This window comes from Delftia sp. K82 (genome assembly GCF_002193035.1).
GTDB lineage: Bacteria > Pseudomonadota > Gammaproteobacteria > Burkholderiales > Burkholderiaceae_C > Comamonas > Comamonas acidovorans.
On record NZ_MYFL01000010.1, the window covers coordinates 9,324 to 50,883 of the forward strand.

Consider the following 41,560-nt stretch of genomic DNA (forward strand, 5'->3'; position numbering starts at 1 on the left):
ACTGAAAACGAGGAGACCCCGGATGGCGGCGATCCCGGTCGCGGTCACGCCACCGACCACTACTACGTCGGCGCCGCTGCGCTCGATGCTCCGCGCCTGCTCGGTGTAGTCGGTGGCGTCCCGCGCATAGGGCACGGCGGCGACGAGCGGCAGTCCCTGCGCCTTCAGCACCGACTCGAACTGCGCGCGGAACGCCGTGCCCGAGTTGTCGGTCGCGTGCAGCACGGCGAAGCGGCTCCGGCCAATGGTGGGAAACAACGCGGCGATCGCGCGGGTCTCCGCGTCGAACGTCGCTCGCACATGGGTGACGATCTCGGTCCCCGGGCGGCGGAATGCATCGTTTCCGTGCAGCACGCCGACGATCGGCACGCCCGCGCGGGTCGCCGCCGGAATGGCGGCGCCGATGATCGGGCCGCCGAACAAAGAGGTCACCGCGACGACGGATTCCCTTGCCGCCAGCGACCCGATGGCCTCGACGGTCTTCTCGGCCTGGTACCCGTTGTCGATGGCCAGGAGCTTGACGGGCTGCCCCCGGATCCCTCCAGCGCGGTTCGCCTGTTCGAGCGCTCCGTCCACGCCCTGCCTGATCATCTCGGCCTGGCGCGCCTGTCCTCCCTGCAAAGGAAGCAGCATCGCGATCTGGATCTCGCGCGCCGCCGCCCGCGCTCGGAACGGCAATCCGACGGCCGCCGCTGCGAGCACCCCTCCGATGCACGAAAAGGTGCGGCGCCGCGCTCGGTCGGTACCCGTAGGTTCAGTGTTCATTGTCTGCCTCTCTCCATCATTGGTGCGCGCGATCGGTGCCGCAGCCCCACGCCGGCCGGTCGCGCTGACTTTTTGCGAGGCGACTCTAAACACTTTGTCGCGCGCTTGATAGATTGAGTCTCAGTCAATGTGAGTCCGCCGCGCGGGTGCGACTTCCGCACGGACAGAGGCCTGCATCGCCGGGCGGGGTACTGCCCGCATGCGTCCTGCATCTCGCCGAGGGCGGCTGCGCCGCACCGGGCCATATGCGCCGAAAGGCCGTGGCCTGCAAGGCTGTCACCACGGACGGCCCGGCGGGCATCGGACACGCCGAGCCGGGCCGACCGGGCCTTCACGCCGGCCGGAGGACTTCGGAGACCGTCAGCCGCACCAGGTCCAGCGTGGTCTTCTGGACCTGCGTGGCGGGGCGTTGCAGGCTGGTCGCCAGGGACAGCGCTATGCGCAGCGGCGGCGCACCGATGACCTGGGCGCTGTAGGCAGAAGGAACAGGCGAATTGAGCAGCGCGTTGCGCGGCAGCACCGCGTACCCGGCCCCGTCGGCCACCATGTCCAGGATGGCGGCGACCCCGTCGATCTCCAGCGCGATCTCGGGCCGGCAGCCGATGAGCGCCATCTCGGCTTCCACGTGCATGCGGATCGCGTTGGGGCGCGAGGGAATGACCAGCGGCAGCCGCGCGAGCTCGGCGAGCGCGATGGGGCCGGGCGGCGGGTCCTCGGCCAGCCCGCGCGGGCGGGCGCGCACGAGCAGCAGATCCTCGTCCATGAGGTGCGACACATCCACATCGCGCACCGGCTGGCCGTTGTAGAGCACGACGATGTCCAGGCGACCGCTGACCAGTCCTCTCAGGAGTTCGCTCGAAAGCCCTTCGCTGATCGAGAGCCGAGCCTCCGGCAATTCCTTGCGGAAGGCGCGCATGAGCGGCACCGCCATCGCGCGCGCCACGCTGCTGGGCAGCCCGATGGCGACGGCGCCCGAGACGCCGCCGCGCAGGCGCTCCATGTCCTCCCGCGCCCGGGCCATCTGGTGCAGGATGCCCCGCCCATGGTCGACCAGCAACCGGCCCGCCTCCGTGGGCGTGACGCCGCGGCCATTGCGCACCAGCAGGTTCTGGCGCAGCTCCACCTCCAGCAGGCGCACCTGCCGGCTCAGGGCCGACTGGGCCATGCCGAGGGCCGCCGCGGCATGGGTGAAGCTGCCCATTTCGGCGACCCGCACAAAGTACTCGAGCTGCTTCAGATCCATCGACAAATGAGATATCTGGTAGACCAATCCGCCACTTCTTGTATAGCTGGAATTGCAGCAGAATACCCCAAAATACTTAGCCACCAAACAATCCTATGAATGCTCCGCTTCGTGGAATCTCCTCCATGGCCACCCGCCAGGTGTTGGCCGAGCTGCTGGCCGCCTACGAGCAGCAGACCGGCCAGCGCGCAGCCATCGAGGCCGTGGGCGGCGTGGACGCGGCCAAGCGGGTGCAGGCCGGCGAGGCTTTCGACGTGGTGGTGCTTGCCTCTGACGCCATCGACAAGCTCATCGCGGCCGGCGCCGTCGTGGCCGGCAGCAGGACCGACTGGGTGCGCTCCGGCGTGGCCGTGGCGGTGCGCGCGGGCGCGCCGCTGCCCGACATCGGCTCGGAAGACGCAGTGCGCAGTGCCGTGCTGGCCGCGCGCAGCATCAGCTATTCCACCGGCCCGAGCGGCGTGGCGCTGGCGAAACTGTTCGAGCGCTGGGGCATTGCCGACCAGGTGGCCGGCCGCATGGTGCAGGCCCCGCCCGGCGTGCCCGTGGGCTCCCTGGTGGCACGTGGCGATGTGGAGCTCGGCTTCCAGCAACTGAGCGAGCTGCTGCACGTGGAGGGCATCACCATCGTGGGCCCGCTGCCGCCTGCGATCCAGATCACCACCATTTTTTCATCGGGCGTCGCTGCCTCCAGCCAGCAGCCCGAGGCCGCCAAGGCGCTGCTCGACTTCTTCGCATCGCCAGCGGCGGCCGAAGCCAAGCAACGCCAGGGCATGGACCCTGCCTGAACCCGAACACCAAGATCCAAGGAGCACAACGCAATGAGCCTCATCATCGACTGCCATGGCCACTACACCACGGCACCCAAGGCGCTGGAGAACTGGCGCAACCAGCAGATCGCCGGCATCAAGGACCCGGCCGCCATGCCCAAGGTCGCCGATTTGCAGATCAGCGACGACGAGCTGCGCGAGTCCATCGAGACCAACCAGCTGCGCCTGATGAAGGAGCGCGGCAGCGACATCACGCTGTTCTCGCCGCGCGCCAGTTTCATGGCCCACCACATCGGCGACTTCAATGTCTCCAGCACCTGGGCGGCCATCTGCAACGAGCTGTGCCACCGCGTCTCCACCCTGTTCCCCGACAACTTCGTGCCCGTGGCCATGCTGCCGCAAAGCCCCGGGGTGGACCCCGCGACCTGCATCCCCGAGCTGGAGAAGTGCGTCAAGGAATACGGCGCGGTGGGCATCAACCTCAACCCCGACCCCTCGGGCGGCCACTGGACCAGCCCGCCGCTGACCGACCGCCACTGGTACCCCATCTACGAGAAGATGGTGGAGTACGACCTGCCCGCCATGATCCACGTGAGCACCAGCTGCAACGCGTGCTTCCACACCACGGGCGCGCACTACCTGAACGCCGACACCACGGCCTTCATGCAGTGCATCCAGGGCGACCTGTTCAAGGACTTCCCCACGCTCAAGTTCCTGATCCCGCACGGCGGCGGTGCCGTGCCCTACCACTGGGGCCGTTTCCGCGGCCTGGCGCAGGAGATGAAGAAGCCCCTGCTCGAAGACCACCTGCTGAACAACATCTTCTTCGACACCTGCGTGTACCACCAGCCGGGCATCGACCTGCTGAACACCGTGATCCCGGTGAAGAACGTGCTGTTCGCCTCCGAAATGATCGGCGCGGTGCGCGGCATCGACCCCACCACCGGCCACTACTACGACGACACCAAGCGCTACATCGAAGCGTCGAAGATCCTGAGCGGCGACGACAAGCACCAGATCTACGAAGGCAATGTGCGCCGCGTGTTCTCCCGACTCGATTCACGACTGAAGGCAAAGGGGCTCTGACATGTACGAATTAGGCGTTGTCTACCGCAACATCACCCGCGCCGATCGCGCAGCCGCTGACGGCCTGGCTGCCCTCGGCTCGGCTACCGTGCACGAGGCCATGGGCCGCGTGGGCCTGCTCAAGCCCTACATGCGCCCCATCTACGGCGGCCAGCAGGTCAGCGGCACAGCCGTCACCGTGCTGCTGCAGCCCGGCGACAACTGGATGATGCACGTGGCGGCCGAGCAGATCCAGCCCGGCGACGTGGTGGTGGCGGCCGTCACCTCCGAATGCACCGATGGCTATTTCGGCGACCTGCTGGCCACCTCGTTCCAGGCGCGCGGTGCGCGGGCGCTCATCATCGACGCCGGCGTGCGCGACGTGAAGACCCTGCAGGAGATGAATTTCCCCGTGTGGAGCCGCGCCATTTCCAGCAAGGGCACGATCAAGGCCACGCTGGGCTCGGTCAACATCCCGGTGGTGTGCGCCGGCATGTGGGTCACGCCGGGCGACGTGATCGTGGCCGACGACGATGGCGTGGTCTGCGTGCCCGCCGCGCGCGCCGCCGAGACGCTCGAGGCCGCGCGCAAGCGCGAGAGCTTCGAGGGCGAGAAACGCGCCAAGCTCGCCTCGGGCGTGCTCGGCCTGGATATGTACAACATGCGCCCCGGGCTCGAAAAGGCCGGGCTGCGCTACATCGACTGAGGACCTACGCCATGCCCATCCCCGCATCGGCGCAGGACTGGCACATCGGCCTCGTCGGCTACGGCGAGGTCGGCCGCATTCTCTGCGAGGACCTGCGCGCCCAGGGGCTGCGCGTCTCGGCCTACGACCGCAAGCTCGGCGGTGCGCTACAACGGCCCTTGTTGGAGCACGCGCGGGCCCATGGCGTCGAGTTGCTCGACAGCCACGCCCGGCTCGCGGCCACTGCCGACTTCGTGATCAGCGCCGTCACCGCCAGCCAGACGCTGGACGTGGCCCGGGCGTGCGCTCCGCAGGTGCGCAAGGAAGCCTTCTATCTGGACTTCAACTCGGCCTCCCCGGGTGCCAAGCAGGCGGCCGGCGCGCTGATTGATGCGGCCGGTGCCCGGTACGTCGAAGGCGCGGTGATGACCAGCATTCCACCTTACCGCATCAAGGTGCCGCTGCTGCTGGGCGGCGCCTCGGCCAGGGCGCTGGCCGAGGCCATCGCGCCGCTGGGCTTCGTCGCCAAGGTCGTCAGCGACCGGCTGGGCGTGGCCTCGGCCACCAAGATGTGCCGCAGCGTGATGGTCAAGGGCCTGGAGGCGATGGTGATCGAGAGCTTCACGGCCGCGCGGCACTACGGCGTGGAGGACGCGGTCATCGCCTCGCTCCAGGAGACCTTTCCCGGCATCGACTGGGAGAAGCAGGGCGCCTATTTCTTCCAGCGCGTGATCGAGCATGGCCGCCGCCGCAGCGAGGAGATGCACGAGTCCGCGAACACGGTGCGCGAAGCGGGCATGCCCGCCTTCTCCGCGCAGGGCACAGCCGAGCGCCAGGCCTGGATGGCGGACCGCGCGGACGCCGGGTCGTTCGGCGAACGCGGCGCTCCGGGATTCGCGCGCGCCGCCGACTGGCGCGCCGAGGCCGACCGCCTGTTGCAATCTCTCAAGGAACCCACCGCATGAGCACTTTCACGAAAACCCCAGGCTGGCTCGACTGGTACGCCGGACCCAGCAAGCCCCGCTTCCAGGTGCCGCCCGGCAGCGTGGACGCGCACTGCCACGTGTTCGGCCCGGGCGCGGAGTTCCCCTACGCGCCCGAGCGCAAGTACACGCCCTGCGATGCCTCGAAGCACGAGCTGTACGCGCTGCGCGACCACCTGGGCTTTGCCCGCAACGTGGTGGTGCAGGCCACCTGCCACGGCGCCGACAACCGCGCCATGGTCGATGCCTGCCTGTCCAGCGGTGGCAAGGCGCGCGGCGTGGCCACGGTCAAGCGCTCGGTGACCGATGAAGAATTGCAGGCCCTGCACGCCGCCGGTGTGCGCGGCGTGCGCTTCAACTTCGTCAAGCGCCTGGTGGACTTCACGCCCAAGGACGAGCTGCTGGAGATCGCCGGCCGCATCGCCAAGCTCGGCTGGCATGTGGTGATCTACTTCGAGGCGGTGGACCTGCCCGAGCTGTGGGATTTCTTCACGGCCTTGCCTACCACCGTGGTGGTGGACCACATGGGCCGGCCCGACGTGACCAAGCCCATCGATGGGCCCGAGTTCGAGCTGTTCCTGAAGTTCATGCGCCAGCACCCCAACGTGTGGAGCAAGGTCAGTTGCCCCGAGCGCCTGTCGGTCACCGGGCCGAAGGCGCTCAACGGCGAGCAGGCGGCCTACCAGGACGTGGTGCCGTTCGCGCGAAAGGTGGTGGAGGAGTTCCCCGACCGCGTGCTCTGGGGCACCGACTGGCCGCACCCCAACCTCAAGGACCACATGCCCGACGACGGCCTGCTGGTGGACTTCATCCCCCACATCGCGCCCACGGCCGAGCTGCAAAAGAAGCTGCTCGTGGACAACCCCATGCGCCTGTATTGGCCCGAAGAGGCGAAGTAAGGAGAGCGCGCCATGTCCCTCGACAAACCCTACCTCGACGTGCCCGGCACCATCATCTTCGATGCCGAGCAGTCCCGCAAAGGCTACTGGCTCAACCAGTTCTGCATGTCGCTGATGAAGGCAGAGAACCGCGAGCGCTTCAAGGCCGACGAGCGCGCCTACCTCGACGAATGGGCCATGACCGAGGAACAGAAGCAGGCCGTGCTGGCCCGCGACCTCAACTGGTGCATGCGCACGGGCGGCAACATCTACTTCCTGGCCAAGATCGGCGCCACCGACGGCAAGAGCTTCCAGCAGATGGCCGGCAGCATGACCGGCATGACCGAGGAGGAATACCGCAACATGATGGTCGGTGGCGGCCGCTCCCCGGAGGGCAACCGTTTTCTCGGCGAGGACGGCGACGCCCAGCCGCAACACCAACCCCAAGGCAAGGCCGGCCATAAAACCACGGGCAGCAACTGACATGGCCAAGATCACCGCATCCGTCTACACCTCCCACGTGCCCGCCATCGGCGCCGCCATCGATCTGGGCAAGACCCAGGAACCGTACTGGCAGCCGCTGTTCGCGGGCTACGACTTCTCCAAGGAATGGGAAAAGGCCCAGAAGCCCGACGTGGTGTTCCTGGTCTTCAACGACCACGCCACCGCGTTCAGCCTGGACATGATCCCGACCTTCGCCATCGGTACGGCCGCCGAGTACCAGCCCGCCGACGAAGGCTGGGGCCCGCGCCCTGTGCCCGCCGTCCACGGCCATCCGGCGCTGGCGGCGCACATCGCGCAGTCCGTCATCCAGGACGACTTCGACCTCACCATCGTCAACAAGATGGACGTGGACCACGGCCTCACCGTGCCGCTGTCGCTGATGTTCGGTCAGCCCCCCCCAGTCCGACTATCGCTGGCCCTGCAAGGTCATCCCGTTCGCCGTCAACGTGGTGCAGTACCCCGTGCCCTCGGGCAACCGCTGCTTCCAGCTGGGCAAGGCGATCCGCAAGGCCATCGAGTCGTTCGACGAAGACCTCAACGTGCAGATCTGGGGCACGGGCGGCATGAGCCACCAGCTGCAGGGCCCGCGCGCCGGCCTCATCAACAAGGACTGGGACAACCGGTTCCTGGACCGCCTCATCGCCGAGCCCGCCGAGCTGGCCAAGGTGCCGCACATCGAATACGTGCGCGAGGCCGGCAGCGAAGGCATCGAGCTGGTGATGTGGCTCATCGCCCGCGGCGCCATGGCCGACGTCGCTGGCGGACCTGCGCCCAAGGTGGTGTACCGCTTCTTCCATGTGCCCGCCAGCAACACCGCGGTGGGCCACCTGATCCTGGAGAATCAGCCCGCCTGAGGCTGGCTGATTTCGAATCAACCCGTAAAGGACCCCCACCATGACCATCAAAGTAGCCCTGGCCGGCGCCGGCGCCTTCGGCATCAAGCACCTGGACGGCATCAAGAACATCGACGGTGTCGAAGTCGTCTCCCTCGTCAGCCGCGACCTGGCCAAGACCCGGGAAGTGGCCGACAAGTATGGCATCCAGCACGTGACCACCAAGCTCGAAGACAGCCTGGCCATCAAGGAAGTGGACGCGGTGATCCTCTGCACCCCCACGCAGATGCATGCCAGCCAGTCCATCGCCTGCCTGGAAGCCGGCAAGCACGTGCAGGTCGAGATCCCGCTGTGCGACGTGCTGGCCGACGGCGAGAAGGTCGCCGCCCTGCAGAAGCAGACCGGCCTCGTCGCCATGTGCGGCCACACCCGCCGCTTCAACCCCAGCCACCAGTACGTGCACAAGAAGATCAAGGCGGGCGAGTTCAATATCCAGCAGATGGATGTGCAGACGTTCTTCTTCCGCCGCACCAACATGAACGCGCTGGGCCAGCCGCGCAGCTGGACCGACCACCTGCTGTGGCACCACGCCGCCCACACCGTGGACCTGTTCGCCTACCAGGCCGGCAGCCCGATCGTGAAGGCCAACGCGATCCAGGGCCCGATTCACAAGGAGCTGGGCATCGCGATGGACATGAGCATCCAGCTGCAGGCAGCCAACGGCGCCATCTGCACGCTCAGCCTCTCGTTCAACAACGACGGCCCGCTGGGCACCTTCTTCCGCTACATCGGCGACACCGCCACCTACATCGCGCGCTACGACGACCTGGTGCAGTCGCACAGCAAGGGCCCCGAGACGCCGGTGGACGTGAGCCAGGTCGACGTGAGCATGAACGGCATCGAGCTGCAGGACCGCGAGTTCTTCGCCGCGATCAAGGAAGGCCGGGAGCCCAATGCCAGCGTGGCACAGGTCCTGCCGTGCTACCAGGTGCTGAACGGCCTGGAACGGCAACTCAACTGAGTCCGCGCCATTTGGCACTGTATCGTTTCCACTGCCTGCACGGCAAGCGCCGCGGGCGTTCTTCCTGGGAGAAGCGCAATGCAGACACGCACCCTCGGCCCATTCGAAGTCAGCGCCATCGGTCTGGGCTGCATGAACCTCTCGCACGCCTACGGCGCGCCCGTCTCCGCCGACACGGGTGAGCGCGTGCTGCTGGCGGCGCTGGATGCCGGCGTGACGCTGTTCGACACGGCGGCGCTGTACGGCTTCGGTGCCAACGAGGAGTTGGTGGGCCGCGTCCTCCGGCCCCATCGCCAGCGCATCACCCTGTGCAGCAAGGGCGGCATGGCCGGCGTGAAGGGCGAGGACGGCGTGACGCGCCGCGTGATCGACGGCCGCCCCGCCACGCTGCGCAGCAACTGCGAGGACAGCCTGCGCCGCCTGGGCACCGACGTGATCGACCTGTACTACCTGCACCGCTGGGACAAGCAGGTGCCCATCGAGGACTCGGTGGGCGAGCTGTCGCGGCTGGTCGCGGCAGGCAAGGTGCGGGCCATCGGCCTGTCGGAGGTCTCCGCCGCCACATTGCACCGCGCGCACGCCGTGCACCCCGTCGCCGCCGTGCAGACCGAGTACTCGCTGTGGACGCGCAACCCGGAGATCGCGGTGCTCGACGCGTGCCGCGAGCTGGGCGCGGCCTTCGTTGCCTTCAGTCCCCTGGCGCGCGGCTTCCTCTGCGGCGAACTCGTGGACGTGGGTGCGCTCCACGAGAAGGACATCCGCCGCGCCATGCCGCGCTTCGCGCCCGAGGCCTACGCGGCCAACCTGAAGCTGCTGGACGGCTACCGCAGGATCGCGCGGGACGCGGGCTGCACCCCGGCACAGCTGGCCCTGGCCTGGCTGCTGCACCAGGGCGGCCACATCGTCCCCATTCCCGGCACCACGAGCGTGGAACACCTGCTGGACGACCTGGGCGCCGCCAACATGCGGCTGCACGCCGCGGTGATCGAGCGGCTGAACGTTCTGATCAACGAACTTACCGTGGTCGGCCAGCGCTACAGCGCGCAGAGCGCGAACGAGGTCGACACCGAAGCCTTCTGAACCGCGAAGGCCCCTGGCGTCCGCGAGCCCGCCTTCGCGGTGTTGCGGGCGCCCTGCTGCCGGTTCCACACGGTGCGAGGGCAGGAATGCCCAGGCGCGAGGTTGTGAGGTTCACCCCGCCCTCCTCCGGCGGTCGGGCCGCGCCCCGGACCGCGTCAGGGTGCTCCGGCGCGGGCCAGCAGGCGGCCGTAGCCTGGAACCCCCGGCAGCGCGCCAAGCTTGCGCATGCAGTACCAGGCCACCGCCGTGTTGCTCGTGACGACGGGCCGTCCCAGGGAACGCTCCAGGGCCTCGATGGTCTCGGCCGTCCGCACGGTGGTGCAACTGAGGACGTATGCGTCCGCCCGCGCATGGGCATGGCGCGTGGCGAACGCATGCCACGCCTGCGGCGCGATGGCCATCATCTCGCGGCCGGTGCGGCAATCCAGGCCGGCGTTGCCGAGGATCTCGAATCCATGCTCGGCGAAGTAAGCCGCCTCCCGGTCATTGACGGCCGCCGTGTACGGGGAGAGCAGCACCACGCGCCGCGCGGGCAGGGCCTGCAGCGCCGCCACCAGGGCCTGCGACGTGGCCACGCAGGGCAGCCCAGTCGCGGACTGGATGCGCGCGAGAATCGACGCCTCCAGCTCGGTGCTGTAGGTCGACACGGCGGTGCAATGGAACACCACGATGTCGACGCCCGCGTCCGCGAGCAGCTCGGCCGCCGGCTCGACATCCCGGGCCATGCCCAGCAGGCTCGCCTCCGAACTGTCCACGAGCTTCAGCCGCGTGACCGCGATGGCGATGTCGGCGGGAAGCATCGCGCGCAGTTGCGGCTCGGCGGCCTGGTTCACGGAGGGCAGCAGCACGCCGATGCGCCCGCCCGATCCGTAGTCGAGTGCTGGGGCGGTCATGCCGATGCGCCCTTCAGTTCAGCTTGAGCCCGAGCTCCTTGATCAGGGGCGCGTACTTGGCGGTCTCCCGCCGGATGGTCTCGTCCATCTCCTCGGGCGTGGTGCCCGCCGTCTCCAGACCGAACACCATGAGCTGGTCCCTGACTTCCTTGCGCTGCACGACCTCCACAACGTCCTTGTGGATCTTGTCGATGATCGCCCGCGGCGTGCCGGCGGGCGCGGACAGTGCATTCCACATCAACAGTTCGTAGCCCTTGAGCCCGGCCTCCGCCAGCGTCGGCACGTCGGGCAAGGCCGCGGAGCGGACCGGACCCGTCGTGGCCAGTGCACGGATCTTCCCGGACTGGATGTGCGGGACATTGGCGGCGATGCCGTCGAAGCTGACCTCGACGTCCCCCGAGAGCATTCCTTTGACGACCTCCGAGGCGCCGCGGTACGGCACCTGGACCAGCTTGATCCCGCTCTGCCGCGTGAACATCTCGCCTGCGAGCTGTGTGGACGTGGTGCTGGAGCCGTAGTTGATGCTGCCGGGCTGGGCCCGGGCGGCAGCCACCAGGTCGGCCACCGCCCTGAAGGGTGTCCGGTCGGTTGCGGTGAGCACCAGGGACTGGCGGGCGACGATCGAGATGGACGCGAAGTCCTTGATCGGATCGTAGGGCAGCCGCGAATACAGCGCCGGGTTCAGCGTGTAGGTCGAATCCAGGGGCATGAACAAGGTGTAGCCGTCGGGCGCGGCCCGGGCGGCCTCCTGCGCCGCGATCAGCGTGTTGGCCCCGCCCTTGTTGTCGACGACGACGGGCTGGCGCCACTTTTCGGACAGGCGTTGCGCGATCGCTCGGCCCAGCACGTCGGCGGGCCCACCGGCCGGGAAGGGCACGATCAGACGCACCGGCCTGGCGGGGAAGCTGGCCGCGGCCTGCGCCTGCGCAGCGGCGGGGAGGACCGGTAGCAGCAGCATCGGGACGAGCAGCGTGGCGCGCTGCGCCGCGCGGCGCAGCAGATGGAACATGGGCATGGGTGTCTCCTCTTTCTTTTGATCGCAGGGGGTCGGCGGCGCCGGGGCGGGCCGCTCAGAACCCGTACAACTGCTCGGGGTTGCGCACCAGGATCTGGTGGCGCTGTGCTCCGTCGGGCACCCAGGTCAGCATCTGGTCCAGCAGGTCCGTGGTGTTGGGCATCTCGCCCTTGAACGAGACGTGCGGCCAGTCGCTGGCCCATACCAGGCGGTCCGGCCGGGCGGCCAGCAGCGCCTGGACGTAGGGCACCATGTCCTCGTAGGGCGGAGGCAGCGCCGACATCCGGTAGCCGCAGGACAGCTTGACCCAGCACCGCCCCGTGTTCACCAGCCTCAGCAGCGCCTGGAAGCCAGGCTGCCCCACGCCGTCTCCCGGCCTGAGCGAGCCCATGTGGTCGATCACGACGTCGGTGGGCAGTTCGCGCAGGGTGGGCTCCATCTCGGCCAGCGGAGCTCGGCCCTGGTCATCCATGACGTGGAGCTGCACATGCCAACCCAGGCGGGCGATGCGCGCCGCCAGCGCGGGCATCTCGGCCAGCGGGACGGCACCTGCATGGCCGATGTTGTAGCGCACTCCCCGCACGCCGGCTTCGTGCAGGCGGTCCAGTTCGGCATCCTGCACCTCGGCCCGCAGCGCGACGATGACGCGCGCCGGCCGGCCCAGCTCGGCCACCGCCTCCAGGTGCCGCCGGTTGTCGGTGCCATAGCCGCTGGGCTGCACGAGCACCAGGCGCTCGACGCCCAGGGTGTCGTGCAGCGCGCGCAGCCGCGCCGGCAAGGCGTCGGGCACATCGAAGGCGCGCGTCGCGGCCACGGGATAGCGGTCGGCGGGGCCATAGACATGCACATGGCAATCCGCGGTCCCCGGCGGGCAGATCAGCCTGGGCTTGCGGGGAGCGGGATCGGGAGGCTGGCACAGCGGAATCTCCGCGGAAGCTCGCGCGCTCGTTGCAGGCGACGGGCCGCTCATTCGAAGATCCGATCCTCGTGCAGCACCACGGGCACTTCCTTGTTCTTCTCGGAATAGCCATCGAAGGGCTTGCCCTCCAGGTCGATGCGCGCGAGCACGTCGCTGTCGGGGTCGATGTGCGCGCCGATGCGCAGCATGACGAGTTCCTCGCGGTCTTCCTTGGCGTGGAACCAGTAGAAGGTGCCGGCCGGCAGCAGCACGCAATCGTTCCTGCCTGCCTCGCGCGTCTCGCCATTCGGCCCGTGGAACACCGCGCCGCCCTGCAGGATGACGAACACGTGGTCCTCGTTGGAATGCGCGTGGATCTCGTTCTCGCCACCGCTCGCGTAGGTCTTGAGCACCACGTTCATGTAGCGCGACGCGCCGAGGACCTGGTTGGTGCGGCCCTGCTTCGGCAACTGGGTCCGGATGTGGAAGAAGCTGGGCTGGCCCGGCTTGTTCAGGCGCGCCATCTCCGCGCGCCACTCCGCGGCGCTGTTGACGATCGGGGCGAAGCTGTGGCTGGGGCTGTTCGTGGTCATGGTGAATCTCCTTCGTGAATGTCAATCGATCCTGATGCCGGCTTCCGCGATGACGGGACGCCACCTCGCGGCCTCCGAGGCGATGAAGCTGCGCAGCGCCTGCGGCGAGCTGGCGTCGGCCAGCAGCCCGGCGCCCAGGAGCTTCTCCTGCACGTCCTTGGACGCGAGGGCTTGCGTCAGCGCGCGGTTGAGCTCGTCCACCACCGCAGCGGGCGTGCCCTTGGGCGCCAGCAACGCCATCCACACGTCGATGTCGGGCAGCTTGATCCCCACATCGGCCATCGATGGCACGTTGGGCAGCGTGGGGATGGGCTTGGCGCTCAGGCGCGCGAGCGGCCGCAGCGTGCCCTTCTCGAAATGGGGCATGGCGGTCGTGATGCCGTCGATGGTGAACGTGACGTCCTTGGTCAGCAGGCTCTGGGTCGTGCCCGCGCTGCCCTTGTAGGGCACCGAGACCACCTCCTTGCCCAGCGTGCGCTTGAGCAGCTCGCCGGAGAGCTGGGACGTGAAGGTGCCGAAGCCATAGCTCATTGCGGCGGCGCCGGCCTTGGACTGCGCGAGCAGCGCCTGCATGGACTGGGGTCCGGCCTGGTGGGTCATGACCACCAGGGGCGTGGTGGCCACCTTGCCGATCGGCTCGAAATCCTGGACGGGATCGTAGGGCAGCTTGGCGTAGAGGTACTGGTTCATCACCAGCGTGTTGTCGATGGCCATCAGCAGCGTGTAGCCGTCCGGCGCCGCCTTCGCGACGGCATCGGCGCCAATGATGGTGTTGGCGCCCGGCTTGTTGTCCACCACGATCGGCTGGCGCATCAACTCGCCCATACGCTGCCCGACGACGCGGGCCAGCAGGTCGGTGGGACCGCCGGCGGGGAACGGTACGATCATCCGGATCGGCCGGCTGGGATAGTCACGGGAAGCTGGTGCTTGTGCGTGCACCGGAATGGCGGCGCAAATGAGCGACACGGCGAGGGCCGCGGCGACCTGGAAGGTTTTCATGGGGTGTCTCCTGGGCGGTTGTCGATATCCGCGATTCGTTGTCGCGGACGATTTGTTGACCGCTGTCAATTCTGGGGGGCCGGTGCGTGCCCGGCAACGCAGGCTGGCCTATTCGCTGTATCGAAGAAATGAATTCGCCATGCTCCGCGCCTTTCGGAGGTCTCCGCCGTCGTCGGCGGTGGCCGGCCACAAAGGGACGCGTCGCCCTCCAGGGGCATGGGCCAGGCGTTCACGCCACGCGGCGCGCGGGCGACGACCGCCAGCATGGTCACCGCTGGGTGCAGGCACGGTTGCACGAAGCGCAGTTCGTGCTCGACATCAACGCGGACCGGTTCGGCGCTCCGGAGATCCTGGTCCTGCCCTTGCCCGCCGCGCTTGCCTGGCAGCGGGCGAGCGCATCCGCATCGCTGAGCACTAGGCCGAAGCGCAACGTGCAGTCCTGCGCGAGAAGGCGCCCGCCGTCGCTCAAAGCCCGGGCGGCGCGGCCGAACGGCACGCGCCAGCGCATCCGACGGTCCCGGGGATCGGCGGTCCGGGAGAGTCCATGTTCAGTGACTGCACGGACGACGCGACGGGCCCTCGGCCGCGGCGCGCGCTCACCAGGCCACCGCGCGAGCCGATCAAGGCGGCGCCGCCGCTCCGGGGCGCAGCTCCAAGCAGGCTCCTTGTGCCGCCCCCAATGCGCGCCACCTTGGCCACCGCCTCGGGCGCGGGACGGTCGGCCCGACCTCGCGCGGGAGACGATGCCCTTGCCCACCTTCTCGGCGCTTTCCCCGGGCAGGCGCCCGTGCACAAAAAAAGGCGCCGGGTTGCCCCGGCACCAAACCTTGGAGATAACAATGCGGGGATCCCGGCGCCCAGCCACCGCGGCCCATCGCGGGGCCGCAGCGGCGTGCCGCCGGTCGCCATCAAAAGTTGTGACGGACCCCCATGTAGATGTTGCGGGAGCTGCCGCTGGACGAGCCGACCAGCATGGCCGGGGCCTGGGCAGTGCCGGTGCCCAGCACGTACTGCGACCCGTTCTTGTTGCTGATCTGTCCCACGCCGAAGTACAGGCGCGTCCTCTTGGACAGGTCGTAGTCGCCGCCAAGCGAGATCCAGTTCGCGTCCCGGTTGCCCGTCAACGCCGTGTAGTCGGACCGGTCGTTGACGCGGGTGAACTGGGCAACGGCCGTGAACTGTCCGAACGGCACGCGCACGCCGAGGTTGGTCAGCCGGAATTCGCTCGTCGAAGCACCGGGCATGCGGGCGATTGCCCCGGTGCAGGTCGCGCAGGAGTTCTTCTCCACCGTCATGCCCAGGAAGAACTTGGCGAAGCGGGCGTCGTAGGAGCCGCCAACCACCATCGCCGAGACCTTGCCCGCAGCATCGTCCGGCCCCTCCTGCCGCTGGAAGCCCGCATTGAGGTCGAAGCCCCCGGCCTGGTAGCGCGCGGATGCGCCGTACCCGCGTCCGATCGTCGTCGAGTTCTCGCCGAAGGAGTACTGGCCGCGGAACTCGATGCCGCCCCAGCGCGGGGACACGTAGTTGACCGCGTTGTCCTGCCGCGCCGACACCCCCATCGGCAGCACCTGGCGCTGCGTGGTGGGGCTGACGTTTCTGGTGAGCGCGAGCAGCCCGCCGGCGCCTTCCCAGACGAAGGCGTCCACACTGCTCTGGACCATGTAGTACGGAGTGGGAATACGGCCCATCTGCAGCGTGCCGAACCGCGCATCGCTCAGGCCGACCGACGCCTCGCGCCCGAACGCGCGACCGCCTTGGCCGAGCGTGCCGTCGTCGAGGTTGATGCCCATCTCGAGGCGGAAGACGGCGGCAAGCCCTCCTCCCAAGTCCTCCACGCCGCGAAAACCCAGGTTGCTCCCCGCACTTCCGCCCGATACCAGCCGATTGACACTCGAGCCCCCCGATCTCGGCGAGTCCATCCCGGCATCCACCCGCCCATACATGGTCACGCTGCTCTGGGCATTGGCTGCGCCGCAAACGCACAGCAGCGCGGCGCATGCAACCGCATGCTTGGCCATTCCGTTCATAGTTGTCTCCTTCGTTGAACTTGGGGCTTGGCCCCGATTCCTCTTCTTCACATTGCGCCTGGCGTCTCATGGGAAAGCTCCACGCGCAGCCCGCCAAAGACCACATCGTTCGATGACTCGCGGGTTCATCGTGGTTCCTCCGGCTCGTTCAGTATAGATAGACGCCTAATCTTTTTGATAGTCGCCTAATCAAATTTTCCGGATTCAGAACGCCCGGCTGTGGCGGGCGTGCGACGCTTTCACGCCTGACCCGTTGGTGGCCGCGAAACACTGGCAGAGACCATCCCGCACGGCATCGGAACCAACCCGGATTGATTGGATGATCAATGCCTCGCGCCGGACTCCGCAGCATCCCGTCGGGTTCGAATCCCGTTGTCGCCGCAAGGAGCAATGGACGAACGAAGACGGTGCAACGTCGATTCACAACCGATGGGGTGCCTGGCCAGCGAGCCAGTCGCGCGCCGGCCTCTGCCCGCCGTTCACGGGCACGCGGGCACGTCCGCCAGCGGCGTTCTTCCAAGTTCCACGCGCTGCTTATCGGGCCATCGCCGGCCCGCTGCACCGGTGCGCGAGACCGTGGTCACCGTGCAGCGGCACACGGACATGCGGACCGGTTGTCAGGACAGTGCGGCGTCTTCACCAATGCCCGCGAGGCACGATGGAAGCCGAGCGCATTGGCCATGCGGGCGCACAGCGCACCTCCGGGCGCGAGAGCCCTGCGCACCCTGGAGGACAGGATGGCCACCGGGCGGCGCCGGTTGAACCATCGATCAACCTCGGGATGAACCCTAGCTCGCCACGCGGGCTGCCACGCCGCGTTGCTTCTTCATAGGTTGACCGCGCATTCAAGCTTGATGCACATCAACCTTGTTCCTAGGATCGGGATCTTCTTAGGGCACGTGTAGTTGCCTGCAACCGGAGACACCATGAAGAATCCATCAAGCCCCACTCGGCGCTCGCTGCTCGCGGCCGCCGCCATGATCGCCGCAGGCTTCGGCCACTCGGCCATCGCACAAGAGAACTATCCCACCAAGCCGGTCACCCTCATCGTGCCCTTCACTCCCGGCGGGAGCAACGACGTCATCGCCCGCGTGATCGGCCAGCGGCTCAGCCAGATCTGGAACCAGCCGGTCATCGTGGACAACAAGGCAGGCGCGGCCGGAAGCATCGGGACCGACCACGTGGCCAAGGCCCCTGCGGACGGCTACAAGCTGCTGATCACCAACAACAACACCATGTCCATCAATCCGGTGCTGTTGCCGAAGACGCCGTACGCCGTCGCGCGCGATTTCGCCCAGGTCACGCAACTCGGCGCGGTGCCGGTCGTGCTGGTAGCGAACTCGAACGTGAAGGCCACGACCGTGAAGGAACTCGTGGCGCTCGCGAAGGCCACTCCGGGCAAGCTCACTTATGCCTCGTCGGGCTCCGGCAGCCCGCAGCATCTGTCCGCGGAGCTCTTCAAGGCGATGACGGGCACCGACATCACCCACGTCCCCTACAAGGGCGCGGCGCCGGCCATCACCGACATGCTGGCCGGGCAGGTCGATCTGCAGTTCGGTGCCATCAACTCGCTGCTGCCGCACATCCGCACCGGGAAGCTGCGCGCGCTCGCCGTGGGTGGCACCCGGCGCGCCAGCCTGCTGGCCGATGTCCCGACCATGGCCGAGGCCGGCCTGCCCCAGTACGACAGCGAGATCTGGCTCGGCCTGGCGGCCCCCGCGGGGACCCCTGCGGCGGTCATCAAGCGGATCAACGCCGATGTCACCAAGATCCTGAACGAGCCCGAGGTGAAGGAGAAGCTCGCCGAGCAGGGTATCGAGACGCGGCCGAGCACGCCGCAGGAGATGACCAAGCTCGTCGAGAAGGACACCGCGCGGTGGGCGAGCGTCATCAAGAGCGCGGGCATCAAGGCCGATTGAGCGGAGCACCCATTGAATTCGAAGCAAGCCATTCCTTTGCGCCGCGACATTCCCGCAGCGGGCGCCGGCGCCGGCAGCCTGTGGGCCAGCGACGCCATCGCGGAGATGATCCGCGCGCTCGACATCCCCTATGTCCTCCTGAACCCCGGGTCGAGCTTCCGCGGTCTGCACGACAGCCTGGTGAACCACCTCGGCAACATCGACCCGCAGATGCTGGTCGTGCTCCATGAGGAGCATGCCGTCGCGATCGCCCATGGCTACGCGAAGGTCGCCGGAAAGCCGCTGGCGGCGATCGTTCACAGCAACGTGGGCCTGATGCACGCGTCCATGGCGATCTTCAACGCCTGGGTGGACCGCGTGCCCGTGTTGGTCCTGGGCGCGACGGGCCCGGTCGATGCGGCCAAGCGGCGCCCCTGGATCGACTGGATGCACACCGCGCAGGACCAGGGCGCGCTGGTGCGCGACTTCAGCAAGTGGGACGCGCAGCCGGCTTCCGTCGCCGCGTCGTACGAGGCGCTGCTGCGGGCCAAGCAGATCGCGCTGACCGCACCCGCCGGCCCCACCTACGTGTGCTTCGATGTCTCGCTGCAGGAGACGCGCATCGATGCGATCCCGGCGCTGCCGGACGTCAGCCGCTACCAGGTTCCCTCCCCCGCCGTGCCGGGCAGCGATGAGCTGGCCAGAGCCGCAGCGCTGCTGTCCTCCGCGGCCCGCCCGGTCATTCTGATGGGGCGGGTCTCCAGGTCTAGCGAGGGCTGGCGCCAGCGCATCGAGCTGGCCGAGAAGCTGAATGCGCAGGTCCTTACGGACCTGCGCGCCGGCGCATCGTTCCCCACCGACCATCCGCTGCACGCGGCCGTGCCGGGCGTCTTCCTGACCCCGGACGCGGCCGCCACGCTGCGCGCCGCCGACGTCGTGCTGAGCCTGGACTGGTACGACCTGAACGGCACGCTGCAGCAGGCGTGGCGCAACGAGAGCGTCGGCGCCAAGGTGATCCAGGTCTCGCTCGACCACTACAGCCACCGGGGCTGGAGCATGGACCACCAGGGCCTGCCGCCGGTGGACGTGTTCATGCCGGTGGAGCCGGACGTCGCCGTGCCCCTTCTCTGCGCTGCCTGCACCGAGCGCCCTTCGGCCCTCCAGGCCCCGAAGAGCCCGATGGCCATGCCCCCGGTTCCGCAAGACGGGACGATCAGCATCGCGATGGTCGCCGACGCCCTGCGCCGGGCCGCGGGCACGCAGCCCATCACCCTGATCCGTGTGCCACTGGGCTGGAGCGGCGAGATGGGCCACTTCCGCGATCCGCTGGACTACCTGGGCATGGACGGCGGCGCCGGCATCGGCTCCGGGCCGGGCATGGCCGTCGGCGCCGCGCTGGCGCTGCGTGGAACCGACCGACTGCCCGTGCTGATGACCGGCGACGGCGACTACCTGATGGGCATGACAGCACTGTGGACCGCCGCCAATGCTGGCGTTCCCCTGCTTACCATCGTCTGCAACAACCGGTCGTTCTTCAACGACGAGCTGCACCAGGAGCGGGTGGCCCGCGATCGCGACCGCCCGGTGCAGAACCGGTGGATCGGGCAGCGCATCGGAGATCCGGACCCCGATCTGGCCGCGCTCGCGCGCGGGCTCGGGCTGCAGGGCCTCGGACCGACGGACAGCCCGTCGGAGCTCGACGAGGTCCTGGCCCGCGCCGTCGCTGCGGTGCGCGATGGAGCGACCGTCGTCGTCGACGTGCACGTCACGCCGGGCTACAGCGCCGCGATGGCCTCCGGCATGACCCGCTCCCATGAGGACCAGGAAGGAGGCCAGCCATGACAGCGGCCCCCATCGTCCTGCCGGACAGCGGCGACCTGAGCCCCTACGTCCAGCGAGTCCTGCCCCGGTCGAGCGGGCTGTTCTGGGACGGCCGCTGGCATGAAGGAGCGGACCAGGCGATCGCGACCTTCAACCCGTCCACGGGCGAGCGTCTGGCCGACGTGACCTCGGCGGGTTCGGCGGAGGTCGACGCCGCGGTCGCCTCGGCGAAGGCCGCCTTCCCGGCCTGGGCCGAGACCCCGCCCCTGCAGCGCGCGGCGCTGCTGCGGGAGGCCGCGCGCCGCGTGCGGCTGCATTCGCGGGAACTGGCGCTGCTGGACGCCGCCAACTGCGGCAATCCCGTGCGCGCCATGCAGATGGACGCGGAGATCGCGGCCACCCAGCTGGACTATTTCGCGGGGCTGGTGCTCGAGATCAAGGGCGAGACCATCCCGACCGCGAACGGCGCGCTGAACTACACGCTCAGGGAGCCGCTCGGCCCCGTCGCACGGATCTTCCCGTTCAACCACCCGTTCATGTTCGCGGCAGGCAAGATCGCCGCGCCGCTCGCGGCGGGCAACACGGTCATCCTCAAGCCGCCGGAACAGGCGCCGCTGTCGACCATCCGGCTGATGGAGATCCTGGACGGCCTGTTCCCCCCGGGGGTGCTGAACTGCATCGCTGGCGGACGCGAGACGGGTGCCGCGCTGTCCGCGCACCCGGATGTGGCCGCCGTCGCGCTTATCGGAAGCGTCGGCGCCGGCAAGGCCGTGCTGCGGTCCGCCGCGGACACGATGAAGCGCACCTTGCTGGAGCTGGGCGGCAAGAACGCGATGGTCATCTATCCCGACGCGGACCTGCGCAGCGCGGTGGAGGGGGCCGTGCGCGGCATGAACTTCACGTGGTGCGGGCAGTCGTGCGGCTCCACGAGCCGCCTGTACGTGCACCGCTCCCTGCACGATGAATTCATGCAGCGCATGGCCGAGGAACTGGCGCGCAAACACCGGCCCGGCATCGCGACCCACCTGGACACGACGATGGGCGCACTGGCGAGCCGCGCCCAGTACGACCGCGCGCTGCACTACATCCAGGCCGGCATCGACGAGGGCGCCGTGCTCCTGACCGGCGGCCACGCGGCGCGCGATGCGCAGCTGAAGGACGGCCTGTTCATCGAGCCGACCATCTTCACGGGCGTGCGGCCCGACATGCGGATCGCGCGCGAGGAGATCTTCGGCCCCGTGCTCTCGGTGTTTTCCTGGGACGACGAGGACCGGATGCTGGTCGAGGTCAATGGCACGGAGCTCGGACTGACGGCCTCGGTGTGGACCACGAGCCTGAACACCGGCCTGCGCGCCGCCAAGCGGATCCAGTCGGGCTACGTGTGGGTCAACGAGTGTTCGGTGCACATCCCTGGCGCGCCGTTCGGCGGCTACAAGCAGTCCGGCGTCGGCAGGGAGGAGTCCAAGGAGGAACTGCTGGAGTTCACGCAGCTCAAGAACGTCAACGTGAAGCTCGGCTAGAGACCATGGTTGCTCGATAGGTTGCCAAGAGGCTCGTCGTCGGCATCGTGGATTGCGCGCTTTCGTGTACCGGGCAAGATGCGACGCGCTCTCCAGCCACGATCCGTATGAACACAGGTCTTCCTTCGCCTGTCGAGCGACCACCCTGTCCAGCGCCCGGCCCGCCGGAATGCTAAAGGGGCCCGCGCCATGCGGAACGCTGGTTCCGCCGCGCCCATCCACCGTACGGCCTGCCCCCAAGCGCAACTCGCATATCGCCTCGGGAAATCTCTCCTGCGAGTAGCCGGCCAGGTCGCTCCTCGAGCCCATCGACATCTGCGGCATGACGACGCAACACAGCTCCTCGAGGTCTGGGGCCAGGGCGTCGCTCCGCCCACGTTCAGTGAGGAGGTGCAGGTGCTGTCGCGGCGGCTGGACAGCGCACAACAGGGTTCGCCCCAGCTTTCATATTGTTAGTCGATTAACAATAATGGTCGGCATGGCCTGGCCGCGCTGGGCCGTCCTCGCCAGACGCTCCGGCGACCGTCCTGCACTGCCAGAGTCGATGCCAATGCCACAGAGAACCAGGAGACAAGATGCACAACACGCCCCCCGCCTCCCGCCGGAGGTTCTTCCGCACCAGTGCTGGCATGGGTGCCGTCCTAGCCGCGGCCACCAGCACCGGCGCCTCCGGCGCCAGCACGCCCCCCCACGCCGCCGTGCGGGTGCGCAGCGGCTTTGTGGCCGGTCCTTCGACCTACTACGAGGTTCTGGAGCCGGTCGCGAAGACCCGCAAGCCGCCCATGGTGCTGATCCACGGCGGGGCGCACACCGGCTCCTGCTACATGGCGACCGCCGATGGCCGCCCGGGCTGGGCGCCCTTCTTCGCAGCCCAGGGCTACCAGGTGGTGGTCCCTGACTGGGCAGGCACCGGTCGCAGCGGCTACATCCCCTACGACGACCTGTCGGGCGAGACGGTCGTGAAGGGCCTTGGCAAGGTGCTGGCCACGCTGGACCGCCCGGCGATCGTCATGACGCATTCGATGTCGGGCCCCTTCGGCTGGAAGCTGCTCGAACTCTTCGGCGACCGCATCGTCTCCCTGGTGGCAATCGCACCTGGCGGGCCGGCCAACGTCAGCGCGCCGACCGAGTTCCTGTCCAGCACGTCGGACGACGTGGAAGTCCGCTTGGCACCCGGCGCTCCGGTGCTCAAGCTCAGCCGCAAGCTGCCCTTCGTTGCCGAACCGGGCTGGGCCACGAAGAAGCTGGTCGGCAGCAGCACGCGCTTCCCGCGCGAGCACCTGGACAGCTACCTGGCCAGCCTGACCGTCATTCCGCCCCGCCTGCTGCTAGAGCGGGTGAACTATGAGAACAGCGCGCCCCGTGTGACCGACCCCTCGGGCTACAAGGGCAAGCGCGTGGCCCTGATCATGGGCACCAACGACGCGGACCACACGGCCGCCATCGACAAGCCCATCGTCGACTGGCTGAACGACATCGGGGCGCGCGCGGAATTCATTCCGCTGGGCGACCGGGGCATCCAGGGCAACGGCCACATGATGATGATGGAGAGCAACAGCGACCAGTTGGCAGCCGGTATTGCCGCCTGGCTGCAGACCGGCAAATTCAGCGCCTCGGCGTCCTAGTACCTCCGGGCAGTGCTCAGGCCAACTCCGCCGTGATCCAGCGGCGCAGGCTGTTGGAGTAGGCCAGGTCGGTGACGCGCGGCAGGTCTTCCACCCGCACCATGCCCTCTTCCAACCACCACCGCGCGGACGCACCGCTTAGCAGGCGGCAGCGCAAATGCGGAGTGGCCATCGCCGTCATCGGGGCTGCCCCTCGCAAAGAGGGAGACGCACGAGTTCGCAGCGGCAGGCCGGTTGCCGCGGGCCCGCAATGCCCGGCGTCCAGTCCGCTCCTCCAGAGGATCGCCTCTCGGCTCCGAGCGACACAGGGCGGCGCTAGCGACGCGCACGGGCCCTGCCACGCTCATGGGCGGGGGACGTAACGGGCGCGCGGCCGCCAGAGGCCGGTCACGCCGCGCTGCTCCTGCACATGCGCAGCCCAGCCGGCCATGCGCGCCACCAGGAAGAAGACCGCTGCCGACCAGACGGGAAGCCGGAGCGCCCGCACCAGGCAGACGACGGCGAACTCATGCCTTGGATGGTCCGCGAGATTCTCCTTCGCCCAACCGACGAAGTCGGCGACCTGTCGCATGTTGAAGGAGTCGTCAGCCAGTTCGGTGGCGATGGCGAGCAGGTGCTTCGCGCGCGGGTCGCCGCCCAGGTAGAGCGGATGCGTGAAGCCGGGGATCCGCTGCGCCCGCTGGTGCAGGCGCAGGGCCTTGTCGCGCAGCGCCGTCGCGGACGGCCTTGCGGTGAGGAACCGGTCCACGACCGCATAGTGCCCGGCGATCTCGGTCCCGGCGCTTGCGCAGATGCCCACGGCAATGCAGTCGAAAAGGTTCGCGCCTCCCGAGGCAGCCGCCCGGACGGCCAGGGTGCCCGGCGGCAGTTCGTGGTCCGCGAGGAGCACGAGCAGCGCGTTCACCGCGCGGATCCGCGCTGGCGTGGTTTCGCATCCGAAGGACCGGATCAGCGTCGAAGCGATCGATTCGGAGCGCTCCGGCAGCGTCAGCGCGCGGGCCGGGCCGACGCATCCCAGCGCTTGCGCCACGGCACAGATCAGCAAGCGCGCCTCTTGCACGACGCCCGCGTCCAGACCCCCACCGCCCGACATCCTGCGGCTGCGCTCCAACTGGAGAGCCAGCATCGCGAGCGATCCGTACACGCGGTGAGGATCGGTACCGTGCAGTATCCGCAAACCGGCCTCGCGGGCCAGTGCCTGGTCGCGCGGAGGGATTCTCCAGGCGCCGGCCCTCGCGACATCGAGAGGAGCGCCCCAGAGCAATTCGCAGACCCGCTCGAACGGAACGCCTTGCCGCGCGAGGTCGCAGGCCAAGTAGCCCCGGTAGGCTGGACCCGCCTCGGTGATTTCCGTGATACCGCTGCTGACGATGGGCGGCCCATGGTCCATCGCACCGGCTGCCGCCGCGGCATGGCCTGCACGGGCGGCCGCGCGCGCCATGACCCGTTCGATGTCCGAGCGGCTGTACAGGTGCGCCTTCGTTCCGGGCTGGGGCACGCTGCGGATGGCCCCCCTGCTCACATAGGCGTAGAGCGTCTGCGGGCGGACGCCCAGAAGGGCAAGACTGGCTTTCGCATCCAGGAAATCCGGCTGCCGGCACGACGTGGGATCGGGGCATGTGCTCATGTGGGCTCCGCGCGATTCCAGCGTTCGACGGCACGTAAATCCCGAAACCGCGCTATGTCTCCGTAGGTCTAATCATTAGGTCTCTAATTATCTCACAGGCTGCCAGGCAGAAGACGGCGGCACTGGCCCGGCGGGTTCCGGCGTGCGTTCCATGGGGCATCCATGCCACTCGCCTGTGGCGCGCGGGGTCCACTGGGTGGCATCGTCGACTCGTCGACCCACATCGAGACCGATGCGGCGCGGCTGGCCGCTCGGGCGCACTGCGCCGCGGCGGGACCGATGCATTTGAGGGATTGGGGAGAGCGTGGCACTGCCGCGAGGCGCGGTGCGCTTCCATGGCGCGCCGCACCCAGGGCGCGGCCATCGGCAGCGCGGGCTACGGTCTTGCGGATGACTGAGCGGCGCCTGTCCGCTTCGGATCATCCTGAATGCACTCGTCGCTCGCCAGGTTGTCGATGATCTTCAGCAGCGAGCGCCGCACGATGCTGATGTGGGCATCCGTCAGGGATCTGATGGCGAGCGCGTTGACCTCCTCGGCCAAGGGCACGAGCTTCGCCTTGAGGCGCTTGCCCGCCGGCGTCAGGAAAACGTAGATGCTCTTGCGGTTGTCGGGACGCTGCTTTCGCAGGACGTACCCGAGCTCCTCCATGGCCTTCAGGGCGATCGCCGTGGTGGGCGCCATCACACCGGCCTCCGCGCTCAGTTCTGCCTGGGTGAGCCCATCCTTCTCCCAGAGAATCCGCAGGAAGGTCCAATGGCCGAGTTGGACGTCGTGGCGCGCAAGACGGGTCTGCAGCGATCGAAGAAAGGAGCGCGTCGCGTCCTTCACCAGATGCGCTAAACGGTCGTCGGGAACGCCCTCATGCCAGTGCTGCAGCATACGGCTCGCTACCTCCGCCGACTCTTTCCCTGCCTTTTTTGCCAATTTTCATTCCTCAATGCATCCCAACGGACGCTCTGCCCGGCCGACCCCCTGCAAGACAGCGGCGATCGGCGTACATGAACGAGCCGACGGACACGAAGAAGCGGGAGGAGGTTGAAAAGGTGCTGCCCAGGCCAAGCGGACCGCACAAATATAGCACCGTACATTCTGCTGTTCTCAGTAGGCGGCATGCTGATCCAGATCACAAAACCATGCGGTTGCACGGGCAATGCCGGGACGATGCCCAACGCCTTCGTTCTGGCAGGCCATAGACTTTTCGCCCCGCGTCGCACGCTTGGCACCAGGCTACGCGCGCACTTCGGCGCGTCAACCTTCAGCGAGCGGCTTCCCGTCCGCTCGAGACAGCGGCGGCCGATTGGCTTCAGCGCCCCGCTCCGCGGCTGCCCCGCTCCGCGGCTGCGCCGCCCGGGATGCGCGTGCGGGAGTTGCGCACCTCTTGACCAGACCACGGTGCCTGCGACACGCGGCCCGCAGCTTGCGCCTGCGGGTATCGCGAACTGCCGGTCCCGGCGGCATCACCGCCCCCGCCGAGGAGGTCTATGCCGCCCCTGCCAAGGGGCCTGTGCCGCCGATGCTGCTTCGGTCCTTCTCCGGCGCCGGCCGGGAAACTGCAGTTTTTCCCGCCGCGTCATGCCGGCTGCAGGCCAACGTGCTGGTGCCCCAGCGCGTCCACCGAGTCCACCCCCAACAAGCCCATGACGCGGTCCGTCTCCTGCAGGAGGATCTCGAGCGCGCGACTTGCGCCGGCCTCCCCCGCCGCAGCCACGCCGTACAGGGGCGCCCGGCCCAGCAGCACGCCGCGCGCGCCAAGGGCGAGGGCCTTGACGATGTCGGAGCCCCGCCGAAAGCCGCTGTCGACCAGGACGGGCATGCCCCCGGCAGCGGCGGCGACCGAGGGCAGCATGTCCAGCGTGGCGGGCAAGCCGTCAAGGCTGCGCCCGCCATGGTTGGACACCACGACGGCGTCCGCCCCATGGGAGGCGGCCAGGCGCGTGTCGTCCGCGGTGAGGATGCCCTTGACCACCAAGGGGCCCGCCCACTGCGAGCGAAGCCAGGCGACATCCTCCCAGCTGTAGAACGGATTGCGCTGCGCGCGGGTATAGGCGGCCAGCGCGTACGCGTCGGAGCCCGGTGGCAGGAACTCAGCCAGGTTCTCGAAGCGCGGCATGCCGCGGGCGAACCATGTGGAAACGACCCATCGCGGATGGGTCGCCGCGTCCCAGACGATGCGCGGAGAGAAATGCAGTGCATGGGCGAATCGGTTCCGCACATCCCGCTCACGGTTGCCCGGGATCAGCGAATCGACCGTGACCATGAGCGCGCAGTAGCCGGCCGTGTGTGCGCGCGCCAGCAGCCTGGTCGCGACCTCGCGTCCGCCCCACGGATAGAGCTGGAAGAACTTGGGTCCAGCCGATGCCCTGGCCACGGCCTCGATGTCGTTGTTCGAGCCGGCGGACAGCGAGAACGCCACGCCCGCCGCTGCGGCCGCGCGCGCCAGCATGAGGTCCGCGTCCGGCACGTAGATGCCGTTGAGGCCCGTCGGCCCGATCATGAAGGGCGCCGCGAGCCGCTGCCCGAACAGCGTGATGGACAGGTCGCGCGAGCCCTTGCCCGTGACCATCCGCGGCAGGAGGTGATAGCGGTCGAAGGCGGCGCGGTTGCGCCGCAGCGTCACTTCGTCCTCCGCGCCGCCTTCCAGGTAGTCCCAGATCACCTGCGGCAGCCGCCTCTTGGCCAGCCGGCGGAGATCCTCGATGTTGACGACCGACGGAGGCTGCAGTTTGCGGTGTGAATGCATGCGCCTCGCCTACTCCGCGCGGATTCCCGCCGCCTGGATGATCGGCCGCCAGCGCGCGATCTCGCTGGTGATCAGGTCCATGAACATCTGCGGCGGCCCGGGCGTGACGTCGACGCCCTGCGATTGCAGACTCGCGCGCGTGGAAGGGTCGGCCAGGGCCTTGTTCAGCGCCGCGGTCAGCTTGGCGACGACCGTGTCGGGCGTGCCCGCCGGCGCCATGATCCCGTACCAGGCGCTGGCTTCCACGCCGGGCAGCCCGGCCTCGCCGGGGGTCGGCACGTCCGGCAGGGCCGGGGAGCGCTTCTCGCCCATGACGGCCAGCGCCTTCACGCGGCCGGCCTGGATCTGCGGCAACGCCGACACGAGCGGCTCGAAGATCACCTGGATCTGGCCGGCGATGAGGTCCGTGATGGATCCCGCGCTGCCCTTGTAGGGCACATGCGTCATCTGGATGCCCGTGCGCAGCTTGAATAGCTCGCCCGCCAGGTGATGGGCGGAACCCGTGCCGCTCGAGCCGTAGTTCACGGCGGTGGGCTGGGCCTTGGCGCGCTCGACCAGGTCGCGCAGCGACCCCGCCGGGAAGGCCTTGTTCGCAATCGCCACGAGGGGCATCATGCCAATCTGCCCCACCGGCCGGAAATCCTTCACGGGATCAAACGGGAGCTTGTCGTACATGCTCGCCGCATAGGCGTGCGCCGAGGGCGTCACGATCAGCGTGTAGCCGTCGGCCGGAGACTTCGCGACGATGCCGGCCGCGAGCGTGCCGGCGGCCCCGCCCCGGTTCTCGACGATTACGGGCTGCCCCAGCGAATCCCCCATCTGCTGGATGAGCGACCTGGCGATCACGTCCGTGGGGCCGCCGGCCGGCGCGCCCACGAACAGGCGGATCGGCTTCGTGGGGTAGGCGGCGCTCTGCGCCTGGGCGCTCGGCTGCAGCTGCAAGGCCAGGCTCGCGACGACGAGCGACAGCATGCGAAATCTCATGAGGTATCTCCTGAATGGTTCTTGGAAGCGGAAAGGATCCCGGCGCTTGCGCCCGGCCGGGTGCCTCCGGGGCGATCCCGGATGCTCGGTCCAGCGGACTGGCCCGCCGACCTGGGAACAAGCGAAGCGCCGCCCGCGGCACGCGTGGGGAAGGTGGCCGGCTGCATGACGGCACGCTCCTAGTCAAGCACCCGCCTCTGCAGCGTGTCCCGCACCAGTGTCCGCAGCCAGCGGTGCGCCGGATCCTCGTGCTGGCGCCTGTGCCATATCTGGATCACCTCCACGCTGGGCGATGCGAACGGCAGCGGCAGGGCCGCGATGCCTTCCTTGCCCTCGAACGCGCCGGCGAGGTCCATGGGAATGATGGCCGTCAGGCCGGTCTGCGGGATGATGGTCAGCAGGCCGAGGTAGTGGGGAATCGTGGCCACCACGTTGCGGTGGATACCCATCGCGGCCATGGCCTTCTCGATGACCTCCTGGCTGCGGCCTTCCGTTCGCACTGCGATGTGGAGCGCCGACTGGAAGGAAGCGAGGTCCAGCTCGCCGCGCGCGGCGAATTCCTTGTTGCCCGTGATGCACATGAACCCGCTGTTGCGCAGGAGCCGCTGCTGGAAGACGCCGCCGTTCTTAATGTCGGGGAAGTACCCGATCGCGAGATCGACGCCCCCCGATTCCAGCCCCTCCTCCAGCTTCTCCACGATCGGCGAGACCGTCCGCAGCCGCACGCACGGCGCCTGCTTGCGCACGGCATTGATCACCATCGGCAGATAGCAGGTCTCGCCGACATCCGTCATGCAGATCGTGAACAGGCGCGACGAGGTGCGCAGGTCCAGCGCCACCTTGGAGAAGATCTGGCGGCGTGCCAGCTCGAGGGCCTGGCGGATGGGCTCCGCGACTTCCAGCGCCTTTGCCGTCGGCTGCATCTCGTTCTTGACGCGCACGAACATGGGGTCGTCGAACGCCTTGCGCATCTTCGACAGCGCGTGGCTCATCGAGGGCTGGCTCAGCTGCAGCCGCTCGCCGGCCTTGGAGACGCTGCGGGTCTCCATGAGCGCCTCGAAGACGACGAGCAAATTGAGGTCCTCGTGGGACGGTTGCATCTTGGCCTACCCTTTGGCTGGATCGATGGGAATCTCCCCGGTCTGGCGCGGCGCGCCATGAAACCCGGGCCGCCGCGAGGTGCGGGCCGTGGCGCCTGGACCGCCCCCGGCGGCCCGCACGCGCCGGTGCCTTCTCCGGCCACGGCCTGCACGCGGAGCGCCACGGCGCACGCAAGGGCGCCGCCTCAGCGCAGCAGCTCCACGTCCTTGCCCGAGCCCGCCGACTCGAGCAGCGCCAGGCACACCTCCAGCGTGGAGCGCGCCCATTCGCCGTCATGCAGCGGCGCGGTCCCGTTCACCACGGCCTCGTACAGTTCGTCGATGACCTCGAAGCGGGGCACCGCGGGCCGGCCCAGCGGCCGCCGCTCCTTCGTGAGGTCCCCGTACACGCAGACGCTGTCGGGCAACGGACGGATATCGCCGCGCTCGCAGGACACCACGACCGGCCCGAAATGCTGGTGCCACGCCGGCGGCGCGCCCGCGGACGCGGGCACGTAGCCGGGCCCGCCATAGGTGCCGGCCGCCTTCAGGCGCGCCTCCTCCTCCGGCGAACCCACGGTCGCCAGCTTGCGGCGCGCGGCGCCGTACGCCTCGGGCGACTTCTCGGCGCCCATCTCGCCGATCCAGCCGCACCATTCGTCCGAGTCGAAGTGCCCGTAGCCGTTGTAGCTGACGCTGGCGAACGCCCCGCCCTCGAACCACAGCAGGGCCGAATAGGCGCCCTGGGTCGGGCGCCTGGGGTCCCAGTCGCCTGTGATCGCGCGCACCCGGCTGACCCGCGTGCCGGCCAGCAGGCGCACGATGTCGACCTGGTGGGCGGCCTGGCTGAACACCACGCCGCCGCCCTCCTCCGTGCGCAGCTCCTCGGGACGCCGCGGCCGGTAGAGGAAGTCGGTGTAGTTGAGCGCGTGGATCATGCGCACCCGCCCGAACTCACCGCCCAGGGCGATCTCGCGCGCGCGCAGGTACGGCGTGTCGAAGCTGTGGCAGTGGCCGACGATGAGGTGCACGCCGGCGTCCCGGCAGTCCCGGATCATCGCGTTGCAGTCGCCGAGGGACAGCGCCATGGGCTTTTCCACGAGCACGTGCTTGCCGTGCCGGGCGGCGATGCGCGCCTGCTCCGCGTGGAACTGGTGCGGGCTGGCGATGTAGATCGCCTCGACGTCCGGGTTGGACGCCAGGCCCTCGATGTCCGGGTACACCGGCGCATCGAAGTCGCTCGCGAAGCGCTCGCGCGCCGGCTCGCGCGGGTCGCAGGCCGCCACCAGCCGCACGCGCGCGTCGCGCTGGAGCGTGGGCAGCATGAGCGTGAAGGCGCGGCCGAGTCCGGCGACGCCGAGTCGAAGTGGGCGGCCGGCGTTCACAGGTCGATCACCAGTTCGTCGGACTTGGCCCGGGAGACGCAGATCATGATCTGGCTGTCCATCTCCTCGGGCAGCAGCACCATGTCTCGGTGGTCGGCCTCGCCGCTCAGCAGCTTCGTGCGGCAGGTGCCGCAGGTGCCGCTCTCGCACGAGGACGCCGCGTTGCAGCCGTGCTCGTGGAGGACCGACAGGATGGACTTGCCGACGGGCACCTCGAACGCCGCGCCTGAGCTGGCCAGCTTCACCAAGAAGGGCTTGTCGTCGGGCCGCACGCCCCCGCCCTCGTTGAAGCTCTCGAAGTGCACGTTGGCCGGCGACCAGTGGCCCGTCATGTCGCGCACCGCCTCCATCAGCGCGCGCGGGCCGCAGCAGTACACGTGGGCCGTGTTGGGCTTCTCCAGCACCGGCCAGAGGTCGAAGGCGCGCGCGGGGTCCCCGTGGCTGTGGTGGATCCGCACGCGGCTCTTGAGCTCGGGGGCGCCGAGCTCCTCGCGGAAGGCCGCAGTCTCGGGAAAGCGCGTCAGGTAGATGAGCTTCCACGGTGCCGGCGGCAGTTCGCCGAACGAGCGGATCATGGACAGGATCGGGGTGATGCCGATGCCGCCCGCGACGAAGAGGTAGCCCTTGGCGTTCTCGACCAGCGGGAAGGCATTCGAAGGCAGCGACGTGGGCAGCGTATCGCCCTCATGCAGTTCCTCGTGCATGGAGAGCGAGCCGCCCTGCCCCTCCGGATCGCGCTTGACGGCGATGACGTAGCGGTGGCGCTCCGCGGGATCGTTGCACAGCGAATACTTGCGCAGCATGCCATTGGGGGCCTGGACCTTGACGTGCGATCCCGGCGTGAACGGCGGCAGCTCGCTGCCATCGGGCTGTACCAGCTCGAAGCTGCGGATGTCGCGCGCCACGTCGAGGATCCGCGCCACGCGCAACGGCATCTGCGTGTCGGAATGGGTTTGGGGTGTGGTGAGCGTCATGACGCGCGACTACTCGGCCTTCAGCTGCGCCCGCGCGGCGGCGTCGGTCACCTGGGCCTTCTCTGCACGCAGCGCCCGCGCGAGCTGTTCGGGCGTTCCGCCCGCCGGGTCGACGCCCGCAGTGCGCAGCTGCTCGATGACCTCGGGGACCTTCACGATCCTGTTGATCTCGGCATTGACCTTGGAGATGACCTCGCTCGGCGTACCGGTCTTCGCCAACACCGCGACCGTGAATGCGAAATCGAAGCCGGGGATCTTTTCCGCCAGGGTAGGCATCTGCGGTGCCAGCGGGGAACGCGTCGTCGAATTGGTGGCCAGAAGGCGCGCCTGGCCCGACTTGACGAAGCCCATGAGCGACGGCGGCGAAGCGAACACCATGTCCACCTGTCCGCCGATCATCGCGGGGACCGAGACGGCGCTGCCCCTGAACGGAATGTGCGTCATCGAGATGCCCAGGCTTGCATTCATCGCCTCCATCGTCAGGTGGTGGATGCTGCCGTTGCCGGCGGAGCCGTAGTTGAGGCCCCCTGGCTTCGCCTTGGCCAGCGCGACGAGTTCGTCCAGCGTGTTCGCCTTGACGTTCGCGTTGACGGCGAGGAACAGCGGGGCCTTGCCGACGAGGGCGATCGGCACGAAGTCGTTGGCCGCGTCGTAGGTGATCTTCTTGTTGATCAACGGCGTGATCGACAGCATCGGCCCATCGGTCACCAGCAGCGTGTAGCCGTCAGCCGGGGACTGCAGGATCGCGGAGGCGGCGACCGAGCCACCCGCACCGGGCCGGTTGTCGACGTAGACCGCCTGCCCCAGCGTATCGCCCAGCGACTTGGCGATGATGCGCGCCACCGTGTCGGGAAGGCCGCCGGCGGCATAGGGAACGACGAGCTTGATGGCGCGGCTCGGATAGGCCTGGGCATGGGCCAGGGAGCCGAATGCGAGTTGGGCGATGCAGGCCAGGCCAACCAGCCAGGCGGGGATCTTGTGCTTCATGGTGGGTGTCTCCAGTTGTGGGTGGTGCGGGATCAGATGCTGTAGGTCTCGTAGGTCGCGGGGTGGAAGAGCTCGCTGACCGGCACGTGGCGCGATGACAGGCCCTGCTCGTAGTGGGCCCGCACGAAGGTCTCCAGCGTCCTGGCCGAGGCCGCCACGCCGTACGACCAGAAGTCGTCCCCCATCGCCTCGCGGGCAGCCTGCAGCTGCTCCTCGACGAAGGGCAGCGTGACCTTGGTGGCCGAGGTGTCCGACAGCAGCTCCAGCGCGGCGGCCTTGGACTGGGTGAAGGCCTTGACGAGCGCGGCGGGAAGCCAGGGGTGCTTGGCGGCGAGTTCCTTCCTGACGGCCGCCACGTGCATGATCGGGAACACGCCCGTGCGCCGGTAGTAGTCCTTGGCCACCGCGGTCGGGTCGTCGAACAGCCAGCCGATGTTCGGGTTGGCGAGCGCCGACCGGCTCGGCGGGCGCGGCGCCATGAAGCCATCGATCTCCCCGCGGTCGAGCATCTGCGAGATCGTCGCCCCCTCGGGCGCCTGCTCGATCCGGACGTCGTCCGGCAGCTGCAGCTTGACCTTCTCGGGCCGCCCCGGCGTCTCGATGCCCCCGCGCACCCAGGTCACGTCGGAGGGGCGCACGCCGAAGTCGTCCTGCAGGATCGCGCGCGCCCACACGTTGGCGGTGAGCTGGTATTCGGGCAAGCCGATGCGCTTGCCCTTCAGGTCGGCCGGCTCGCGGATGCGGTCCTTGCGCACGTAGATCGACGTGTGCCGGAACGCCCGCGAGAGAAACACCGGTAGCGCGATGTAAGGGCACTCGCCCCGCGAGTGCTTCACCAGGTAGCTGGAGAACGAGAGCTCGGTGATGTCGAAATCGACGCTACGCATCGCCCGGAAGAACATCTCCTCGGGATTGAGGAGCATGTACACGGGATCGACGCCGTCGATCTGAACGCGGCCGTCGAACAGCGCGCGGGTGCGGTCGTAGTCGCCCATGGCGACGGAGAGTTGGAGTTTGCTCACGGGATCAGGACTTCACGGAATAGGAGGGTTCGAACTCGGGACGGTTTTCGCCGTCCAGCCAGACATAGCGGGTCTCGTAGGTGCGCCAGTCGGTCGTCTTGGGGACGATGGCCTGGAAGGAGCAGACGGCCGGCGTGGCCGCCTCGGCGCCGGTGCCGATGGCAGGCGCCCCCTGGTCGAAGGCTTGCACGGCCTCGAGCATCTGCTTGCGGAATTCCACGATCGCCAAGTCGCTGGCGCCCAGACGGTCATGCGTGCGGTCGGCGATGGCGCCCATGGTCAGCCACATCGCCACGTCCTGGTTCGGGAAGCCGGTGATGCCCGTGAAGTTGCCGGCCTTCATGGCGTTGCGGTCCTGCCAGAACTTGTTCGCCTCGTTGCGCAGGGGGCGGTAGTTCTGGTCCAGGTCGACACCCACCGTCTGGCGCAGGAACTTGCGCCAGGTGTCGGTCTCCGGCGTCTGCGACGGGTGGCCCCAGGCGATGAAATAGAACGCCGTGCTCGTGTCGTCCATCGGCACGTTGATGTTGGCCACGTTGTAGAGGTTGTTGGGCGGGATCAGGGCCGTGGCCGGTGCCACGAACACCGTCGAGCGCACGTAGTCGTTCTCCGCGGCGTTCGTGATCGGGCGGCGCAGCGCGGCATAGCGGAAGCCGAAGCCGGTGCGCTGCACCTGCATGCGCGGCGCCTTGTCGGTGGACGGGCGCAGCCAGGTCTTGTCCGTGGCCTTCGCGCCGTCCACGCGCGCAGGAACCATGTCGGAGGAGTGAAGGCTGGAGCTGTGCGCGGAGTCGATGGCACCCTCGAGGATCTGCGCCCAGTTGCACGGCAGCAGCACTTTCGCGATGCTCACCCGCGTGTCCGCCGTCGGCGCCCACGGCGGCGGCTGGAATTCGGGCATGGTCTCCTTGGGCCCCATGTAGGCCCACACCATGCCAGCCCATTCCTTGGTGGGGTACGCGGTGTGCTTGACCTTGTCGACCATGCCGCTCGAAGCCGGCTCGGAAGCCATCTCCAGCACGTTCCCGTCGACGTCCATCTTCCAGCCGTGGTAGAGGCAGCGAAGCCCTCCCTCCTCGTTGCGGCCGTAGACCAGCGACGCGCGACGGTGGGGACAGTACTCATCCATGACGCCGACCCGGCCGTCGCTGTCGCGGAAGACCACAAGGTCCTCGCCGAACGCCCGCGCCTTCACCGGCGTGCCGTCGGGTTCGATCACCTCTTCCACGAGGCAGATGGGCATCCAGTGGCGGCGCATCAGGCGTCCCATCGGGGCGTCGCCTTCGACGCGGCAAAGCAGTTCGTTCTCTTCGTGAGTCATCATGATGTCATCTCATCTCTAGTGGTGGTTGCTTCAGGGGGGTTGAACTAGCAGGCCAGGGCGGCCTCGGGCTTTCGGCCCACGCGCAGCACCACGGGCTTGGCGCCGTGCTGCAGCTTGCAGAGCCAATGGGTGAGTGCCGAGTCGAGGTGCTGGACGTGGGGCGGAAACCAGGCCGCCAGCTCGTCCGCCACGCGGCGGGCCACCTCGACCTCCCCGCGCGCCAGGCGGGCACGCACGCCGCGCAGCGTGGACAGCACCGCTTCGTGCTCGCTGATGTGGCAGTCGCGCGGCGGAAACGCCGTCGTGCGCATCAACTCGTTCTCGGCCGCGAAGTGCGAGGCCGCATGCTGGAGCACCGCGTCCAGCGCCTGCGCCATCTCGGGCGCGGCGGCGCACCGCATGCGCTCGATCAGCTCGGCCAGTTGCTCGTGCTCGCCATCGATCGCCGCATGCCCGAGCAGTAGCGAGTCTGACCAGATCGGCGCCGAGGTTTCAGTGGGGTTCATGGCGGGGAATGCGGGCACCGTCTGGCGGTGCCCCGTTTTGTTAGTCTCCTAATGATTTTAGGGGCACACGTTGATCCGGGCAACGGTTTTCCCTACGGGGTTTCCCTAGAATCATTTGGTCTCTAATAATTTTGTAAACTCGGACTCGATGTGTACGCATGGCGGTGCGTGTGCGTGCGTGCGCACCGGTTCGGCCGACGGGCAAACGTCTCCTCCAGTCGCGCGCATGAGCGAGGTGAGGCCGCAAGCCATGCTCCGGCGCCGGTGGCCCCGGTGGCTGGCGCTCCGCCGGCCCACGCAAGCACAGGCGGCACGGCCGCGCCGGGACGCGGCCTCCCCAGGATGAACAAAAAGGATTGAACGTGAGTGAGAGAGAGTTTCTGAAGCAGGTGCACCAGGACGTCGAGCGTGCCTTGGACGAGGATGTCGGCCCGGGAGACCTGACCGCGGAACTGGTCCCGGCGACCGCCCGCGCCACGGCCACCATCACGTGCCGCCAGGCGGCGGTCGTCTGCGGCCGGCCCTGGGTCGAGGAGATACTGCACCGCCTGGCGCCGACGGCGCGGGCCGACTGGCGCGTACCCGATGGCGGCACCTGCGTGCCCGGGCAGGCCGTCGTGGTGATCGAAGGCGTGGCGCGCGAGCTCCTCACCGCGGAGCGCACCTGCCTGAATTTCCTGCAGACGCTCAGCGGCGTGGCGACCAAGACCGCCCGCTATGTCAAGGTGGTCGAAGGCACGCGCGCGGCCGTCCTAGATACGCGCAAGACCATCCCCGGCCTGCGCGCCGCGCAAAAGTACGCCGTGCGCTGCGGCGGCGGCCAGAACCACCGGATGGGCCTGTACGACGCCGTCCTGATCAAGGAGAACCACATCGCGGCAGCGGGCGGCCTGACGGCCGCGTTCCGCGCGGCGCAGGCGCTCAAGGGCCGCGTGGCCTTCATCCAGGTGGAGGTCGAGACGCTGCGGCAGTTGCAGGAAGCGCTCGACGCGGGCGTGGACATGGTGCTGCTGGACAACATGCCCCTGGAGACCGTCCGTGAAGCGGTGCGGCTGGCCCAGGGCCGCTGCAGCCTGGAGGTCTCCGGCGGCGTCACCTTCGAGACGCTGCGGGCCTACGCGGAGACCGGCGTCGACCGCATCTCCGTGGGCGCGCTGATCAAGGACGTGACGGCCGTCGACTTCTCGATGCGCTTCAGCGAGCGGCCGCTGGAGGCCTGAGCCGGGACCGCGTCGCGTCGGCGCGCATGCCGGCGACCGGACGGGCCCGTGCGCCGGGCCGTGGCCCGCATACGCCCCCGGTACCGGCGCCCCGCCGCCATCAGAGCAGGAACACGCCCTTGCCGCCCACGCCCTGGTCGAACAGCCGGTAGGCCTCCTCGGCCCGGTCCAGCGTCCAGCGGTGGGTGTACAGCTGGCCGACGTCGAGCCCCTTGGCGGCGACGAAGGCGGCGCACTCGGCCTGGCCGGTCGTCGAGAACGTCCACGACCCCATGACCGTCATCTGGCGGCGCAGCAGCTCCGGACTGACGTTGATGCGCACCTCGCCGCCCTCGCCGACGAAGCAGCAGGTCCCCCAGGTCTTGGCCGCACGGATGGCCGCGCTGCGCGCGGATGCCGCCCCCGAGGTCTCCAGCGACTTGTCGACGCCCTGCCCGCCGGTCAGCTCCAGGATGGCTTCTGCGACATCGCCGTCGCCCGACGGGGCGAAGGCCACGTCGGCGCCCAGTCGGCGTGCGTGCTCGAGCCGCTGCTCGTTCGTGTCGATGGCGATGACGCGCGCATTCATGGCCCGCGCGAACTGCGTGGCCGACAGGCCGACGGGCCCCTGCCCGAAGATGGCGATGGTGTCTGCCGCGGACAGGTGCATGCGCCGCAGCGCCTGGTAGGCGGTGCCGGTTCCGCAGGCGATCGCCGCGCCGGCCTCGAAGCTCAGCGAATCCGGCAGCGTGACCACGGTGTTCGCCGGCACCTTCAGGTAGGGCGCGTGGCCGCCGTCGTCGTTGTTGCCGTACACGCGCACCATCGGCTGGACGTTGCGGCACAGCTGCTGCCAGCCGGTGCGGCAGTGCGCGCAGGCGTTGCAGCCCTGGTAGTGGTGCACCATGACCCGCTGCCCGACCCGCGCGAGCTGCGCCGGCACGGCCGAACCGACCGCGCAGACGATGCCCGCGGGCTCGTGGCCGGCGATGGGCGGGCGGCCGATCAGCGATGGCATGTAGGCAGGCTGGTCCAGCGGCCTGCGGTAGTTCTGCAGGTCGGTGCCGCACATGCCGGACGCCTTCATCTCGATGACGACGTCCAGCGGCCCGGGCGTCGGGTCCGGCACCTCGAGGTACTCGATCTTGCGGTTCCCGGGAAATACGACACCTCTCATCGTGGCTCCTATGCGATGGATCTGTGGCTGTGCGGCCGGGAGGGTGCCTAGGCCTTGAAGGCGAACGGGTCGCGCACCTCGTCGCCGAGCTCGCACCAGACGCTCTTGGTCTGCAGGTAGTGGTTCACGGCCTCGGTGCCGTTGACGCGCCCGATTCCGCTGGACTTGTAGCCGCCGAAGGGCGAATTGAAGGCCAGCGTGCGGTAGGTGTTGAGCCAGACCGTTCCCGCCTCGAGCCGCCGCGCCATCAGGTGCGCGCGCCGGAAGTCCTTGGTCCACACCCCCGCGGCCAGCCCGAACTCCGAATCGTTGGCCAGGGCGAGGACCTCGTCGTCGTCTTCGAAGGGCATGACCGCGAGGACCGGCCCGAAGACCTCCTTGCAGATCACCGGATTGGCCGCATCCGCCCCGCCCAGGATCGTGGGCGCGAAGAAGTAGCCGCCGTCGAAGCCTGGCACCGCCAGGCGTTCGCCCCCGCAGAGCACGCTGGCCCCTGCGGCCACGGCCTCGCGCACGATGGCCTGGTCCTTGTCCAGCTGGGCCTTGCTCGCGACGGGCCCCATCTGGGTGGCCTGCGCCAGCGGGTCGCCGACCGCGATCCGGCCCGCCCGCCGCACCAGGCGGGAGACCAGTTCGTCGTAGATGCGGCGGTGGATGTAGGCGCGCGAGCCCGCCACGCAGGTCTGGCCCGCCGCCGCGAAGATCCCGGCCAGCACCCCGATTTCCGCGCGGTCGATGTCGGCGTCCTCGAAGACGATGTTCGGGCTCTTGCCGCCCAGCTCGAGCGTGCACGGGACGAGCTTCCTGCCCGCCTCGGCGGCGATGGCCCGTCCCACGTCCGTGCTGCCGATGAAGGAGATCTTGCGGACCTGCGGGTGTCCGACGAGCGCCTCCCCGGTTTCCCTCAGCCCCGTCACGACGTTGAGGACGCCGGGGGGGATGCCGACGCTTTCCGCCAGCCGGGCGATCTCGATCGCCGAGGCCGACGTCACCTCGCTGGGCTTGACGACGATGGTGTTGCCCGCGGCGAGCGCGGGCGCGGCCGACTCGATCATCAGCAGCGTCGGAGAGTTCCAGGGCACGATGACGGCCACCACGCCCAGGGGCTCCTTGAGCGTGTAGTTGAGCACCGACGTCTGCGCGACCGGAATGACCGCGCCCTCGATCTTGTCGGCCATGCCGCCGAAGTAGCAGAGCCAGTCGCGCACGATGCGCGCCTGGGTCTGCATCTCCGAGGCCAGCTTGCCGTTCTGCGTCGCCTCGAGCGCGCCGATGTGCATCGCGTTCTCCGCGATCGCGTCGCCCCAGCGCATCAGCAGCCGGCCGCGCTCGGTCGCGGACATGCGGGACCAGGGGCCGCGGAATGCCTTGGCGGCCGCCGTCACCGCCCGGTCCACCTGGTCGGCGCCGGCGATGGCGAAGTCGCCCCAGCGCCGCCCGGTCGTGGGGTTGAAGGACTCGAAGGTACGTCCCGGCTCGGCCGCGACGGCCTCGCCGGCAATGTGCAGGCCGTAGCTGCGGGCGCCCATCTCGTGATTCGGCAGCGAAGTTGACTGCGACATGGTGGCTCGGATCCTCTTTCTGAACAAACGGGGTGGACACGGGCGGCCCTTGCGGGGGCGCGCCGCGCGGCGGCGCCACCCGACCGGGCACGGCCGCCTCTCGCCTACAGCGGACAAGCCGCCAGGTGCGGATCGGCCGTGCCCTCGAGCACGACCTCCTTGGACTTGAGGCTCCAGACGGGTCCGCTTCCATCGACTTCGACCGCGACGAACCGGTCGACCGGGAAGCCGTTCTTTCCGATCCGGTACTGGACCCCGCGAACGGACCGGTAGGCCGCCTTGCGCAGCGCCGCGCTCAGCTTCGCGGCTTCCTTGGTGTTGCCGCCCAGTTCGTCCACGGCGGCCTTCAGCTGCGTGACCATGTCGTAGGACGTCGCGGCGTAGTTCGACGGCAGGCGGCCGTACTTGGCATTGAATTCCTTGACGAAGCGCTTGTTCTCGGCGTTGTCCAGGTCCGCCGCCCAGAAGTCGGCTGTTTCCGAGCCAAGCACGCCCTTCACGCCCGCGGCCTGCAGGCTCGGCAGGTTGAGCTGGTCCAGCGTGAAGGCCGTGAAGGGGTGATCGTACTTTCCGTGCAAATTGGTGCGCTTCGCGAAAAAAGTTCTTTCAAAAACAACCACTTGTGAATATCTGAATTTCCGGCGCGCCGTCCTTTGCGTGCAGATTGGTGCGCTTTGAGGGTTGCGGCTCCCTTTCATCAGATGTCACCGCCATCGTCCCACCGGGCTCAGTTCGGTTTGACGGTCTATGCCTAAATTGGCATAATCACCACTAATGTCCACCCAGCCGCGCAAACCGCTCAAATGGGTCGGCTCGGCCAAGCGGGATCTGGACGGAATGCCCGAGGACGTCCAAGACGTGTTCGGCCATGCGATCGACCTGGCGCAAGCCGGTGGCAAGCACCCGGACGCCAAGGCGCTGAGCGGGTTTGGTTCCGCCGCGGTTTTGGAAGTGGTCGAGGATTTCCGGAGCGACACGTTCCGGGCGGTCTACACGGTCAAGTTCGCGGGCTGGGTCTATGTGCTGCACTGTTTTCAGAAGAAGTCCAAGAGCGGCATCAAGACGCCGAAGGAGGACCTGGACCTGATCAAGGCACGGCTGAAGGCTGCGGTGCAGGATTTTGAGGCTTGGCAAGCAAAGCAAGGAGTAAAGCGATGAGCCAGAACAGCCACATCACCATCGAAGAAGGCAGCACCAACGTCTACGCGGACCTGGGCTATGCCGACGCTGCGGAAATGCAGCGCAAGTCGCAGCTCGCGGCTGAGATTGCCCGCGCCATCAAGGCGCGACGCCTGACGCAACAGGGAGCCGCCGCGCTGCTGGAAATCGATCAGTCCAAGATCTCCCGCATCACGCGCGGCCAGTTTCGCGGGGTCAGCGAGGCGAAGCTGCTGGAACTGGTGGCCAAGCTGGGGCATGACGTGAAGATCGTGGTCGGTCCAGTACGGCGGCGTGCCGGTAAGATCGAGCTGCAGTTCGCCTGACGCTGCGACCCGTCAAGATCGCCGGGCTGCGAAAGCCTCCCCCATCTCCCGCGCCCGCTTAACCTCGTCGCCGTGCAGGTAGATTGAGGTCGTCGAAATCGATGCGTGCCGCAGGTTGTCGCGCACGGTGGTCAATTCGGCCCCGCGCGCCAATGCATGCGTAGCATGGGTGTGGCGCATCCAATGTGGGCTGGCACGGCGCAGTTTCTCGGCCGTGGCCGGGCTGTCCTTCTCAATGACTTCGGCGACCTTTGTGAAAAAGCGTCGCATCACACTCCACAGCCGCGTCGCGGTGATGCCCGCTGTACTCTCTTGATCGAGGCTGCCAATGGGGGTCTCCGTTGCAGCCCTGGTAGTGGTGCACCATGACCCGCTGCCCGACCCGCGCGAGCT

General features: G+C 68.5%; 39 protein-coding genes and 1 pseudogene. 16 read left to right on the forward strand and 24 right to left on the reverse strand.

What is annotated here, in order from left to right:
* Together KDK82_RS30625 and KDK82_RS30630 are read right to left on the reverse strand one after the other, a co-directional pair.
* A partial coding sequence (locus KDK82_RS30625; RefSeq protein WP_143343585.1) for an ABC transporter substrate-binding protein occupies positions 1 to 765 on the reverse strand: 765 nt, incomplete at its 3' end.
* Between the two features lie 331 nt (positions 766 to 1,096).
* Complete coding sequence (locus KDK82_RS30630; RefSeq protein ID WP_017404924.1) at positions 1,097 to 2,008, reverse strand: LysR substrate-binding domain-containing protein; 912 nt, start codon at positions 2,006 to 2,008, stop codon at positions 1,097 to 1,099.
* 125 nt (positions 2,009 to 2,133) lie between these two features.
* On the opposite strand from KDK82_RS30630, the gene KDK82_RS30635 reads away from it, so the two are divergent.
* The 9 genes and pseudogenes from KDK82_RS30635 to KDK82_RS30675 all read left to right on the forward strand — a co-directional run bounded on the left by KDK82_RS30635 (position 2,134) and on the right by KDK82_RS30675 (position 9,824).
* Positions 2,134 to 2,793 (forward strand): substrate-binding domain-containing protein, encoded by a 660-nt coding sequence (locus tag KDK82_RS30635; protein WP_017404923.1) that lies wholly within the window; start codon positions 2,134 to 2,136, stop codon positions 2,791 to 2,793.
* A gap of 33 nt (positions 2,794 to 2,826) precedes the next feature.
* Positions 2,827 to 3,861: an amidohydrolase family protein gene (locus KDK82_RS30640; protein ID WP_059400368.1), complete on the forward strand. Its 1,035-nt coding sequence runs from the start codon at positions 2,827 to 2,829 to the stop codon at positions 3,859 to 3,861.
* A 1-nt stretch (position 3,862) separates the two neighbouring features.
* The gene (ligK, locus tag KDK82_RS30645) at positions 3,863 to 4,546 is read left to right on the forward strand and encodes a 4-carboxy-4-hydroxy-2-oxoadipate aldolase/oxaloacetate decarboxylase (RefSeq protein WP_059400367.1); all 684 of its coding nucleotides are present in this window, start codon (positions 3,863 to 3,865) and stop codon (positions 4,544 to 4,546) included.
* Between the two features lie 11 nt (positions 4,547 to 4,557).
* Positions 4,558 to 5,490: a DUF1932 domain-containing protein gene (locus KDK82_RS30650; protein WP_017407889.1), complete on the forward strand. Its 933-nt coding sequence runs from the start codon at positions 4,558 to 4,560 to the stop codon at positions 5,488 to 5,490.
* Positions 5,487 to 6,407 carry an amidohydrolase family protein gene (locus tag KDK82_RS30655; protein WP_059400366.1) on the forward strand — a complete coding sequence of 307 codons (921 nt, stop codon included), beginning with the start codon at positions 5,487 to 5,489 and terminating at the stop codon, positions 6,405 to 6,407. Before KDK82_RS30650 ends, KDK82_RS30655 begins: the two co-directional genes overlap by 4 nt.
* Positions 6,408 to 6,419: 12 nt before the next feature.
* A complete protein-coding gene (gene ligA / locus KDK82_RS30660) occupies positions 6,420 to 6,869 on the forward strand; it encodes a protocatechuate 4,5-dioxygenase subunit alpha (RefSeq protein ID WP_059400365.1) in 450 nt (149 codons plus the stop codon).
* Between the two features lies 1 nt (position 6,870).
* Positions 6,871 to 7,744: pseudogene (locus KDK82_RS30665) on the forward strand (class III extradiol dioxygenase subunit beta).
* Between the two features lie 40 nt (positions 7,745 to 7,784).
* Positions 7,785 to 8,744 (forward strand): Gfo/Idh/MocA family oxidoreductase, encoded by a 960-nt coding sequence (locus tag KDK82_RS30670; protein ID WP_059400363.1) that lies wholly within the window; start codon positions 7,785 to 7,787, stop codon positions 8,742 to 8,744.
* Between the two features lie 78 nt (positions 8,745 to 8,822).
* Entirely contained in the window at positions 8,823 to 9,824 is a 1,002-nt protein-coding gene (locus KDK82_RS30675) for an aldo/keto reductase (protein ID WP_017404468.1), read from the forward strand.
* Between the two features lie 155 nt (positions 9,825 to 9,979).
* Here the strand turns inward: KDK82_RS30675 and KDK82_RS30680 are convergent, their stop codons facing one another.
* The 6 genes from KDK82_RS30680 to KDK82_RS30710 form a co-directional block, all read right to left on the reverse strand.
* The gene (locus KDK82_RS30680; protein WP_017404467.1) at positions 9,980 to 10,717 is read right to left on the reverse strand and encodes an aspartate/glutamate racemase family protein; all 738 of its coding nucleotides are present in this window, start codon (positions 10,715 to 10,717) and stop codon (positions 9,980 to 9,982) included.
* Positions 10,718 to 10,730: 13 nt separating this feature from the next.
* Positions 10,731 to 11,732: a tripartite tricarboxylate transporter substrate binding protein gene (locus KDK82_RS30685; RefSeq protein WP_017404466.1), complete on the reverse strand. Its 1,002-nt coding sequence runs from the start codon at positions 11,730 to 11,732 to the stop codon at positions 10,731 to 10,733.
* A gap of 55 nt (positions 11,733 to 11,787) precedes the next feature.
* Positions 11,788 to 12,579 (reverse strand): amidohydrolase family protein, encoded by a 792-nt coding sequence (locus KDK82_RS30690; RefSeq protein WP_017404465.1) that lies wholly within the window; start codon positions 12,577 to 12,579, stop codon positions 11,788 to 11,790.
* A gap of 119 nt (positions 12,580 to 12,698) precedes the next feature.
* Positions 12,699 to 13,223: a cupin domain-containing protein gene (locus KDK82_RS30695; RefSeq protein WP_017404464.1), complete on the reverse strand. Its 525-nt coding sequence runs from the start codon at positions 13,221 to 13,223 to the stop codon at positions 12,699 to 12,701.
* A gap of 21 nt (positions 13,224 to 13,244) precedes the next feature.
* Positions 13,245 to 14,222, reverse strand: coding sequence for a tripartite tricarboxylate transporter substrate binding protein (locus KDK82_RS30700; protein ID WP_059400362.1), 978 nt, complete (start codon positions 14,220 to 14,222; stop codon positions 13,245 to 13,247).
* Positions 14,223 to 15,130: 908 nt separating this feature from the next.
* Complete coding sequence (locus KDK82_RS30710) at positions 15,131 to 16,252, reverse strand: porin (protein WP_026062147.1); 1,122 nt, start codon at positions 16,250 to 16,252, stop codon at positions 15,131 to 15,133.
* 926 nt (positions 16,253 to 17,178) lie between these two features.
* Between KDK82_RS30710 and KDK82_RS30715 the strand changes: the two genes are divergently transcribed.
* The 4 genes from KDK82_RS30715 to KDK82_RS30730 all read left to right on the forward strand — a co-directional run bounded on the left by KDK82_RS30715 (position 17,179) and on the right by KDK82_RS30730 (position 23,116).
* Positions 17,179 to 18,171, forward strand: a complete 993-nt coding sequence (locus tag KDK82_RS30715) for a tripartite tricarboxylate transporter substrate binding protein (protein ID WP_026062146.1) — start codon at positions 17,179 to 17,181, stop codon at positions 18,169 to 18,171.
* Positions 18,172 to 18,183: 12 nt separating this feature from the next.
* Positions 18,184 to 19,992 carry a thiamine pyrophosphate-binding protein gene (locus KDK82_RS30720; protein ID WP_059400360.1) on the forward strand — a complete coding sequence of 603 codons (1,809 nt, stop codon included), beginning with the start codon at positions 18,184 to 18,186 and terminating at the stop codon, positions 19,990 to 19,992.
* Positions 19,989 to 21,491: an aldehyde dehydrogenase family protein gene (locus KDK82_RS30725; protein ID WP_017404458.1), complete on the forward strand. Its 1,503-nt coding sequence runs from the start codon at positions 19,989 to 19,991 to the stop codon at positions 21,489 to 21,491. Before KDK82_RS30720 ends, KDK82_RS30725 begins: the two co-directional genes overlap by 4 nt.
* A 629-nt stretch (positions 21,492 to 22,120) precedes the next feature.
* The gene (locus tag KDK82_RS30730; protein ID WP_017404457.1) at positions 22,121 to 23,116 is read left to right on the forward strand and encodes an alpha/beta fold hydrolase; all 996 of its coding nucleotides are present in this window, start codon (positions 22,121 to 22,123) and stop codon (positions 23,114 to 23,116) included.
* Positions 23,117 to 23,132: 16 nt separating this feature from the next.
* On the opposite strand, the gene KDK82_RS32930 is transcribed toward KDK82_RS30730, so the two are convergent.
* From KDK82_RS32930 to KDK82_RS30785, 12 genes are all read right to left on the reverse strand, one after another.
* Positions 23,133 to 23,297: a hypothetical protein gene (locus KDK82_RS32930; protein WP_172739421.1), complete on the reverse strand. Its 165-nt coding sequence runs from the start codon at positions 23,295 to 23,297 to the stop codon at positions 23,133 to 23,135.
* A gap of 162 nt (positions 23,298 to 23,459) precedes the next feature.
* Positions 23,460 to 24,743 (reverse strand): citrate/2-methylcitrate synthase, encoded by a 1,284-nt coding sequence (locus KDK82_RS30735; RefSeq protein ID WP_017404455.1) that lies wholly within the window; start codon positions 24,741 to 24,743, stop codon positions 23,460 to 23,462.
* Positions 24,744 to 25,119: 376 nt separating this feature from the next.
* Positions 25,120 to 25,623 carry a MarR family winged helix-turn-helix transcriptional regulator gene (locus KDK82_RS30740; RefSeq protein WP_017404454.1) on the reverse strand — a complete coding sequence of 168 codons (504 nt, stop codon included), beginning with the start codon at positions 25,621 to 25,623 and terminating at the stop codon, positions 25,120 to 25,122.
* A 691-nt stretch (positions 25,624 to 26,314) separates the two neighbouring features.
* Positions 26,315 to 27,484, reverse strand: a complete 1,170-nt coding sequence (locus tag KDK82_RS30745) for an alpha-hydroxy acid oxidase (protein ID WP_059400358.1) — start codon at positions 27,482 to 27,484, stop codon at positions 26,315 to 26,317.
* Between the two features lie 9 nt (positions 27,485 to 27,493).
* Complete coding sequence (locus KDK82_RS30750; RefSeq protein WP_026062140.1) at positions 27,494 to 28,468, reverse strand: tripartite tricarboxylate transporter substrate binding protein; 975 nt, start codon at positions 28,466 to 28,468, stop codon at positions 27,494 to 27,496.
* Between the two features lie 179 nt (positions 28,469 to 28,647).
* Positions 28,648 to 29,568: a LysR family transcriptional regulator gene (locus KDK82_RS30755; protein WP_017404440.1), complete on the reverse strand. Its 921-nt coding sequence runs from the start codon at positions 29,566 to 29,568 to the stop codon at positions 28,648 to 28,650.
* 185 nt (positions 29,569 to 29,753) lie between these two features.
* Positions 29,754 to 30,932 (reverse strand): Gfo/Idh/MocA family protein, encoded by a 1,179-nt coding sequence (locus KDK82_RS30760; protein ID WP_026062141.1) that lies wholly within the window; start codon positions 30,930 to 30,932, stop codon positions 29,754 to 29,756.
* On the reverse strand, positions 30,929 to 31,906 hold the full coding sequence (locus tag KDK82_RS30765) for a PDR/VanB family oxidoreductase (RefSeq protein ID WP_017404442.1): 978 nt from the start codon (positions 31,904 to 31,906) through the stop codon (positions 30,929 to 30,931). Before KDK82_RS30765 ends, KDK82_RS30760 begins: the two co-directional genes overlap by 4 nt.
* A gap of 9 nt (positions 31,907 to 31,915) precedes the next feature.
* On the reverse strand, positions 31,916 to 32,893 hold the full coding sequence (locus KDK82_RS30770; protein ID WP_017404443.1) for a tripartite tricarboxylate transporter substrate binding protein: 978 nt from the start codon (positions 32,891 to 32,893) through the stop codon (positions 31,916 to 31,918).
* A gap of 32 nt (positions 32,894 to 32,925) precedes the next feature.
* Positions 32,926 to 33,915: an ABC transporter substrate-binding protein gene (locus KDK82_RS30775; protein ID WP_026062142.1), complete on the reverse strand. Its 990-nt coding sequence runs from the start codon at positions 33,913 to 33,915 to the stop codon at positions 32,926 to 32,928.
* Positions 33,916 to 33,919: 4 nt separating this feature from the next.
* Complete coding sequence (locus tag KDK82_RS30780) at positions 33,920 to 35,239, reverse strand: Rieske 2Fe-2S domain-containing protein (protein ID WP_088167132.1); 1,320 nt, start codon at positions 35,237 to 35,239, stop codon at positions 33,920 to 33,922.
* Between the two features lie 44 nt (positions 35,240 to 35,283).
* Positions 35,284 to 35,745 carry a bacteriohemerythrin gene (locus tag KDK82_RS30785; protein WP_088167133.1) on the reverse strand — a complete coding sequence of 154 codons (462 nt, stop codon included), beginning with the start codon at positions 35,743 to 35,745 and terminating at the stop codon, positions 35,284 to 35,286.
* A gap of 362 nt (positions 35,746 to 36,107) precedes the next feature.
* Here KDK82_RS30785 and nadC point away from each other — a divergent pair, with 362 nt between their 5' ends.
* Complete coding sequence (nadC, locus tag KDK82_RS30790) at positions 36,108 to 36,965, forward strand: carboxylating nicotinate-nucleotide diphosphorylase (protein ID WP_103738775.1); 858 nt, start codon at positions 36,108 to 36,110, stop codon at positions 36,963 to 36,965.
* Between the two features lie 100 nt (positions 36,966 to 37,065).
* Here the strand turns inward: nadC and KDK82_RS30795 are convergent, their stop codons facing one another.
* The 3 genes from KDK82_RS30795 to KDK82_RS30805 form a co-directional block, all read right to left on the reverse strand.
* Positions 37,066 to 38,121: a zinc-binding dehydrogenase gene (locus KDK82_RS30795; RefSeq protein WP_017404448.1), complete on the reverse strand. Its 1,056-nt coding sequence runs from the start codon at positions 38,119 to 38,121 to the stop codon at positions 37,066 to 37,068.
* A 47-nt stretch (positions 38,122 to 38,168) separates the two neighbouring features.
* Positions 38,169 to 39,683 carry an aldehyde dehydrogenase gene (locus KDK82_RS30800; protein ID WP_227472697.1) on the reverse strand — a complete coding sequence of 505 codons (1,515 nt, stop codon included), beginning with the start codon at positions 39,681 to 39,683 and terminating at the stop codon, positions 38,169 to 38,171.
* A gap of 104 nt (positions 39,684 to 39,787) precedes the next feature.
* Complete coding sequence (locus tag KDK82_RS30805; protein WP_227472698.1) at positions 39,788 to 40,303, reverse strand: ABC transporter substrate-binding protein; 516 nt, start codon at positions 40,301 to 40,303, stop codon at positions 39,788 to 39,790.
* A gap of 154 nt (positions 40,304 to 40,457) precedes the next feature.
* Here KDK82_RS30805 and KDK82_RS30810 point away from each other — a divergent pair, with 154 nt between their 5' ends.
* Together KDK82_RS30810 and KDK82_RS30815 are read left to right on the forward strand one after the other, a co-directional pair.
* Positions 40,458 to 40,841 (forward strand): type II toxin-antitoxin system RelE/ParE family toxin, encoded by a 384-nt coding sequence (locus KDK82_RS30810; protein ID WP_011805136.1) that lies wholly within the window; start codon positions 40,458 to 40,460, stop codon positions 40,839 to 40,841.
* Complete coding sequence (locus KDK82_RS30815) at positions 40,838 to 41,167, forward strand: helix-turn-helix domain-containing protein (protein ID WP_011805135.1); 330 nt, start codon at positions 40,838 to 40,840, stop codon at positions 41,165 to 41,167. Before KDK82_RS30810 ends, KDK82_RS30815 begins: the two co-directional genes overlap by 4 nt.
* Before the next feature lie 12 nt (positions 41,168 to 41,179).
* On the opposite strand, the gene KDK82_RS30820 is transcribed toward KDK82_RS30815, so the two are convergent.
* A partial coding sequence (locus tag KDK82_RS30820; protein WP_143343584.1) for a site-specific integrase occupies positions 41,180 to 41,560 on the reverse strand: 381 nt, incomplete at its 5' end.

What these genes read in the sequence shown, in the direction of transcription:
- KDK82_RS30630 (WP_017404924.1), bottom strand. Translation starts at nt 2,008, where the DNA reads ATGGATCTGAAGCAGCTCGAGTACTTTGTGCGGGTCGCCGAAATGGGC.
- KDK82_RS30635 (WP_017404923.1), top strand. Translation starts at nt 2,134, where the DNA reads ATGGCCACCCGCCAGGTGTTGGCCGAGCTGCTGGCCGCCTACGAGCAG.
- KDK82_RS30640 (WP_059400368.1), top strand. Translation starts at nt 2,827, where the DNA reads ATGAGCCTCATCATCGACTGCCATGGCCACTACACCACGGCACCCAAG.
- ligK (WP_059400367.1), top strand. Translation starts at nt 3,863, where the DNA reads ATGTACGAATTAGGCGTTGTCTACCGCAACATCACCCGCGCCGATCGC.
- KDK82_RS30650 (WP_017407889.1), top strand. Translation starts at nt 4,558, where the DNA reads ATGCCCATCCCCGCATCGGCGCAGGACTGGCACATCGGCCTCGTCGGC.
- KDK82_RS30655 (WP_059400366.1), top strand. Translation starts at nt 5,487, where the DNA reads ATGAGCACTTTCACGAAAACCCCAGGCTGGCTCGACTGGTACGCCGGA.
- ligA (WP_059400365.1), top strand. Translation starts at nt 6,420, where the DNA reads ATGTCCCTCGACAAACCCTACCTCGACGTGCCCGGCACCATCATCTTC.
- KDK82_RS30670 (WP_059400363.1), top strand. Translation starts at nt 7,785, where the DNA reads ATGACCATCAAAGTAGCCCTGGCCGGCGCCGGCGCCTTCGGCATCAAG.
- KDK82_RS30675 (WP_017404468.1), top strand. Translation starts at nt 8,823, where the DNA reads ATGCAGACACGCACCCTCGGCCCATTCGAAGTCAGCGCCATCGGTCTG.
- KDK82_RS30680 (WP_017404467.1), bottom strand. Translation starts at nt 10,717, where the DNA reads ATGACCGCCCCAGCACTCGACTACGGATCGGGCGGGCGCATCGGCGTG.
- KDK82_RS30685 (WP_017404466.1), bottom strand. Translation starts at nt 11,732, where the DNA reads ATGCCCATGTTCCATCTGCTGCGCCGCGCGGCGCAGCGCGCCACGCTG.
- KDK82_RS30695 (WP_017404464.1), bottom strand. Translation starts at nt 13,223, where the DNA reads ATGACCACGAACAGCCCCAGCCACAGCTTCGCCCCGATCGTCAACAGC.
- KDK82_RS30700 (WP_059400362.1), bottom strand. Translation starts at nt 14,222, where the DNA reads ATGAAAACCTTCCAGGTCGCCGCGGCCCTCGCCGTGTCGCTCATTTGC.
- KDK82_RS30710 (WP_026062147.1), bottom strand. Translation starts at nt 16,252, where the DNA reads ATGAACGGAATGGCCAAGCATGCGGTTGCATGCGCCGCGCTGCTGTGC.
- KDK82_RS30715 (WP_026062146.1), top strand. Translation starts at nt 17,179, where the DNA reads ATGAAGAATCCATCAAGCCCCACTCGGCGCTCGCTGCTCGCGGCCGCC.
- KDK82_RS30725 (WP_017404458.1), top strand. Translation starts at nt 19,989, where the DNA reads ATGACAGCGGCCCCCATCGTCCTGCCGGACAGCGGCGACCTGAGCCCC.
- KDK82_RS30730 (WP_017404457.1), top strand. Translation starts at nt 22,121, where the DNA reads ATGGGTGCCGTCCTAGCCGCGGCCACCAGCACCGGCGCCTCCGGCGCC.
- KDK82_RS32930 (WP_172739421.1), bottom strand. Translation starts at nt 23,297, where the DNA reads ATGACGGCGATGGCCACTCCGCATTTGCGCTGCCGCCTGCTAAGCGGT.
- KDK82_RS30735 (WP_017404455.1), bottom strand. Translation starts at nt 24,743, where the DNA reads ATGAGCACATGCCCCGATCCCACGTCGTGCCGGCAGCCGGATTTCCTG.
- KDK82_RS30740 (WP_017404454.1), bottom strand. Translation starts at nt 25,623, where the DNA reads ATGCTGCAGCACTGGCATGAGGGCGTTCCCGACGACCGTTTAGCGCAT.
- KDK82_RS30745 (WP_059400358.1), bottom strand. Translation starts at nt 27,484, where the DNA reads ATGCATTCACACCGCAAACTGCAGCCTCCGTCGGTCGTCAACATCGAG.
- KDK82_RS30750 (WP_026062140.1), bottom strand. Translation starts at nt 28,468, where the DNA reads ATGAGATTTCGCATGCTGTCGCTCGTCGTCGCGAGCCTGGCCTTGCAG.
- KDK82_RS30755 (WP_017404440.1), bottom strand. Translation starts at nt 29,568, where the DNA reads ATGCAACCGTCCCACGAGGACCTCAATTTGCTCGTCGTCTTCGAGGCG.
- KDK82_RS30765 (WP_017404442.1), bottom strand. Translation starts at nt 31,906, where the DNA reads ATGACGCTCACCACACCCCAAACCCATTCCGACACGCAGATGCCGTTG.
- KDK82_RS30770 (WP_017404443.1), bottom strand. Translation starts at nt 32,893, where the DNA reads ATGAAGCACAAGATCCCCGCCTGGCTGGTTGGCCTGGCCTGCATCGCC.
- KDK82_RS30780 (WP_088167132.1), bottom strand. Translation starts at nt 35,239, where the DNA reads ATGATGACTCACGAAGAGAACGAACTGCTTTGCCGCGTCGAAGGCGAC.
- KDK82_RS30785 (WP_088167133.1), bottom strand. Translation starts at nt 35,745, where the DNA reads ATGAACCCCACTGAAACCTCGGCGCCGATCTGGTCAGACTCGCTACTG.
- KDK82_RS30795 (WP_017404448.1), bottom strand. Translation starts at nt 38,121, where the DNA reads ATGAGAGGTGTCGTATTTCCCGGGAACCGCAAGATCGAGTACCTCGAG.
- KDK82_RS30800 (WP_227472697.1), bottom strand. Translation starts at nt 39,683, where the DNA reads ATGTCGCAGTCAACTTCGCTGCCGAATCACGAGATGGGCGCCCGCAGC.
- KDK82_RS30810 (WP_011805136.1), top strand. Translation starts at nt 40,458, where the DNA reads ATGTCCACCCAGCCGCGCAAACCGCTCAAATGGGTCGGCTCGGCCAAG.
- KDK82_RS30815 (WP_011805135.1), top strand. Translation starts at nt 40,838, where the DNA reads ATGAGCCAGAACAGCCACATCACCATCGAAGAAGGCAGCACCAACGTC.